This is a genomic window from Streptomyces sp. NPDC058470 (assembly GCF_042721055.1).
GTDB lineage: Bacteria > Actinomycetota > Actinomycetes > Streptomycetales > Streptomycetaceae > Streptomyces.
Map to the genome: position 1 here is coordinate 1 of NZ_JBHXMF010000042.1, position 56,868 is coordinate 56,868.

Below are 56,868 nucleotides of genomic sequence, written 5' to 3' on the forward strand. Positions count from 1 at the left end.
GAGCGGTTCGGTGGTCGCGTCGCGGTCGCCGTCGGGCGCGGGGAGCGGTTCGGTGTTCGCGGTCGGGGCGCGGGGTCGGAGCCGTTCGGTGGTCGCAGTCGCAGTCGCAGTCGCGGTCGCGGTCGTGGGGTCAGAGCCGCTCGATGACGGTGGCGATGCCCATGCCGCCGCCGACGCACAGGGTGCACAGTCCGTAGCGCTGACCGCGCCGCTCCAGCTCGTCGATCACCGTGCCGACGATCATGGCCCCGGTCGCGCCAAGCGGATGGCCGAGGGCGATCGCACCGCCGTTGACGTTGATCTTGTCCAGCGGGACGTCCAGGTCCTTGGCGAAGCGCAGGACCACGGCGGCGAAGGCCTCGTTGACCTCGAACAGGTCGATGTCGTCGACGGTCAGACCGGCCTTGGCCAGCACCTTGCGGGTGGCGGGCACGGGGCCGGTGAGCATGATCGTCGAGTCCGCGCCGGAGAGCGCGGTGGCCACGATGCGGGCACGGGGGGTGAGGCCCGCCTGCCGGCCGGCCTCTTCGCTGCCGACGAGCAGCAGCGCGGCGCCGTCGACGATGCCGGAGGAATTGCCGGCGTGGTGGACGTGGTTGATCTTCTCGACCCAGTGGTACTTCTGCAGCGCCACCGCGTCGAAGCCGCCGGCCTCGCCCATCACCTCGAACGACGGCGTGAGCGCGGCAAGGCCTTCCAGCGTGGTGTCGGGCCGCACGAACTCGTCGTGGTCCAGGACCGTCAGACCGTTCTGGTCCCGCACCGGCACGATCGAGTCCTTGAAGTACCCGGCCTCCCGTGCCGCCGAGGCGCGCGCCTGCGACCGCAGCGCATAGCGGTCCACGTCCTCGCGGGAGAAGCCCTCGATGGTCGCGATCAGGTCGGCGCTGACGCCCTGGGGGACGAAGTAGGTGTCGTACGAGGTCGCCGGGTCCAGCGGCCACGCGCCGCCGTCGGAGCCCAGGGGCACCCGGGACATGGACTCGACACCGCCGGCCAGCACCAGGTCCTCGGAGCCCGAACGCACCTTCTGCGCCGCGAGGTTGACGGCTTCCAGGCCGGACGCGCAGAACCGGTTGACCTGGAGGCCCGCCGTGGTGTCGGGCAGCCCCGCCGCGAGGGCAGCCGTCTTGGCGATGTCGCAGCCCTGGTCGCCGACCGGACTGACGACACCGAGGACGACGTCCTCGATCAGCTGCGGATCCAGGGAGGGATTGCGCTCCCGCATCTCGTCGATCAGGCCGACGACGAGCGACACGGGCTTGATCCCGTGCAGTGAGCCGGTCTTCCTGCCCCGGCCCCGGGGGGTGCGGAGCGCGTCGTAGACAAAGGCTTCAGTGGTCAAGGGAGACGGTCCTCTCTCTGCGGGCCCGCCGTCGTCCGGCTGCCGTCCCGCTGTGTCGCCACTCGATCGAGGCAACCTAATGCTCATTAACTTGATTGAAGATAGTTCCTGCTGTCAAGGGTTCTGTGAAGCCCACACGTGCTTAATTCCTGTTAACGCTGCACGGTGAGAGGATCTATCGCATGCCGACGCCCGCACCTCGCCAGCGCACCCGGACCGCCGCCCCGGAGCGGCCGTCCCGACGCGACCAGCTGGCGCTGATCGCCGCCGGGATGTTCGCGCAGCAGGGGTTCCACAACGTGTCGGTCAACGACATCGCCGCGGCGGCCGGCATCAGCGGCCCCGCCATCTACCGGCACTTCAAGAACAAGCAGGCGATCCTGGCGCACCTGGTGTGCGGAGGGCTCGCGCAGGCGGCGGACATCGTGGAGCGGCATCTCGGCGACACCACCGCACGCGAGGGCGTCTCTCCGGCGGAGGGCCTGGCGGCAGCCCAGGCGGAACTGGCGGCCTTCGTCGTCGGCCACCCGGAGTTCGGCGTCCTGTGGCGGCGCGAGGGCCGGCATCTCGCGGCGGCGGACGGGGAGGAGGTCGCCAAGGCCGCGGCGCGGGCGACGATCCCCCTGGCGGCGGCACTCGGTGAACGGCGACCGGAGCTGAACCAGGGCGACGCCGAACTGCTGACGTGGTCCGCCCTCAGTGTGTTCGGCAGCATCTCCGACCACCGCGTACGGCTGCCGCAGACCGCGCTGGAACACCTGCTGACGGCCATCGCGCTGGACGTCCTCGCGGCCGGCATGCCCGCAGCGCGAGAACACGGCGGCCGGTCACCGGCGTCACAGCCCAGAGCCGCCCTGCTCGACTCCCGCAGGGAACAACTCCTCGCCGTGGCCGCGGGGTTGTTCTGGGACCGCGGCTACCATGCCGTCACCATGGAGGAGATCGGCGCCGCGGCCGGGATCGCGGGCCCCAGCATCTACAGCCACTTCGGCGGCAAGATGGAGCTGCTCCAGACGGTCGCGAACCGCATCGGCGAGCACCTGCGGCAGGCCGTGTTCCAGGCGCAGAGAGCCGAACTGGAAGCCGGCGCCACTCTCGGCCTGCTCGCCAGGTCGTACGTCGACACGGTGACCGGGCACCGGGATCTGGTCGCCGCCTACTTCCGGGAGGGCCACAACCTGCCGGGCCGGGACCGCGCGGAGGTACGCCGGTTCCAGCAGGCGTACACCCAGTACTGGGTCGATCTGGTCGCAGCGGTCGCCCCCGAGCGGTCGGCCGAGGAGACCCGCATCCGCGTCCACGCCGCCTTCGCACTGGTCAACGACATCGCGCAGACCAAACGCTTCATGGCCCGTCCGTACCTCGCCGACGACCTGTACCCGCTCATGCTCACCGTCCTGCTGCCGGACCGAGGCCGGGCGGAAGAAACCGAACACAGCTATTGACGTAACGGCAACAAAGCGGTCCGGGGTGGCCGATCTACACTGACCTGCAGCGCAGGGAACCCGCCTTGTTGACACCCCAGGCAGTGAGGACTGACATGAGCGTCGAGCCACGGGTGAGACAGCGACTGGAGCCGGACCAGCGCAGGGCCCAGATCATGAAGGTGGCCCGTGCCCTGTTCGGCGAGTATCCCTACGAGGCGGTCGCCAATACCGACATCGCCCGCGAGGCCGGGGTCGCGCGAGGGTTGATCAACCACTACTTCGGGGGCAAGCGGGGCCTGTACCTCGCCGTCGTACGCCAGCTGGTGACCGCGCCCTCTCCCATCGCCGACGACCTGCCCAACTCCACGGTCGAGCGGCGCGTCACCGTGCTCATCGACCGCTGGCTCGACCTGGTCGAACGCAATGCCTCGATGTGGCTCACGGCCATCGGGAGCGAGGCCGCGGGCCGGGACCCGGAGATCGACGAGATCCTCTTCCAGGGCGACGAGATCGCCACCGAGTGGGTGATCCAGGCGGCGCGGCTCACGGAGGCCGACGAGTGCGTCGCTGAGCTCAGGGCGGCCATCCGGTCCTTCGGCAGCATGATGCGGGCGGCCTCAAGGGAGTGGCTCGTGCGGGGTGCTTTCAGCCGCAGTGACCTGCATGTTCTGCTGACGGATACCTTGCTGCATCTGCTCAACGTGACGTTCCCTGCGCTGTGCGCCTCCCGTAGGGCCACCCGGTAGCCGCTGCCCCCAGCGGTCATGTCGGACGGCAGGCGTCCCGGGCAGTTGTCACTCAGCTCTATTGACACTGCGCCAATAAAATCGCCATGCTGGGCATCATCAGCCCTGCGGAGGAGCACAATGGAGTACACGCAGATCGGCTACGAGGTGAGCGGGCGCATCGCGACGGTGCTGTTGAACCGGCCCGAGTCCCGCAACGGCTACACGATCCGGATGGCCGACGAGATAGCTCACGCATTGCAGACCGCCAACACCGATGACGAGGTACGCGTCATCGTGCTCACCGGCGCGGGCGACGACTTCTGCGTCGGAGCGGATCTGAGCGGCGGCGGCCTCGGCGTCACCGAGTCCGACGAGTCATCGCCGGCTCCGGTGTGGACCGAACCCGCCACCCGGGTCACCCGTGAGTTGTATCGCAGCGACAAGCCGGTCATCGCCGCCGTGCGCGGTGCCGCGGTCGGGGTAGGCGCGACCATGATCCTGCCGGCCGACTACCGCCTCGCCGCCGACGACAGCAGGTTCGGCTTCGTCTTCTCCCGCCGCGGCATCTATCCCGAAGGCGGCTCCACCTGGTTCCTGCCCCGACTGGTGGGCATGGGACGCGCACTGGACTGGATGGTCAGCGGTCGGCTGATCCCCGCCCGTGAGGCGCTGAGGGCCGGACTGGTCAGCGCCGTCCACCCCTCGGCCGACGTACTGGACAAGGCGTACGAGCTTGCCCGTGAACTCGTCGAGAAGACCGCGCCCGTCTCGGTCGCCGTCATCAGGCAGGCCCTCTACCGCATGAGCGCCCTCGACTCGCCCGAACCCGCCTTCGACCTCGACTCGCGGCTCATCGCCAGCTGTGCGCACAGCGCCGACGCGGTGGAAGGAGTCGTCTCGTTCCTGGAACGGCGTCCCCCTGCCTTCAAGGGCCTGACCGGCAGCGACCAGCCGGACTTTCTGCCCTGGCGCTCCCGCACCGGTACCGACACCCCGGAGATGAACTGATGCCCGCCACCCGACCCCGCTGGAGCGACGACGAACTCGAAGCGGTGCGCGCTCTCGCCCGTACCTACTTCGAGAAGGAGGTCGCGCCCAACGAGGAGAAGCACGCCCAGCAGGGCCACCCGGACAAGGCGCTCTACGCCCGCGCGGGCGAGTTGGGCCTGCTGGGCATGACCATCCCGGAGGAGTACGGCGGTGGCGGCGGCACCTTCGCCAACCTGGCCGTTCTGATCCAGGAACAGATCCGCAGCGGCGCGGACAGCATGGGCTTCGCCGTGAGCGAGGGCATCGTCGCGCACTACCTGCTCGCGTACGCCACCGAGGAACAGAAGGGGTCCTGGCTGCGCAGGATGTGCAGTGGTGAGTGGGTCGGATCGATCGCCATGACCGAACCCGGCGCCGGCTCGGACCTCCAGTCGATCGCCACGCGTGCGGAGCGGGTCGGCGACGAGTACCTCGTCTCCGGCAGCAAGACCTTCATCTCCAACGGCCATCTGTGCGACCTGATCATCATCGCGGCCAAGACGGACACCTCCAAGGGCGCCGCCGGTATATCGCTGCTCGTCGCCGAAGTCGACGACAACACCCCGGGCTTCACCCGCGGACGCATCATCAAGAAGGTCGGCCAAAAGGGCCAGGACACCAGCGAGTTGTTCTTCGACGAACTGCGCGTCCCCGTCGGCAACGTCCTCGGCGGCCAGGAGGGCCTCGGCTTCTACCAGTTGATGGAGCAGTTGCCGCAGGAACGCCTGATCACCGCAGTCATCGCCCAGGCGGTCACCGAGGCGGCCGTCGCCGTCACCCTCGACTACACCAAACAGCGCGAGGCCTTCGGCAAACCGCTGTTCAGCATGCAGAACACCCGCTTCGAACTCGCCGAGTGCGCCACCATCGCGCGCGTCAACGGGACCTTTCTCGACGACTGCATCGAACGCCACCTCCGCGGCGAACTCGACGCCGCCACCGCCTCCATGGCCAAGTACTGGATCACCGACAGGACCGGCGAGGTCGTCGACCGCTGTCAACAGCTCTTCGGCGGCTACGGCTACTGCCTGGAGTACCCCATCGCCCACATGTACGCCAACAACCGCGTGCTGCGGGTGCTCGCCGGGGCGAACGAGGTCATGAAGGAGCTCATCGCCCGGTCGCTGTGACCGGGCGGGCGCGGGGCGGGGGCGGGCAGCGTGAATTCGGGGGCCGGTGGAGTGGACGGACGGTGTCCGGTCTTGAGGCCTTTTCCTCCTCAGACCGGACTGCTCCACTCGATCTTCAGCAGGCGGCCCTGTGCGCGGCCCGCCTCGGCGGCGGGCGTGCGGGTGGACGGGTCCAGCGGGTTGGCGCCGATCGCGGTCCGCGACGCCTCGTCCGGCTCGATCATCGCGACTCCCGCGCCAGCTGCCCGCAGCTCCTCGATGGCCTTGGCCAGCGGCTTCTCGCTCGGGAACAGTTGGGCGGTCCCAAGGGGCGCGATGACGAGCACCTGCGTCGCACCCGCGGCATAGTCGGCGTTCTCGTTGGAGCGGATGCCTCCGTCGATGTACCGCCGCCCGTGGACCGTCGCGGGCGGCCAGATACCCGGCACGGCGCAGCTCGCCGCCACGGCGTCCACCAGGCGCACGCCCGAGGAACTGTCGAACACCTGCGGCTCCCCGGTCTCGGCGTCGACCGCGACGATCCTCAGCGTACGAGCCGGCCATTCGTGCGACGGCAGCCGCGACTCGATCACCGCACGCCGCGCCGACTCCGAAACGGTCTCGGCGTCGAGCGCGAACCTGCCCACCGCGCGCCTCATGTCCGGGAGGCTGGAGGCACTTTCCAGCAGGGCGAACAGCTGCGCACCGAAGCTCTCCAGGTCCACATCGGCCGGAATCTCGGCGGCCTGCCGCTCGGGCTCGACCTGCCGGGCGTACAGCTCCTCCAGGCTCAGCCCGCTCCCCAGCTGCGCGGCGACGGTCGAGCCCGCAGACGTCCCCACGATCACCTCGGCCCCCGCAACGTCCTGACCCGCATCGGCAAGTCCCGCCAGCAGCCCGGTCATCCAGGCGATCCCGGCGACACCGCCGCCGCCCAGCACCAACGCCTCAGCCATCTCATGTCCTTTCGCCCGCCGACGTATTCGAAGTATTCGACGTATACACGGGAATCCTAGGACGCCTGTCGTCACCCCTGGGGTGAGGGGGAGTGAAGGGCCCGTGCTTACGATGGTGTCGTGACGTGCTTCGGACAGCTTGCCGGGCCGCAACCGAGGTTGCGGTTCACCGGGCTGCTCGTCAGCGCTCTGTTGCTGGGCCTGCTCGGCATGCACGGCCTTGGTCCGGTCCCGGTGGCCACCGCCGCCTCCGGTCACCATCGGGCGACGGCGGCCACGTCCATGGGCGCCATGGCGTCGATGCCGGACATCTGCGACCACGACGAGGGCGGCTGCACGGGGCACGCGGATCACGCGGACGCGGTGTGTGCCGCCACGTCCGTCGCCGGGGCGCCCGCGGTGGTGCCTGTGCTGGTGCCCGATGTGGTGGTCTGCGCCGGAGTACCGGACGTACGCACCGCACCGCCGAGCAGCGGGCCCGACGGCGGCCGGGCACCTCCCTCCCTGTCCGAACTCCAACTCCTGCGGATCTAGAGCGGCCCACGTGGCGCCGTACGCCCATGAGGCGCGGCGTCGCGCGCAGGCATGCCCTTCACCGATCCGGTCACACCCCAGGAGTTCCACCATGACCGCACACCGCACGATCATCCGTCGTACCGCCCTCGCCGCCACCACCGCTGTGGCCGCACTGGTACTGACCGCCTGCAGCGACGGCGCCGGCGGCGGGCACGACATGGGTTCGATGGAGTCCAACTCCAGCCCGACAACGGCAGCGACAGCGACAGCCTCGGCCCAGGCCAAGGCCGGCGATCACAACGACGCGGACGTCTCCTTCTCGACCGAGATGATCCAGCACCACCGTCAGGCGATCGAAATGGCCGACCTGGCCGACAGCCGCGCCTCCTCGCAGGAGGTCAAGGACCTCGCGACGAAGATCAAGGGGGCGCAGGACCCGGAGATCAGGACGATGTCCGGCTGGCTCACGTCGTGGGGCGAGGCGGTTCCCGAGGACATGTCCGGCATGGAGCACGACACGTCGTCCGCCATGCCCGGCATGATGAGCGACGACGACATGGCCAAGTTGGAGAAGGCCTCCGGCGCCGAGTTCGACACGATGTTCCTCGAAATGATGGTCCAGCACCACGAGGGCGCCATCGACATGGCGAAGACCGAACAGGCCAACGGCACATACGCTCCCGCCAAGCAGCTCGCGGACGCTGTTGTGACGGCCCAGACTGCAGAGATCGAGCAGATGAAGCAGATGCTTGAGAAGAGCTGACGTACAGCCAAGGGGTGGACCGGCGAGGCGAGTTCCTGCCGGTCCACCCGTCGGGTCAGCACCACGCCGACCCTCCGATGGGGGCGGGCCGCTCCGGCGATTGGCCGGAATCGCGGTCCGGGGACCGCCGAGCGTCCATCTTCGCGGCGGGAGATCGTACGCCACGTGTGCGGCACCCTGCGGTGCACCGACATGGCCTTCTGGCACATCACCGCCGACGACGGCCGACGCCTGTCCTTGCGGGACGTGCGAAAAGAGGCCCAGCAGGACGGGCGCCTGACGGGTGTTCGCAGCGCGGAGCGCGGGGACCGGCCACGATAAGTTGACGAGGTTGCAGGGGTGAACGTCATGCCCCACTAGGCTTGACGGCGCGCGGTTGTGCGCGCCAGTTGGTGAACTCGCTGCTGCCTGCCGGAGGTTGTCCGTGTCCGTGGCCCCACCTGTTGATCTGCTGGTGAAGGACGCCCTGCTGCTTGTCGTGGACGATGAGCGGGAGATTCCCGGCGGTTGGGTCGCGATCAGCGGTGGCCGGGTGAGCGCGGTCGGGGCTCCCGGTTCGGAGCCGGAGGCCACGCAGGTGGTGTCGGCGGCCGGCCGCCTGGTGACGCCCGGGCTGATCAATACGCACCATCACATCTACCAGAACCTCACCCGATCCTTCGCCCCGGCCGTCAACGGCTCTCTCTTCGACTGGCTGACCACCTTGTATCCGCTGTGGGCGGCGCTGGACGAAGAGGCCTCATACGTCTCGGGGTACGTCGGAATGGCCGAGCTCCTGATGGGCGGCTGTACGACCTCGATGGACCATCTCTACGTCCATCCGCGCCCGGGCCTTGTGGACGCGCAGATCAGGGCCGCGCAGGACATCGGCTTCCGCTTCCACGCCACCCGCGGATCGATGACACGCTCCGTCGAGGACGGCGGGTTGCCGCCCCGCAGCGTCACCCAGTCCGAGGAAGAGGTGCTCGCCGACAGCGAACGCCTCGTGAAGGCCTTCCACGATCCCTCGCCGGGGGCGCTCATCAAGGTGGCGCTCGCACCGTGTTCGCCGTTCTCGGTGACCCGCGAGCTGATGATCGCGACCGCGGAGCTGGCCGAGCGGCTCGACGTGCGCCTGCACACGCATCTGGCGGAGGACCGGGACGAGGACACGTACTGCCAGGAGATGTACGGCTGCCGGCCCGTGGAGTACTTCGAGGCCACCGGCTGGATGAGCGACCGTACCTGGGTCGCGCACTGCATCTACCCGAACGACGCGGAGATGCGGCGGCTGGCGGCGGCCGGGGTGGGGGTCGCACACTGCCCCAGCTCCAACATGCTCATCGGCGGGGGTACCGCCCGGGTGCGGGAGATGCGCGAACTGGGGCTGCCGGTGGGGATCGGTTGCGACGGCTCGGCCTCCACCGACCACGCCTCGCTCTGGCTGGAGACCCGCGGCGCCCTGCTTCTGGGGCGCTATCGGGGCGGGCCGGGCGCGATGACCGCGCGCGACGCCCTGGACATCGCGACCCGGGGATCGGCGCGCTGCCTCGGGCGGGCGGAGGAGCTGGGCCATCTGCGGCCGGGGGCCTGCGGTGACCTCGTGGTCTGGGACGCGCACCCGGTGGCCCTCGCCGGCGCGCTCAGCGATCCCGTCGAGGCCTGGCTGCGTTGCGGGCCCGCACGGGCCTGGACCACAGTGGTCGGCGGCCAGGTACTGGTGGAGCGGGGGGAACCCGTACTGCCCGCGCTCGCCGGCGTCCTGCGTGACCACACCCGAATCGCACGGAGCATCCAGAACCTCGCGTAGCGGTGAGGTCCCGTCGGTTCATGGTCGAGTCGAGCAGCCCCCCGATGATGGCCTGCTTGCCGGAGACGTACCGGTACACGGCCCCCGACGAGAGATCCGACTCGGCGAGATGTCGGGCATCGACGTGGTGGCATGAAGGCCCTTGCGGGCAAAGCAGATCGTCGCGGCATCAAGGATCCGGCGCCGACGCCATTCGCGGTACTCCGGGCTGACCCTGGGCACGCTTCAGCGCAATCAGGGAAGCGGCGGAGCAGAGCGGCATAGCCGGCGCACGGCGGACACCGGAGGCGGCGTTCACCGTGGGTCGGCCCAGTCAGGCGGATCGCCAGGATTCGAGGTGGTGGGCGATGGTGCGCAGATGACAGATGACTACGGACGCCCAGGTGAGCCGACCACTTCGAGATGCCGGATGCCGCTCGATGTCCAGGACAGGACAGAACCAGCGGTGCCCGGCTCTACAGGCGAACTCCGTATGCGCGGACGAACTCCTCGCCGGATACGCCATTGCCTGCTGCTGCCCGGCGCACCAGTTCCGGTGCGAACAGTCTTGCTGGGTGGGCGGTCATAGACCGGCATAGGTGATCGTACTCAGCCGGTACGGCGATCAGGCATCGGCGCACCCCGGCGTTGGGGACCAGCGGCACAACCGTTGGCGCTAGCGGGCTGACCGCGATTGGTCCTGGGGCGTGCCGGCCTGGGGGTTCGGTGGGCTGGTGTTCACTCGCGGATCGGTCCGTTACTCGTACCGGTACTTCAGTGAGTCCGCCTCCGTCTGCTCGATGTCGGCGATCGTCAGGTCCGGCATCCGCATTTGGGCCAGCGTCACCTCTGCCGAGGTCGGCTGGGCGTCCGCAGGCAGCCACTGTTCCGGCTTCCAGGCTCCGCTGCGCAGCAGCGACTTGGGGCAGTGCGGGTAGACCTCCTCGATCCCCAGCACCAGCGCACTGGCCGGCGGCTTTCCCACGGCGGTCAGCTGCGACAGCAGCTCCGGGCGGGTGGAGACGACAGCCCGGCCGTTCACCCGCAGGGTGGTGGTCCGCCCGGGGATGAGAAACAGCAGCCCGGCCCGTCCGGTGGCAATGATGTTCTGCAGGGTGTCCAGACGCTTGTTGCCGGTCGCGTCCGGTATCGCCACCGTCCGCGCGTCCAGGACTGCGACGAATCCGGCAGGGCCGCCGCGCGGCGAGACGTCGCAGTTGCCCTCGGCGTCCGCGCTGGAGACCAGGACCAGCGAAGAGCAGCCGATCAACCGCCGGGTCTGCTCGGTGAGTTCCGTCATCTGCTTGCGCACGGCCGCGTCGCCGGGGAGTTCGTACGCCCGGCGCAACGCCTCCTGGTCGGGCACGGCGTCGAGGCGGAGCGAGTCGAAGGCACTGCCGGCAAGGGGTGTCGTCATGACTGCGACCCTAACGAGCCGGCCAGCGACTGATCTCGGTCGGTGAGGGCGGGGACGTACAGGCGGCCGCGCAAGTTGTCTGGTGTGTGACGCTCAAACAGGCCGGCGCGGCCATGTCCCAGCCTGCCTTCTGCGGGCTGTCGCGTCCACATCTGGGTGAGTTGGCAACGGAACTCGCCCCGCGCCGGGTAGCGCGCTGCGAGTCCGGGCGGCACGGGCGACGTGAGTCCGCCGCCCACAAGCGGGTCGTCCCGGCCGGCGGGCCTTCGTCTCCGGCAAGCGCGGGCAGAGCACCGTCAAGGCCCCTACGATCAGCGACGGCCAGGGCCGCGCCCTGTGGTCCGGGCCCAGCGCCCCGGCCGAATGCACGACCGGACCGCAGTGTGCACCGAGGGCATCGCCGAGCAGTTCCACCAGCACCCCGGCGTGAGAACCGAGGTCGACGACGGCTAGCGCGGCCTCGGCACAACCCGAGCACCGAGGTGGTGCAGGTCCGCACCACGGCCTGCTGAACCACCCGCTTGCCGAACCCGCCGCAACCCCGCCACCTTCGAATCCGACGCCCACGCCGGCCCCCTGAGACACCCCTCCCAGGGCCGGCGAGACCGGCCGGGGGAGGGCCGTCCATGCCGGCTCCCCGACCCGATGGGGGAGCCGGCATGGCGGGCGGTGCCCGGCTCGTACACCGTCTCGTCGGGACAGTTGCGGTGCACTCGACATGGTTGGTTCAGCCGACTGCAGGTCATCTGATCGGACGGTTGGTTTGCCTGCCGCGTTCCTGACTGACCGGCGCGGCCCCTTCACCTCGACTGTCCAGGAGCCGGCCCGGCCTGTCGCCGATGCCACCGGACTGATGACCGTCGCGTACTCGACCGCGTTGCGGTCGCTTCAGCCGCGTGGGACCGGCCATGACCGGGCAGGATCGCCACCGATCTGGCGGTGATACTCGCCGACGGCGGAGAGGCGATCGCGGATCCGGCCGTACTGCGGGACCAGGCTGGGATGTTCGGCCCCGTCGCCTCGGCACCAACAGCCTGGCGGCTGCTTGCCGACACCGACGAGAGGACACTGGCTTCGCTGCGCTCGGCCCGTACCCAGGCCGGCGCCGACGGCGCACTGTCCGCGACCGAGTGCGCACAGAGGCGGTCGGCACTGGGCCGAGAGGCAGAAAAACCCGGTGCCCCGCCCCCGCCCGGTTCCCTACACTCGCCACACAACGCGCGCCGCACCACTCCGTGGCGCGCGCCGTGACGAACGAGGGGAGACCGGCCATGCGTTACCGCACCGCTGTTGTCGTTCCCCCGTCACGGTACGAGGTGATCCTCGTGTCTCCGTGTGTCCGGTGCCGGCTGCGCGGCCGGAACCGGATGCCCGCGACGAACACCTGACCTCTCTGCCCGCCCGGTACCGAGTGAACCGGGCGCGTGCGTTCCCGTGAGCTGCGCCTCCTCAGGCGTGCCCGCGGGCACAGGTTGTCTCGTCCGGGAATCGCGCCGACCCGTTCCGGATCACCCTGAAAGGCCATGGGCCGTGCGTACCGACCTGCACCGAGACCCCACCCGTCCCGCTCACCCTGTCAACCCGCTGGCCGCTGTCCGCAATCTGGGCATCCTCGCTCACGTCGACGCGGGGAAGACCACCGTCACCGAGCGGATCCTGTATCTCACCGGGACCACGCACAAGCGCGGTGAGGTCCATGACGGCACGACCGTCACCGACTTCGATTCTCAGGAGCGAGATCGTGGGATCACCATTTTCGCCGCGGCCGTCAGCTGTGCCTGGGGCGGCCATCGGATCAATCTGATCGACACCCCGGGGCATGTCGACTTCTCCGACGAGGTGACCCGCTCGCTGCGGGTGCTCGACGGAGCGATCGCGGTGTTCGACGCCGTCGCCGGGGTCGAGCCGCAGAGTGAGTCGGTCTGGCGGCAGGCCGACCGGTACGGGGTGCCACGAATCGCTTTCGTCAACAAGCTGGACCGCGCCGGTGCGGACCTCGACTCGGCGGTCGCGTCGATCCGGGAGCGGCTGCATCCGGCGCCGCTGGTCGTGCAGTTGCCGATCGGCGCGGAGGACGGGTTCACCGGAGTGGTGGATCTGCTGCGTATGCGGGCGTTGGTCTGGGCCGACGGCCGTGACACGGTCGAGGAGGGGCCCGTGCCCGAGGCGCTGCTCGACGATGCGCAACGGCGCCGCCGGGTGCTGGAGGAAGCGGTGGCGGAACTCCACCCCGTGGCGCTGGAGGAGTTCTGCGCGGAGGCCACCGTCTCCGCGCAGACCCTGGCGAGCGCGCTGCGCGACCTGACTCGTACCGGTGACGCAGTGGTGGTGCTGTGCGGCTCGGCCTACCGCAACCGCGGGATCGAGCCGCTGTTGGACGCCGTGGCGGCGTATCTGCCCTCGCCGCTCGATGTGCCCGCCGTGCGCGGCACTTTCGACGGTACGGAGCAGGAGCGGGCCGCCGACCCGGCGGCGCCGTTCGCGGCACTGGCTTTCAAGGTGAGCGCGACCGCCACCGGGCGGCTGACGTACCTGCGTGTGTACTCGGGAACGATCCGGAAGGGAGAGACAGTGTGGGAGGCGGGCGCGCGGCGAACCGAGCGGATCGGGCGGATCCTGCGCGTCCAGGCCGACCGCCACGCCCAGTTGGACCGGGCGGTGGCCGGGGACATCGTCGCGGTGGTCGGGCTGAAGTCGGTCCGTGCCGGGGCGACCCTGTGTGCGCCCGGGGCACCGTTGGTTCTCGAACCGCCGACCACGGCCGATCCGGTCGTGTCCGTCGCGGTCGAGGCAGGGGCGAGCACCGACACGGAGCGCTTGGTGTCGGCGTTGACGCGGCTGGTCGAGGAGGATCCGTCGTTGGTCGTCCGGACCGATCCCGAGACCGGGCAGACGGTGCTGTCGGGCATGGGTGAACTGCATCTGGAGGTGGCGGTGGAGAAGATCCGGCGCGCCCACGGGCTGAATGTCCGGGTCGGCCGGCCGAAGGTGGCGTACCGGGAGACGGTTGTCCGCGGCGTTGCCGGACTCGTCTACCGGCACGTCAAGCAGGATGGCGGCGCGGGGCAGTTCGCCCATGTCGTGCTCGACGTCGAGCCACTGGAGGCAGCCGCCGCGGGTGGCGCTCATGACAACGCCGGTGGCAGCGCGACGGGCTTCGAGTTCCGGTCCGCCGTCGTCGGTGGGCGGGTGCCGCAGGAGTACGTCCGGGCAGTGGAGGCGGGATGCCGGGACGCCCTGGCCGAGGGGCCACTCGGTGGTCACCCGGTGGTCGGGCTGCGCGTAGTCCTGACCGATGGAGCGACCCATCCGAAGGACTCTTCGGAGATGGCGTTCCGGACGGCCGGGCGACTCGCGCTCCGGGAAGCACTGCGCGCCGCCGTGATGGTCCTGCTGGAACCGGTGGCCGAGGTGACGGTCACCGCGCCCGACGAGGCCGTGGGCGGGGTGCTCGGCGACCTGGCCGCGCGGCGCGGCCGGGTCTCGGGCTCGACCGCGCGGGCGGGGGCGGTGGTGGTCGCCGCCACCGTGCCGCTGGCGGAGCTGTTCGGCTATGCGACCCGGCTGCGCAGCCGGACCCAGGGCCGGGGAGTCTTCACCACCCGGCCCACCGGTTACGCCCCGGCACCGAGCACGGCGTCCGACGGGACACCGGCCCGGTAGCCGCAACGACGGTCCCGCCCTCATGCGGGCGGGACCGTCCACGGCGGACATGCCGGTGCGCACTCAACTCATCGGCTTCAGCGCCAGCCATAGGAGTTGCTGAACCCAGCGCGTCGTACGGGCACTTGACTGGCGGGTGGGCCGTGGCAGCGACCGCAGGAAGGCGGCCGCCGCCGTGGCGGGGACTCGGCGCGCGGGGTGAAGCCCGCCGCGAGTACCTGCGCCTCGGCGAAGCCTCGTAACCAGCGTTCCGGCAGCGGGACCTGCTTCTCCACGAACCGGCCGTCGAAAGTGGTGACCTCCAACTCATCAGGTCCGACGGCCAGTTGCAGTGGATCCAGCCCGCCGAGCCTGCTGAGCGCCCGACGGAGCGGGAAGTTGATGTCGACGTTGGTCGTGCCGCATGGGTGCCTCTTCCTTGGCCCTCGACTCTGACCGAGTCCCATGGCCCTCGACTCTGACCGATCGAAACGAAACCGTTCCGTACGCATAACTAAGCAGCACAGCAAAAGAAACGCCACCGTTTCATCGGGTGGGTCGGGTTCGCATCGCCCGAGCGGCCCGGCGTATGGCGGGCGCTATGGTGCTGGCATGACAGCGGATCTTCAGTCTGCCTCTGTCGCCGCGGGCGGTGGCGACACCCGCCTCGGCCAGCTGATCATCACGGTCTTCGGTCTCTATGCGCGCGGCGAGCACAACTGGCTCTCGGTCGCGTCGGTGGTGCGGCTCATGGCGGAACTCGGGGCGGAGGGGCAGGCCGTACGGTCCGCGGTCTCCCGCCTGAAGCGTCGCGGGGTACTCCGCAGCGAGCGGCACGCGAACGCGGCGGGCTACTCCCTCGCGGAGCCGACCCTGGAAGTCCTCGCCGAGGGTGATGTACGTATCTTCGAGCGGGCCCGTGCGGTCCAGGACGACGGCTGGCTCGTGGTCGTGTTCTCGGTGCCGGAGTCCGAGCGCGAGAAGCGGCACGCCCTGCGGACCAGCCTGACCCGCCTGGGCTTCGGCACCGCCGCGCCCGGGGTGTGGGTGGCGCCGGGCAACCTGGCGGGGGAGACGCGGCGGACCCTGGAGCGCCGTGGGCTCTCCCCGTACGTGGACCTCTTCACCGGGGACCACTTCGCCTTCGGCGACCTGCGGGCAAAGGTCCGCGTGTGGTGGGACCTGGACGAACTCACCGCGCTGTACGCGGACTTCCTACGGCGCTACGCCCCCGTCCGCGACCGGACGTCGGCGGGCGGGACGACCGCGCCGGAGGCGTTCCGGACGTACATCCCCATGCTCACCCAGTGGCGGCGGCTTCCCTACCGCGATCCCGGACTCCCGCTGGCGCTGCTCCCGCCGGGATGGAACGGGGTGACCGCGGGCGAGATGTTCCACGAGCTGGACGCGGCACTGGGCGTGCCGGCGCGGGAGCATGCGCTGGCTGTGATCCACGGGGCTGGGCAGCGGCACCGGAGGCAGTGAGCCGGCGGTGCGCACCGCTCATCCGCGGCGAGCACGCGCCGGCGGTCGTCCAGGGCGCGGGATGGCACCGCCGACGCGCAGCGCTCAGCCGCGCGGCGCCCTGAGCCGCTCCTCGGGGATCACCGCCACGCCCAGAATCTCGATCAGGGCCTCCGGCTGCCACAGGGCCGTGCAGCCGATGCCGGCCATGGCCGGGTAGACGGGGCCGGCGAGCTCGCGCCAGACCTCGCCGATCTCCTTGCCGTGGGCCTGGTAGTCGGGGATGTCGGTGAGGTAGATGGTCACGCTGACCAGGTCACCGGGCTCGCCCCCCACCTCGCGGAGTGTGGTCAGGAGGTTGTCGAAGGCCTGGCGGAACTGCTCGACGATGCCGCCCGGCGCGATCTTCATATCGGAGTCGAGAGCGGTCTGTCCGCCGAGGTGGAGTGTGTTTCCCGCGAGGGTTCCGTGTGAGTAGCCGCGGGGCGTCGGAAGGGCGGCCGGGTTCACGGCGACGGGTGAAGTCATGCGGCGGGCCTCCAGGGGAGTTCGGACCGGGTTCCGATCCGTCCGGCGATGCGTATTGACAATAAATGACGACGGTGAAAAATACGAGACAGGACGTGTTCGGTCCCACCCGCCCGGCGGCACCGGTGACCGACGCTGCCACGGCCGTGTCACGACAACCGCCGCGCTCGTGCCACGACTACCGAAACGCCCGTGCCACGACTACCGAAACGCCCGTGCCACGACTACCGCAACGCCCGCGCCACGACTACCGCAACGCCCGTGTCACGACTACCGAAACGGCCCGTCCCAAGACAATCGAAACGGAGCCGACTCCGTGGAGCCCGACCTCAGCAAGTACTGCCTCGAAGGCGACAACTCGATGTACCGACTGCCCAGCGGTCTCGTCGCCCCCGTCGTGACCCGCGGCGGCTCCGAGGACGGGGGCGCCGCGGATTCCGGCGGCGCCGTCCGGATCTCGGGCGTGAGCATCCAGCACACCCCCGCCACCAGACTCTGGTTCGGCAAGGTCAGCAACGACCCCGGCTACCGCTCGGTCACCCACCACCACGGTGAGGCCGAGACCGGCGGGTACGTCCTGTCGGGCAGGGCGCGCATCTACTTCGGCGAGAAGTTCGAGGACTACGTCGACATGGAAGAGGGCGACTGGGTCTTCGTACCGCCGTTCATGCCGCACGTCGAATGCAACCTCTCGCGGACGAAACCGCTGACGTGGATGACGACCCGGACACCGGAGAACATCGTCGTGAACCTTCCCGACATCGCCGACGCCGACCTGCGCGACTGGCTCGACCGATGACGACCGCCGACGGCGCCTCGGAGACCGACTTCACCTCGGAGACCTTCACCGCGGCCATCGCGCTGACCCCCGCCGAGCCCGAGCACTTCGACCTCGCGTTCACCGCCGTCACCCAGCCGTGCCCATGGCCCAAGGCCTACGGCGGTGATCTGGTCGCGCAGGCCGCGGCCGCGGTGATGCGATCGGTGAACGACGGCAAGTCGCTGCACTCGATGCACAGTTACTTCCTGCGCCCGGCCGACATCGGGGCGATCGTGCGGTACGAGGTGGAGGTGCTGCGCGACGGCCGGGGCTACAGCACCCGGCAGGTACGCGGCTACCAGAACGGCAAGCCCCTCTACGTCTGCCTCGCCAACTTCGCCGCGGGCGAGGCCGGCGGCACCTTCGAGGCGCCACTCGCCGAGGTCGTCCCGGATCCCGAGGAACTGCCCGACTCGGCGGCCTACCTCGCGGAGCGCGCCGGCGGCACGATGACCGACGAGTCGAAGGCCTACTGGTCGGGCGGCCGCAGCTTCGACATGCGGCATGTGCCAGGACCCGTGTACCTCACCGTCGAGGGCAAGCAGCTGCCGCACCAGGCGGTGTGGCTGAAGCCGTTCGACCCGCTGCGTTCCGTCGAGGGACTGACCGACGCGCAGCGGGACCTGGCCGCCCTCGCCTACGTCTGCGACTACACGATCCTCGAACCGGTCCTGCGGGTGCTCGACCTGCCCTGGGCCCAGCCCGGGCTGATCACCGCCAGCCTCGACCACGCCATGTGGTTCCACCGTCCGGGACCGGTGGGCGGCTGGCTCCTCTACGTCCAGGAAGCGGTGGCCGCGGACGCGGGCCGCGGACTGGGCACGGGCCGCTTCTTCACCCGCGACCACCGTCACCTGGCCACAGTTGTCCAGGAGGGCATGATCCGCACCGCCTGATCCGCCGCCCCCGTCGGCGGGCTCCCGGAAGGACTCCTCCGTTGTCTCCTTCGACTCCGTTGTCCCTTTCGACCTCGGCGCACCTGGACACCTTCGCCCGCGACCACCTGCCGCCCGCGCACCTGTGGCCGACGATCGAGTTCACCACGCCCGAACTCCACTACCCGGACCGGCTCAACGCCGCCACCGAACTCGTCGACATCCCCGTATCGACGTACGGGGCCGACCGCCCGGCGCTGCGCACCCCGGCAGGGGAGACCTGGACGTACGGCCAACTCCGCACGTGCGCCAACCAGGTTGCCCAGGTGCTGACCGAGGACCTGGGTCTGCTCCCCGGGCAGCGTGTCCTGCTGCGGGCGCCCAACAACCCCTGGGCGGTGGCGTGTTGGCTTGGAGTGCTCAAGGCCGGTGGTGTCGTCGTGACCACCATGGCCGCACTGCGGGCCCGCGAGATCGCCCCGATCGTCGAGCGGACGCAGCCGTCCATAGCGCTGGTGGACCACCGTTTCGCCGAGGACGCCCATGCCGTCCGGGCCGGCACCCTGCCGTCGCTGACGGTGGTGGAGTACGGCGGCAAGGGCCCCGGTGATCTCGTCGAGCGCGCCGCGGGCAAGTCCGGCGACTTCACCGACGTGGCGACCGCCGCGGACGACGTGGCACTTCTCGGGCCGACCTCCGGCAGCACGGGAACCCCGAAGATCACCATGCACTTCCACCGCGACATCCTGTCCATCGACAACACCTTCGGCCGCCACACGCTGAAGCTCGTCCCGGACGACCTGGTCGCCTGCACCGCCCCCTTCGCCTTCACCTTCGGCCTCGGCATGCTCGTCGTCTTCCCGCTGCGGGCCGGCGCCTGCGCCCTGCTGACCGAGGCCGCCACCCCGCCGCAACTCGCGGAGCTAGTCGAGCGGGAGGGCGTCACCGTGCTCGCCACGGCGCCCACCGCGTACAAGGCGATCGTGCGCGAAGGGCAGGAACAGCGGCTCGCCGGGCTGCGAGCCGGAGTGTCGGCCGGCGAACACATCGCCCAGGACACCTGGGAGCGGCTGCGCGACAGGCTCGGGCTCAGGGTCATCGACGGAATCGGCGCCACCGAGCTGCTGCACATCTTCATCTCGGCCGCCGGAGACGACATCCGGCCCGGTGCCACCGGGAAGCCGGTACCCGGTTACCGCGCGGCCGTCCTCGGCCCCGACGGCGCGGAACTCGGCCCCGGGGAACCGGGGTTGCTGGGCGTCATCGGTCCGGTCGGCTGCCGCTACCTCGGCGACGAGCGGCAGAAGGACTACGTCGTGAACGGCTGGAACGTCACCGGTGACATTTTCCACCGGGACGAGGACGGCTACTTCTTCTACCGGGCCCGCAGCGACAACATGATCGTCTCCTCGGGCTACAACATCGGCGGGCCCGAGGTCGAGGCCGCCGTCGACACCCACCCCGACGTACTGGAGTGCGCCGTCGTCGGCAGGCCTGACACCGAACGCGGCTCCGTCGTGTGCGCCTTCGTCGTGCTCCGCGACGGTGTGCCGGGCGGCGAGGCCAAGGCCAAGGAGATCCAGGACCACGTCAAACAGGTCCTGGCTCCCTACAAATACCCGCGCGACGTGCGGTTCTGCGACTCCCTGCCGCGCAACACGAGCGGCAAACTCCAGCGCTTCGCACTCCGCAGGATCATCGAAGCCGAGCAAGCCGAGGCCCAGCAGCCCAAACAGGCCCAGCAGCCCGTCGCCCCCACTTCACCCGGCGGCGAGCAGTGAGAGGAACGACCCCCTTGAAGATCGCGATCATCGGCGGTGGCCCCGGCGGCCTCTACCTCGCCGCGCTGATGAAACAGCTCGACCCCGCCCACGACATCACCGTCTGGGAGCGCAACGCCCCCGACGACACCTTCGGTTTCGGCGTGGTCTTCTCCGACGAGACGCTCGGTGGCATCGAGAACTCCGACACCGAGTTCGCCGACGCCATGGCGCGGCACTTCGCCCGATGGACCGACATCGACATCCACTTCCGCGGCGAGAGCCACACCGTGGGCGGCCAGGGCTTCGCCGCCATGAGCCGCAAAGAGCTGCTCCGCCTCCTCCAGGAGCGCTGCCGCGACCTCGGAGTCGCCGTGCACTTCCGGACACCCGCCCCCGAAGGGCTGCGTACCTCGCACGACCTGGTGGTCGCCGCCGACGGCGCCAACTCCCTTGTCCGGGCCGCCCATTCGGATGTCTTCCAGCCCACCTTGGACCGCCGCCACAACAAGTACATGTGGCTCGGCACCGACCGGGTCTTCGAGGCCTTCCAGTTCTTCGTCAAGGAGACCGAGTGGGGGACCATGCAGGTCCACGGTTACCCCTACTCCGACAGCGGTTCCACCTTCATCGTCGAGATGCACGAGGACGTCTGGCGCCGCGCCGGCTTCGACGCCACCGAGGGGGTCGAGTTCGCGCCGGGCGTCTCCGACGAGCAGGCCGTGGCGCGCATCCGGGACCTCTTCGCGGAAGAACTCGCGGGTCACCGTGCGTTCGCCAACAACTCGAAGTGGCTCAACTTCACCACCGTACGCAACGAACGCTGGCACCACGACAACCTCGTCCTGGTCGGCGACGCCGCGCACACCGCGCACTTCTCGATCGGTTCGGGGACCAAGCTGGCGATGGAGGACGCGCTCGCCCTCGCCGCCTGCCTGCACGAACACCCCGACGTGGAAACCGCGTTGACCGCGTACGAGGCCGAGCGGCGGCCCGTCGTCGAGTCCACCCAGCGGGCGGCGCAGGCCTCGCTGGAGTGGTTCGAGAACATCGGCATGTACGTCCACCAGGAGCCGACCCAGTTCTGCTTCAACCTGCTCACGCGCTCGCGCCGGATCACGTACGACAACCTCCGTGCCCGCGACGAGGACTTCGCCGGCCGGGTCGACGCGGCGTTCGCCGCCTCCCAGGGGCTCGACGGCGGCGTACCGGCGATGTTCCAGCCTTTCCGGCTGGGGGAGTTGGAGCTGAAGAACCGGGTGATCGTCTCCCCGATGGACATGTACTCCGCGGAGGACGGCGTGCCCGGCGACTTCCATCTCGTGCACCTCGGCTCCAAGGCCATGGGTGGCGCCGGACTGGTGATGACGGAGATGGTCTGCCCCTCGCCGGAGGGCCGGATCACCCCCGGCTGTGGGGGGCTGTGGACCGACGAACAGCGCGACTCCTGGGCGAGGATCGTGTCCTTCGTCCATGACCGGAGCACCGCGCGCATCGGCCTCCAGCTCGGTCACGCGGGGCGCAAGGGTTCCACCCGGCTCATGTGGGAGGGCATGGACGAGCCGCTGCCGGAGGGGAACTGGGAGGTCGCCGGACCCTCACCGCTGCCGTACGGCGCGGGATCGGCCGTTCCCCGTGAGCTCACCCGCGCCGAACTGGACGCAATCGTCGGCGACTTCGTCGGTGCGGCCCGGCGCGGCGCCGAGGCGGGCTTCGACCTGCTCGAACTCCACTGCGCGCACGGCTACTTGCTGTCCTCCTTCCTGTCGCCGACCGCGAACCGGCGCACCGACGAGTACGGCGGCCCGCTGGAGAACCGGCTCCGGTTCCCCCTGGAGGTGTTCGACGCCGTGCGCGTCGCCTGGCCCGCCGGGCGGCCGATGATCGTGCGCATCTCCGCGACCGACTGGGTGCCCGACGGCAACACCGAGCACGACGCCGTCGAGATCGCCCGCGCCTTCATCGCACACGGGGCGGACGCGATCGACGTCTCCTCGGGCCAGGTCACCAAGGACGAACGGCCCGCGTACGGCCGCTCCTACCAGACACCGTTCGCGGACCGGATCCGGCACGAGGTCGCCGCCGCCACCGGTACGGCGGTCATCGCGGTCGGCGCCATCGCCTCGTACGACGACGTGAACTCGATCCTGCTCGCGGGCCGCGCCGACCTGTGTGCCCTCGGCCGCACCCACCTCTACGACCCGCACTGGACTTTGCACGCGGCGGCCGAGCAGGAGTACCGGGGCGCGGCGGCGCAGTGGCCGGTGCAGTTCGGCGCCGGGCGCCGCAAGCCGCCGACCTCGCGCACCGACGCCGTACGGCCGCGGCTTTCGCTGCTGCGGGCGGACGGGTCCGAGCGGAACGTGCATCTACGCTGGACGCCGTCGCGTGAACCGGCAACTGTGTGACTGCGTCGTCGTCCCAGGAGGATTTCATGCCGCCCGAGCCGTCCGTCCTCTCCGCCCTGGTAACCGCGTTGCGGGACGGTTCGGTCGAAGTCGTCGACCTCACCTCACCGCTCTCCGCCGCCACGCCGGTGATCCAACTGCCTCCCGAATTCGGCCAGACGGCGGTGTTCGAACTGGAGGAGATCAGCCGGTACGACGACCGCGGCCCGGCCTGGTACTGGAACAACTTCCGCAGCGGTGAGCACACCGGCACCCACTTCGACGCACCGAACCACTGGGCCACCGGCAAGGATCTCGGCGACGTGGCGTCGGTGCCGGCGCGACGGCTGATCGCACCCGCCGCGGTGCTTGATTTCTCCGCCGAGGCGGCGCAGGACCCCGACTTCCTCGTCGAGGTGGACCATGTGAAGGCCTGGGAGGCCGAGCACGGACCGCTGCCGGACGGCGGCTGGTTGCTGTGGAGTCGTCCGTCCTTGGGCTCGTGAAGGGGTGTGTTGCCGGGCTCAGCGAACGTAGGGGCGGGCGCCGACCGGGCGCGTCGGCCGTGGCACCGACATACGGCCCTCCGCGCGGAGGACCCGGCCGTGAGGTCATCCCTGCGAAGTACGCCTGAAGGACAGCGACATGGCCGTGAAGGCGGACGCGGGCCGGGGCGGGGGGCCACACAATGTGCTGATGGGGACGGAGACGGAGGACCGGCGCGGATGGGGTCAGCAACTGCGGGACGCGCTGCGGCCGGACGCGAAGCCCGCTCCGCTGTCACGGCGCGCGGTGCGCGCCGACGTGGTGCTGGCGGTCGTACTGACCGTCGTCGCACTGATCGTGGCGGCGCGCTATCCGGGCGACGGGCCGGTACGCATCGTCTCGAAGGACGAGTACGGGTTCCCGGCCCCGCCGCGGCCGCCCGCCCCCGGTGAGCGGCCCGCGGGAGGTGAGATCCCGTCCGTGCCCTGGTTCCTGGTCGTCCTGTCGGCGCTGCCGCTGGCGGCCATGCGCAGGTATCCGCTGACCGTGTTCGCGGTGGTGATGGCCGCGGCGCTGGCCATCGGCGACGACGCCTCCTGGATCAACGTGTTCACCATCGTCATCGGCGCCTACAGCGCGGTCATGTACAGCCGTTACCGGGCGGGCTCGCTGGCCGGCCTGGTCGTCGCCGCCGTACTGGCCGGTCTGGCCTTCCGGGAGGCGGAGCCCATGCTGCCAGGGTGGTCGAGTCCCGCGGTCGTGCTGCTGGTCGCCGGGGTGGGGGCCGGCCTCGTCCGCTTCTCGCGGCGGCGTCTTGCGGCCAGCCGGGACCGGTTCACGGAGCTGGAGAAGGCGCAGGAGGAGACCATGCGCCGGGCCGTCGAGGAGGAACGCGCCCGGATCGCCGCCGAGTTGCACGACGTCGTGACCCACAATGTGAGCGTGATGGTGATCCAGGCGGGGGCGGCACGCAAGGTGATGGACGCGGCGCCGGAGCGGTCGAAGGAAGCACTGCTGGCGGTGGAGGCCGGGGGCCGCGCCGCGATGGCCGAACTCCGGCATGTGATGGGCCTGTTGGCCGCTCCGGACACCGGCCGCGCCGACAGCCCCGCCGACGGACTTGAACCGCAGCCCGGCCTCGGACAGCTCGACGCGCTGACCGAGCGGGTACGCGCCGCGGGGACACCGGTCGGCGTCGCGGTGTCCTTGCCACCGGACCCGCTGCCGCCCGGGGTGGAGCTGGCGGCGTACCGCGTGGTGCAGGAGGCGCTCACCAACACGATCAAACACGCGCCGGGCGCCGACGCCTTCGTCACGATCGGCTACGCCGACGACTGCCTGGAGATCGAGGTCATGGACAACGGCGCCGCCCACGACTTGCCGCCCGCGGACCACGACTCCCCGTCGGCGGACGGCAACGGCCGCGGGCTGATCGGGCTGCGCGAGCGCCTCGCGGTGTACGGCGGTGAACTCACGGCCGGGCCGACCCTCGCCGGCGGATACCGGGTCAAGGCCCGCGTCCCGTGGCGGACCACGTGAACCGGCCGCCGTTGCGCGCCGTCATCGCGGACGACCAGGCCCTGGTGCGGACGGGCTTCGGGATGATCCTCGCCGCCGACGGCATCGAGGTGACGGCCGAGGCGGCCGACGGGGACGAGGCGGTCGCCGCCGTCCGACGCACCCGTCCCGACGTCGTCCTCATGGACATCCGGATGCCGCGGATGGACGGCATCGAGGCGACCCGGCGGATCCTCGCCGGCGCGGGACCGGGGGAGGAGACCCGGATCATCATCCTCACGACGTACGACCTCGACCACTACGTCTACGCGGCGCTCACCGCAGGCGCCAGCGGCTTCCTGCTCAAGGACGTCACCCCCGAGCATCTGGTGGCCGCCGTACGCCTGGTGCAGTCGGGCGACGCCCTGCTCGCGCCCGCGATCACCCGCAGGTTGATCGAACGCTTCGCGCACCGGGTGGAGGACCGGGCGGCCACCTCGCACCGCGACCTCTCCGGTCTGACCCCCCGTGAACTGGAAGTGCTCCGGCTGCTCGCGACGGGCCTCACCAACGCCGAGCTTGCGGACCGGCTGTTCCTCAGCCCCACCACGGTCAAGACGCACGTCGGCCGTATCCTGTCGAAGCTGGACCTGCGTGACCGGGTACAGGCTGTTGTCCTCGCCTACGAGACCGGACTGATCTCGCCGGGCGGTCCGGCGGACACGGGTCGGTAAGAGCCGGCCGCTTCGGCGTCGAGGCACTTCAGCGACGCGAAATCTTGCCCACGCCCTCTGGACATCCCTCGCGTCTGCCGCAACCATGAAGCAACTCCATACGGTATGCAATCTACAGTATGGGTGCTCGGAACTCCTGAACCGGACCACGTACAAAGTGAGGCGGCGAACATGACGCAGGCTCTTGAGGGCGTGCGCGTCCTGGATATGACGCACGTTCAGTCCGGCCCGTCCGCGACGCAGATCCTCGCGTGGCTCGGCGCCGACGTGGTCAAGCTGGAGGCGCCGACCGGTGACATCACGCGCACGCAGCTGCGCGACCTCCCGGACGTCGACTCCCTCTACTTCACGATGCTCAACAGCAACAAGCGCAGCATCACCCTCAACACCAAGACCGAACGCGGCAAGGAGATCCTCACCGAGCTGATCCGGACCTCCGACGTCATGGTCGAGAACTTCGGACCGGGCGCCATCGACCGCATGGGCTTCACCTGGGACCGCATCCGCGAGATCAACCCGCGTATCGTCTACGCGTCCATCAAGGGCTTCGGCGAAGGCCCGTACACCAACTACAAGGCGTACGAGGTCGTCGCCCAGGCCATGGGCGGATCGATGTCCACCACCGGCTTCGAGGACGGTCCGCCGCTCGCGACCGGTGCCCAGATCGGCGACTCGGGGACCGGTATGCACGCCGTGGCCGGGATCCTCGCAGCTCTCTTCCAGCGCACCCACACCGGCCGCGGCCAGCGGGTCAACGTCGCGATGCAGCACGCCGTGCTCAACCTCTGCCGGGTGAAACTGCGCGATCAGCAGCGGCTCGCGCACGGCCCGCTCGCGGAGTTCCCGAACGAGGACTTCGGCGACGAGGTGCCGCGCTCGGGCAACGCGTCCGGCGGTGGCCAGCCCGGCTGGGCGGTCAGATGCGCGCCGGGCGGCCCCAACGACTATGTGTACGTCATCGTGCAGCCCGTCGGCTGGAAGCCGATCAGCGAGCTCATCGGCCGGCCGGAGCTGGCCGAGGATCCCGAGTGGGCCACCCCCGAGGCCCGGCTGCCCAAGCTCGGCAAGATGTTCCAGCTGATCGAGGAATGGACCCGCACGCTTCCCAAAATGCTGGTCCTGGAGGCGCTCAACGCCCACCACATCCCCTGCGGGCCCGTCCTGTCCACCAAGGAGATCATCGAGGACGCCTCGCTCGCCGCCAACGAGATCGTCGTCAGGGTCGAGCACCCCGAGCGCGGCTCGTACGTCACGGTCGGCAATCCGCTGAAACTCTCCGACTCCCCGGTCAAGGTGGAGCGGTCGCCGCTGCTCGGCGAGCACAACGAGGAGATCTACCTCCAGGAGCTCGGTATCTCGCACGAGGAGCTGCCGCTGCTCAGGGCCCAAGGTGTGATCTGACCGACTTCCGTCCGCCGGACGATTGTCGTCCGTGCAGGTCAACGGGGGCGCCGCCCGCTTGATAGGCGGCGTTTATCACGTAGAAGTTGATGTCTCTTTGACTACTTCTCGCGGCCTGGCCGAAGCTGATCTAGAGCGGGAATTCAATTCCCGTCGTGGCGCCGGCTCCGTCGCGCGCGCGAGTGGCAGAGAGGCACAGGCCAGATCATGAGCACCATCGAGGACCCGGAAGACCGGCTGGAAGTCACTCCGCCCAAGACCTGGGCGACCGGACTGCCCGCCGTCACCCACGCGATCGAGTACTCGCTGGGCCAGACCTCGGTCCGGCGGACCGCCCTGACCCTGCTGAACATCAACCAGACCAAGGGCTTCGACTGCCCCGGTTGTGCCTGGCCGGAACCCGCGCCGGGCCACCGGGCCAAGAACGAGTACTGCGAGAACGGTGCCAAGCACATCAACGACGAGGCGACCTCGCGCCGCGTCACCGCCGACTTCTTCCGGGAACACTCGGTGTCCGAGCTGGACAAGAAGTCCGACTACTGGCTCAACCAGCAGGGCCGGCTGACCGAACCCATGGTCAAGCGGCCCGGCTCCGACCACTACGAGCCGATCGGCTGGGACGACGCGCTCGGCCTGCTCGCCGAGGAACTGCGCCTGCTCGACTCGCCCGACGAAGCCCTCTTCTACACCTCGGGGCGGCTCAACAACGAGGCCGCCTTCCTCCTCCAGCTGTTCGCCCGGGCGTACGGCACCAACAACCTGCCCGACTGCAGCAACATGTGCCACGAGTCCAGCGGTTCCGCGCTCAACGAGACGTTGGGCATCGGCAAGGGCAGCGTGAGCCTGGACGACATCCACCACTCCGACCTCGTCTTCGTGGTGGGCCAGAACCCGGGGACCAACCACCCGCGGATGCTCTCCGCGCTGGAGGAGACCAAGCTCAACGGCGGCCACATCGTCGCCGTGAACACGCTGCCCGAGGCCGGACTGATGCGGTTCAAGCACCCGCAGAAGCCCCGCGGAATCGTCGGCCGGGGCACCGCCATCGCCGACCAGTTCCTCCAGATCCGCCCCGGCGGCGACCTCGCGCTCTTCCAGGCGCTGAACCTGCTGATCCTGGAGGCGGAGGAAGCAAATCCTGGAACGGTCCTGGACCACGGATTCATCGACGTCTCCACGATCGGCTTCGAGGCGTTCGCCGCGCAGGCCCGCAAGGCCAACTGGGACGACATCCTGGAAGCCACCGGACTCACCCGCGAGGAGATCGAGGTCGTCGGTGAGCGGGTCCTCGCCGCGGAGAGCATCATCGTCTGCTGGGCGATGGGACTCACCCAGCAGAAGCACGCCGTCCCCACCATCCGTGAGGTCGTCAACTTCCTCATGCTGCGCGGCAACATCGGCAAACCCGGAGCGGGCGTCTGCCCGGTGCGCGGCCACAGCAATGTGCAGGGCGACCGGACCATGGGTATCTGGGAACGGATGCCGCAGAGCTTCCTGGACGCCCTGGAGCGCGAGTTCGCCTTCACCCCGCCCACCGCGCACGGCCTGGACTCGGTGAACGCCATCCGGGCCATGCGCGACGGCGAGGCCAAGGTCTTCGTCGGCGTCGCGGGCAACTTCGTCCGTGCCACTCCTGACAGCGATGTCACCGAGCGGGCGATGCGGCGCTGCCGGCTCACCGCGCACATCTCCACCAAGCTCAACCGCTCCCACACCGTCTGCGGCGACACCGCGCTGATCCTCCCCACGCTGGGCCGCAGCGACCGGGACATCCAGGGGGGCGTCGAGCAGTTCATCACCGTCGAGGACTCCATGAGCGAGGTACACGCCTCCCGGGGCCGCCTGCACCCGGCCTCACCGCACCTGCTCAGCGAGGTGGCGATCATCTCCCGGCTGGCACGGCGGACCCTGGGCGAGAACCCGTCCATCCCCTGGGAGAAGTTCGAGGCGGACTACGGCACGATCCGTGACCGGATCTCCCGGGTCGTCCCCGGCTTCGACGACTTCAGCGTCCGGGTCGACCGGCCGGGCGGTTTCCGGCTGGCCAACCCGGTGAACTCCGGCGTGTTCCCCACACCGAGCGGCAAGGCCGTCTTCACCTGCAACGACTTCGAGATGCTGAGCGCCCCCGCGGGCCATCTGCTGCTCCAGACGCTGCGCTCGCACGACCAGTGGAACACCATCCCGTACGCCATGAACGACCGCTACCGGGGCATCCACAACGCCCGCCGGGTGGTCCTGGTCAACCCGGTCGACCTGGAGGCGCTCGGGCTCGCCGACCGCAGCGAGGTGGACCTGGTGAGCGTGTGGCACGACGGTGTGGAACGCCGTGCGGAGAAGTTCCGGGTGGTCGCCTACCCGACCACCCCCGGTTCGGCCGCGGCGTACTACCCCGAGACCAACGTGCTGGTGCCCCTGGACAGCGTGGCCGACATCAGCAACACCCCCACGTCGAAGGGGGTCGTCGTCCGGCTGGAGCCCGCGCTGGCTGCCTGAACCCTTGCACGCACCCTGGACAAGGGGCCACGGGATTACGAATACTGGCTACTTCATACCGTATACAGGCCTGAAGGCAGATCGTCTTCTTCAGGCGCTCGACCGGAGTGAGGTAGCTCAGCATGTCGACACCAGCAACCCGTCTCGCTCAGCCCACCACCACGACTCCCGACGGCGGGACGGTGACCGACCGGCTCCTGGCGGCCAACCGCGCCTACGCCGCCGGATTCGTCGACCCTGGTATGGGCGCCCGCCCGGTCCTCCGCGTCGCCGTCGTGGCCTGCATGGACGCCCGGATCGACCTGCACGCCGCGCTCGGCCTCGAACTGGGCGACTGCCACACCGTCCGCAACGCGGGCGGTGTGGTCACCGACGACACCATCCGCTCCCTGACGATCAGTCAACGCGCCCTCGGCACCCGCAGTGTCGTCCTCATCCACCACACCGGCTGCGGGCTGCAGAGCCTGACCGAGGACTTCCGGGTCGAGCTGGAGATGGAGGTCGGGCAGCGGCCGGCGTGGGCCGTCGAGTCCTTCACGGACGTCGATCAGGACGTACGCCAGTCGATCCAGCGGGTGCGCACCTCGCCGTTCCTCCCGCACGCCGACGACGTACGCGGGTTCGTCTTCGACGTGTCGACAGGGCTGCTGCGCGAGATACACCCGGGCCGGTGAGCCGCTCCCGCCCCGGTCAGCGGGTGGGGCGGGCGGCCACCGCGGCGATCTGCGCGCAGTAGAAGTCGGCGGTGTTCCGGGTGTGCCGGCCCATGAGGTGTTCGGCACGCTCGGGGTCGCCGTCGGCGATGGCATGGATGATCTGGGCGTGCTCGCTCCAGGCGTCCGTGCCGCGCGGCCTGGCGATGGGCATGTAGTACCAGCGCACGCGCCGGTCGACCTGGGGGATGAGCTCCGCGAGGACCGCGTTGCGGGACAGGTGCGTGATGTGGCCGTGCAGGGCGGCGTTCGCCTCGACGATGGCGCGGGCGTTGCCTGCCGCGAGGGCGGTGAGCCCGACCTGCTGCAGTTCCCACAGGCGCTCGACGTCGTGAGGCGTGGCGTGTTCCGCGGCCCCCCGCGCGGAGTGCGTTTCGAGGACGCCGCGGACGCTGAGGAGCTGGGCGCACTCCTCCGGCGTGGGGGAGTGCACGAAGGCGCCCTGTGCAGGCCGCAGGTCGACCCAGCCGGTGGTGTGCAGCCGTTGCAGCGCCTCGCGTATGGGCTGGCGGCTGACGCCGAGATGGTCGGCGAGCTCGGCCTCGACCAGGTGCTGACCGGGCTTGAGGGAGCCGTTGATGATCAGCTCGGTCAGCGCGTCGTAGACGGCCTGGCGCAGCGGCGCGGGCCGGGCGATCGGGCCGCGGGCTGTCATGGTGGGTATGTCGGGCATGGAACCCTCCCCGTCATTGGACTGCTGATCCCCGTTGGGTTGCCGATCCGCGTTGGACTGCTGATCCACAGCCATTGGCTTCGGGATACTGACTTTAGTATTCAATAGCCACCTTGAGCGCCGCCTGTGACGCGAATATCGCGGAAATCGCCTCGTTCGCCAATTGCTCTCTCCCCACCCCTGGCGCATCTGGTCGGATGCAGAATACTGTATGCAATCATACGCGCTGCCCAGTGGAGCCGCGCTCCCGAGGAGGGGGTCACCCCGTGTCGTACCGCACCGCTCTCTCTGAAGTTCTGAGTACCGTCATCGAGCCGACCGCCGAAGCGACCGGCACGAAGGCGAGATTCCCCCGCGCCTCGGTGACGGCCCTCGGCCGCGCCGGGCTGCTGGGGCTCACCGTCTCCACCGAGTTCGGCGGCGGCGGGATGGGTCTGTCGGACGCCGCCGAGGTGGTGGCGCGGATCGCCCGCGTCTGCCCGGCGACCGCGGCCGTGCTCCAGTCCCACTACGCGGCGGTCGCCGTCATCGAGTCGTACGGCAGCACCTGGATCCGCGGCGAGGTCGCCGCCGGACGCCACCTCGGCAGCCTCGCCCTGGCCGAGGACGCCCCCGGTGAACAGGGCGTGCAGGGGGAGTTCTGGGCGTCGCGTTCCACCGCCGCCCGCTCCGGTGACGTGGTCGCCCTGCGAGCCCGTAAACAGCAGGTGGTCGCGGCAGGGGAGGCGGACAGCTACGTCTGGTCCTCCCGGCCGCTCACCGCGGCCGACGGACTGACGCTCTGGGTGGTTCCGGCGCATGCCCCGGACCTGTTCGTGCCGGCCCGGCCCGACGGGGGAGGGCCGGGCGGCAGCGCCACCTCCACGGTGTTCGCCGATCCCGTGCTGGTACCCGCCGACGCGATGCTCGGGCGGGACGGCGGCGGGCTCGACATCGTGCTGCGTACGGTCCTGCCGTGGCTGCTCGAACTCCAGGCGGCCGTCGGTGCCGAGGCCGTCCATCCGGCGGTGGCCGATGTCCCGCTCCGGTCCGCCCATCGGGGCGCCGACTCCCTCGCGGCGTCCTGAGTCCGGCCGTGGGGTGGCCCGTGGGGACGCTGGTCGGGTCAGTCCTGGATGGCCCCGGCGGCGATCTGCCGGCGATAGAAGTCGGTGGTGTGTTCGGTGTGGGTGCGCATGATCTCGCTCGCGCGGTCCGCATCTCCCTTGGCGATGGCCTTGATGAGCTGGGAGTGCTCGTTCCAGGCTTCCTTGCCGCGGGGCTGGGCGATGGGGGTGTAGTACCAGCGCACCTTCTGGCCCACCAGCGAGATCAGCTCGGACAGTACGGCGTTGTCGGCAATGACGGTGACGAAGGCGTGCAGTGCGGTGTTGGCCGAGACGAGACGCTCGACGTCACCCTCGGTGAGCGCCTGGACGCCTTCCTCCTGCAGCTCCCAGAGCCGCTCGATGTCCTCGGGCTTGGCGTTCCCGGCGGCGAGCTGGGCCGAGTAGGTCTCAAGGACCGCGCGGACGCTGAGGAGCTGGGCGGCCTCCTCCTCGGTGGGGGAGTGCACGAAGGCGCCCTGGGCGGGACGGAGGTCGACCCAGCCGTTGGTCTGGAGCCGTTGCAGTGCCTCGCGGACCGGCTGGCGGCTGACACCGAGGTGTGCGGCGAGCTCGGCCTCGACGAGGTGCTGACCGGGCTTGAGGGAGCCGCTGACGATCAGTTCGGTCAGCGCGTCGTAGACGGCCTGGCGCAGCGGCGCCGGGCGGGTGACGCGCCGGGACGCGGCCGCGTTGAGTGCCTCGCGCATGGTTGCCTGCCCCGTTCTGCCGCCGGGCCTGTGGGGCCGACGGCTTTGCCAAGTGGTGGTTGCCGAGAGGGTTGCCGACGGCGACTTCAGCATACAGGTTTTGGTATGCAAGATGGCGGCCGCTGTCCCGCGGTGGAGTGTGACCGAGTTCTGTATACAGAAGCCTGTATGGGGTATTGTCTCAGTCCCCTGCAAGCATCGCTATCGGCCCTTGGAGAGCGATCATGACGACCAGCAGGAGTGATGTGACGGTCGAGAACGTGGTGCGGCGGGTGGCGGCCCGTCACCGGGGCGAGCGTGGCGCGCTGCTGCCCGTACTGCACGCCGTTCAGGCCGAGTTGGGCCATGTGCCGCAGGAAGCGATACCGGTACTCGCCGACGAGTTCAACCTCTCCCGCGCGGACGTACACGGAGTGGTGACCTTCTACCACGACTTCCGCCGCGAACCCGCCGGCCGCACCACGGTACGGATCTGCCGCGCCGAGGCCTGCCAGGCCCTGGGCGCGAACAGCCTGATCGGCTACGCCCGCGAGGCCGGCCTGGCGCTGGGGGAGACGACGGCGGACGGCGCGGTGACCGTGGAGCAGGTCTTCTGCCTCGGCAACTGCGCTCTGGGACCGACGGTAGAGGTGAACGGCAGGCTGCACGGACGAGTGGGCCAGGCCAAGCTGGGCGCGATCCTCAATGGGGCGGTCTCATCATGAACGACTCTCCGGACGCCACGGCGAAGCCGGACGCCACGGCGAAGGTCTACGTCCCCCGCGACTCGGCGGCCAGGTCCGTCGGCGCGGACGAGGTCGCGGACGCCCTTCAACTGGCCGCCGTCGGCGGTGACTTCGACATCGAGATCGTACGCAACGGATCGCGCGGCATGCTCTGGCTGGAACCGCTGGTCGAGGTGGTGACTCCGCAGGGCCGCGTCGGCTACGGACCGGTGGCCCCCTCGGACCTGGAGGGTCTCCTCGCCGCAGGCATGCTCGACGGCGCCGAGCACCCGCTGCGGCTCGGCCTCGTGGACGAACTGCCCTGGCTGGCCCGCCAGACCCGCGTCACCTTCGCCAGAATCGGCGTCACCGACCCCCTGTCGACCGAGGACTACGTGGCGCACGGCGGACTGGCGGGGCTGCGAGCGGCCCTGGCGCTCGCTCCCGAGGACGTGGTCACCGAGGTCACCGACTCCGGACTGCGCGGCCGCGGCGGCGCGGGATTCCCGGCCGGCATCAAGTGGAAGACCGTGCTGGGCTGTACGGACGAGCTCAAGTTCGTCTGCTGCAACGCGGACGAGGGCGACAGCGGGACCTTCGCCGACCGGATGGTCATGGAGGGCGACCCCTTCATGCTCATCGAGGGCATGACGATCGCCGCCCACGCGGTCGGTGCGAGCGAGGGCTACCTCTACATCCGCTCGGAGTACCCCGACGCGGTGGCCACGATGCGCGCGGCGATCGGCATCGCCCGCGAGCACGGCTGGCTCGGCAAGGGCATCCTCGGCTCCGCGCTCGACTTCGACCTGCATGTCCGCGTCGGCGCCGGCGCGTACATCTGCGGCGAGGAGACCTCCATGCTGGAGAGCCTGGAGGGCAAGCGCGGCACGGTCCGCGCCAAGCCGCCGATCCCCGCGATCGAGGGCCTGTTCGGCAAGCCGACCGTCGTGAACAACGTCCTCACCCTGGCCACCGTGCCCGTCGTCCTCGCGGACGGCGCGAAGGCCTACCAGGAATTCGGCGTCGACCGCTCCCGCGGCACCCAGGTGTTCCAGCTCGGCGGCAACATCGCGCACGGCGGCATCGTGGAGACCGCGTTCGGCGTGACCCTGCGCGAACTCGTCGAGGACTACGGCGGCGGCACGTTCTCCGGGCGCCCGGTGCGCACGGTGCAGGTCGGCGGCCCGCTCGGCGCCTATCTGCCGACGACGATGTTCGACCTGCCGATGGACTACGAGGCGTTCGCGGCGGCCGGCGCCATGGTCGGCCACGGCGGACTCGTGGTGTTCGACGACAGCGTCGACATGGCCGCCCAGGCGCGCTTCGCGATGGAGTTCTGCGCCGAGGAGTCCTGCGGCAAGTGCACCCCGTGCCGGGTCGGTTCGGTACGCGGTGTCGAGGTGATCGACAAAATCGTGGCCGGTGAACACCGGGACGAGAACCTGGCGTTGCTGGAAGATCTGTGCGACCTGATGACCGATGGCTCGCTCTGTGCGATGGGCGGCCTGACGCCGATGCCCGTACGCAGCGCCATCACCCATTTCCCTGACGACTTCCTCGGCGGCCGTCGCAGCCTGGGGATCCAACCCGTAACCGCGACCGGCTTGAGGACGGAGGGCACGGCATGACACTGCTCAAGGAACCCGACTTCGGTACCCCGGAGAGGCCCGGCGAGGCGACTGTCTCGGTGGAGGTCGACGGGATGCCGGTGACCGTCCCGGAGGGCACGTCGGTGATGCGCGCCGCCGCGCAGGCCGGGATCGAGATACCCAAACTGTGCGCCACCGACAGCCTTGAGCCGTTCGGCTCGTGCCGGCTGTGCGTGGTGGAGATCGACGGCCGGCGCGGCACCCCGGCGTCCTGCACCACGCCGTGCGCGGACGGGATGCAGGTGAGGACGCAGACGCCGAAGGTGGAGAAGCTCCGCCAGGGCGTCATGGAGCTCTACATCTCCGACCATCCGCTGGACTGTCTGACCTGCCCGGCCAACGGCGACTGCGAGTTGCAGGACATGGCGGGCGTGGTCGGGCTGCGGCAGGTGCGCTACGGCTACGAGGGCGAGAACCACCTCGACGCCGAGAAGGACACCTCCAACCCGTACTTCGACTTCGACCCGTCCAAGTGCATCGCCTGTTCCCGCTGCGTGCGGGCCTGCGGCGAGGTACAGGGCACGTTCGCGCTCACCATCGAGGGGCGCGGCTTCGAGTCCAAGGTGTCGGCGGGCGCCGGCGAGACCTTCATGGACTCCGAGTGCGTCTCCTGCGGGGCCTGCGTCCAGGCCTGCCCGACCTCCACGCTCCAGGAGAAGTCGGTCGTCGAACTCGGCATGCCCACCCGGTCGGTGATCACCACCTGCGCCTACTGCGGTGTCGGCTGCTCCTTCAAGGCCGAGCTGCGCGGCGACGAACTGGTCCGGATGGTGCCCCACAAGGACGGCGGCGCCAACGAGGGCCACTCCTGTGTGAAGGGCCGCTTCGCCTTCGGCTACGCCTCGCACCCCGACCGGGTGCTCAAGCCCATGGTCCGCGAGAAGATCACCGACCCGTGGCGCGAGGTCGAGTGGGAAGAGGCCATCGGCACGGTCGCCACCAAGATGCGCGAACTCCAGGGCCGGTACGGACCGAGCTCGATCGGCGCCATCTCCTCCTCGCGCTGCACCAACGAAGAGGTCTACGTCGTACAGAAGATGGTGCGCGCGGCCTTCGGCAACAACAACATCGACACCTGCGCCCGGGTCTGCCACTCCCCGACGGGATACGGACTCAAGCAGACCTTCGGCGAGTCGGCGGGAACGCAGGACTTCCGCTCGGTCGCCGAGGCCGACGTCATCATGGTGATCGGGGCCAACCCCACCGACGGGCACCCGGTGTTCGCCTCCCGGATGAAGCGCCGGCTGCGTGAGGGCGCCGAGCTGATCGTGGTCGACCCGCGCCGTATCGACCTGGTGCGCTCGCCGCACATCGAGGCCGCGCACCACCTCCAGCTCAAGCCGAGCACGAACGTCGCCGTCGTCAACGCCATGGCGCATGTCGTGGTCACCGAGGGCCTGGCGGACCTGGCTTTCGTGGCGCAGCGGTGCGAAGGGTTCGCCGAGTGGGCCGAGTTCGTCGCCCGTCCGGAGAACAGCCCGGAGGCGACCGAGGAGGTCAGCGGCGTACCGTCCGAGGAACTGCGGGCCGCCGCCCGGCTGTACGCGGCGGCACCCAACGGGGCCATCTACTACGGCCTCGGCGTCACCGAGCACAGCCAGGGCTCGACCATGGTCATGGGAATGGCCAACCTCGCGATGGCGTGCGGCAACATCGGGCGTGACGGTGTCGGCGTGAACCCGCTGCGCGGTCAGAACAACGTGCAGGGCGCGTGCGACATGGGCTCGTTCCCCCACGAGCTGCCCGGCTACCGGCACGTCTCCGACGACGCCGTACGTGAGGTGTTCGACAAACTCTGGGGCGGCACGCTCCTGTCCGAGCCCGGACTCCGGATTCCGAACATGTTCGACGCCGCGATCGACGGCACCTTCCGAGGTCTGTTCGTGCACGGCGAGGACATCGCCCAGTCCGACCCGAACCTCAAGCACGTCACCGCCGCGCTCGAAGCGATGGAACTGGTCGTCGTACAGGACCTGTTCCTCAACGAGACGTCCAAGTTCGCGCACGTCTTCCTGCCCGGCGCCTCCTTCCTGGAGAAGGACGGCACCTTCACCAACGCCGAGCGCCGGATCAACCGGGTGCGCGCGGTGATGAAGCCGAAGACGGGCAAGCACGAGTGGCAGATCATCAGCGAGATCGCCACCGCGATGGGTTACGCGATGTCGTACGACCACCCGAGCCAGATCATGGACGAGATCGCCACGGTCATGCCGACCTTCACCGGTGTCTCCTTCGAGGTCCTCGACAAGCTCGGCAGCGTCCAGTGGCCGTGCAACGAGTCGGCTCCGGAGGGCACGCCGGTCATGCACGTCGACGAATTCGTGCGCGGCAAGGGCAAGTTCGTGGTCACCAGCTATGTGGCGACGAACGAGCGCAGCACCCGGCGCTTCCCGCTGGTCCTCACCACGGGCCGCATCCTCAGCCAGTACAACGTGGGCGCGCAGACCCGTCGTACCGGCAATGTCGCCTGGCACCCCGAGGACATCCTGGAGCTGCACCCGCACGATGCCGAGACCCGCGGCATCAGGGACGGCGACCTGGTCACCCTGGCCAGCCGGGTCGGGCAGACGACGCTGCACGCGGAGATCTCCGACCGGATGCCGGCGGGCGTCGTCTACACCACGTTCCACCATCCGGTGACGGGTGCCAACGTGGTCACCACCGAGAACTCCGACTGGGCGACCAACTGCCCGGAGTACAAGGTGACCGCCGTACAGGTCGGCCTTGTGCATCCGCTCGGGCAGAGCGACACGGAGGTTGTCGAGGACGACCACCAAGCAGAGGACGACCACCAACTCGTCACGGTGGTGGACTGAGATGGCGGGCACGGTGCCACCGGAGTCGCGGATGGCCAACGACATCGCGGCGAACCACGTCCACCTGACGGGCGAGGCGGCGGCCGAGGCGATCGCGGGGCACATGGGCAGGTTCTGGGACCCGCGCATGCGCAACCGGCTGTACGAGTTCGTCGACGCCGGGGCGGACGGGCTCGACCCGTTGGTGGTCGCCGCGGTAAGGCTGATGCGGTGAACGGCGGGCCGCACCGGTGCTCGGTGCCGGTGCGGCCCGCCGGTGCCGGGCGATTGAGTGCGGTGTGGCTCTCCGGCCCCGGGCAGTCGGGCGGTGTCAGCCGCCGATCGCGGACATCGGGCGCTGTGGCTGGAGGAAGGACGGGTCGTCGAGGCCGGATCCTGGCTTCTTGCCGCGCATCGCGGTGCGCCAACAGTCGGCGATCTCCCGGTCCGGCGCACCGGAACGCAGGACTGCACGCAGGTCGGTCTCCTCGCGGGCGAACAGACAGTCGCGGACCTGCCCGTCGGCGGTGAGCCGGGTGCGGTCGCAGGCGCGGCAGAACGGCCGGGTGACGGAGGCGATCACTCCGACCCGGGCCGGCCCGCCGTCGACCAGCCAGCGCTCGGCGGGCGCGGAGCCGCGTACCGCGGAGGGCTCGGGGGTGAGGGCGAAACGGGCCGCGAGCCGTTCGATGATCTCGGCGGCGGTGACCATGTTCTCGCGCTGCCAGCCGTGCTGGGCGTCGAGCGGCATCTGCTCGATGAACCGCAGCTCGTAGGCGTGCCGGAGGGCCCAGTCGAGCAGGTCGGCGGCCTCGCCGTCGTTGACGCCGCGGAGGAGGACCGTGTTGACCTTGACCGGGGTGAGGCCCGCGTCGTGGGCCGCGGTGAGGCCCGCGATGACGTCGTGGTGCCGGTCGCGGCGGGTGAGGGTGCGGAAGACCTCGGGGTTCAGGGTGTCGAGTGAGACGTTGACCCGGTCGAGCCCGGCGGCGCGCAGTGCCTCGGCGGTGCGGGCCAGGCCGATGCCGTTGGTGGTGAGGGAGAGCCTGGGGCGCGGCTCCAGGGCGGCGCAGCGTTCGACGATGCCCACCAGGCCGGGTCGGAGCAGGGGCTCGCCGCCGGTGAAGCGCACCTCGGTGACGCCCAGCTCCGTCACGGCGATCGAGACCATGCGCACGATCTCGTCGTCCGTGAGCAGCTCGGGCTTGGGCAGCCACTGCAGGCCCTCTTCGGGCATGCAGTAAGTGCACCGCAGGTTGCAGCGGTCGGTCAGTGAAACCCGCAGATCGGTGGCGATCCGGCCGTACGTATCGATCAGCACGAGCTGTCCCCCTTCGCTTCGGTCAACAAGAACCGCCCCTCTCGCTCTGCGTGCACGAGTCTGTACATCCCTTGAGGATACTGCATACAGTATTCATCACGTCCCCCGCTGAGAGGAGCCACCATGAAAATCGCAGTCCTCGGAGCAGGTGCAATCGGCGCCTATGTCGGAGCGGCCCTGCACCGTGGTGGAGCCGAGGTCCACCTCATCGCGCGAGGTGAGCATCTGAAGGCGATACGGGCCCACGGGGTCCGGGTGAACAGCCCGCGCGGCGACTTCGTGGCCCACCCGCACGCCACCGACGACCCGGCCGAGGTCGGCGCCGTGGACTACGTGTTCCTGGGGCTGAAGGCGCACTCCTACCCGTCCAGCGGATCGCTCATCGCCCCACTGCTCGGCGAACGGACCGCGGTCGTGGCCGGCCAGAACGGCGTTCCGTGGTGGTACTTCCATAAACTCGCCGGCCCCTACGAAGGCCGCCGCATCGAGGCGGTCGACCCCGCCGGTGCCACCAGCCGGGTGCTGCCCCCGGAGCGGGCGATCGGCTGTGTGGTCTACCCCGCCACGGTCATCGAGTCCCCCGGCGTCATCCGGCACCTGGAGGGCACCAGATTCTCCATCGGCGAGCCGGCGGGCGGGGTCTCCGACCGCTGTACGGCCCTGAGCGAGGCCATGGTCGCGGGCGGACTGAAGAGCCCCGTGGAGCCGAACCTGCGCGACGACATCTGGATCAAGCTCATGGGCAACGTCGCCTTCAACCCGATCAGCGCGCTCACCCGGGCGACGATGGCCGACATCTGCGGACACCCGCCGACCCGGCGGCTGGTCACCCTGCTCATGGAGGAGACCCTCGACATCGCGTCCAGGGTCGGCAGCACGCCCGACATCTCGATCGAGAAGCGGCTGCGCGGCGCCGAAGGGGTGGGGCACCACAAGACCTCGATGCTCCAGGACCTGGAGGCCGGCAAGCAGCTGGAGCTCGACGCCATCGTGACCGCCGTGGTGGAGATGGCCGATATCTCGGGCGCCCAGGCACCCACCCTGCGAGCGGTCCACGCCACCACCGACCTGCTGGCGCGGGGCGGGAGGACGGCGTGATCGCTCGGGCTGGGTAGGGTTGGGTGATCACATGGCACCAGCGAGGAGTCGTTCATGCTGTTTCGTCAGCTGGAGTACTTCGTAGCGGTGGCCAGGGAGAGGCACTTCGCCCGGGCGGCGGAGTCCTGCTACGTCTCGCAGCCCGCGCTCTCGGCGGCGATCGCCAAGCTGGAGCGCGAGCTGAACGTCACGCTGATCAACCGCGGGCACAACTACCAGGGCCTCACACCTGAGGGCGAACGGCTCGTCGTGTGGGCCAAGCGCATCCTCGCCGAGCAGGACGCGTTCAAGGCCGAGGTGGCCGCCGTACAGTCCGGCATCACCGGGACGCTGCGGCTGGGCACGGACCCCACCGCCTCGACGACCCTGGCGCTTCCCGTGGCCGCGTTCTGCGCGGCGCACCCGCTGGCCAAGGTGCAGGTCCGCTCCCGGCTGTCGACGAAGGAACTGCACCGCCAGCTGCGCGACTACGAGCTGGACGTGGCGATCGCCCACTTCGACCCCGGCGACCAGGAGGGCCTCCAGGTCGTCCCCCTGTACCAGGAGCGGTACATGCTGCTGATCTCCGCCGATCAGCTGACCTCGCAGACCACCTCCACCATGACCTGGGCGGACGCGGCCCAGCTGCCGCTCGCGCTGCTCACGCCCGACATGCGGATCCGCCAGATCATCGACAGTGTCTTCGCGGACAAGGGGTTCGTGGTGACTCCGCAGGTGGAGACGGACTCGATCGCCTCGCTCTACGCCCACGTGGGCGGCGGCGAGTGGGCGAGCATCGTGCCCCACGCGTGGCTGCGGGCGATGCCGGTGATCGGGCGGACCAGAGCGCTGCACCTGATCGACCCGGAGGCCGGGGCGCAGGTCTCGGTGGCGATCCACGCGGCCACCCCCGGCTCGGTCGCCGCCCGGGCCTTCGTCAACGCGGCGACGGGACTCGCGCTGGACGACTTCTTCAACGAATCGTTGCCCACCGAGCACCGCGTGCGCTGAGCCCGGGTCTCACTGCCCGTACTTCGCCTCCACCGCCAGCCGGTCGAGCGCTCCCTTGGCGGTGTGCGGCAGCGCCGCGACGAGTTCGAGCCGGTCGGGCACCTCGAAGGCCGCCAGCCGGTCATGGGCGTACCGCAGGATCTGCTCGGACCCGATGCTCTCTCCCTCGCGGACGACCACGGCCGCGCCGACCCGCTGCCCGTAGACCGCGTCGGGGATGGCGAACACCGCCGCCTCGGTGACTCCGGGGCAACCGGCGATGATGTCCTCGACATGCTCGGGCGAGATCTTCTCGCCGCCCCGGTTGATGAGGTTCTTGATCCGCCCGGTGAGGGACAGATACCCGTCCTTGTCCAGTACGCCCAGGTCACCGGTGCGCAGCCAGCCGTCGGTGAAGCTGCGTGCCGTCTCGCCCGGGTTGCCGAGGTAGCCGCGGACGACGGTCGGGCCCTGCACCCACACCTCGCCCTCGGTGTCGACCGCAGACGTACGCCCGCTCGGGTCGACGACCCGGAGCTCCACTCCGGTGGACCTGCCGACCGACCCTTGCTTCAGCGGCCCGCGCGACGGCAGTGGTTCGCTGGTGGCCTGGTGCGTGGACTCGGTCATCCCGTACGCGGAGAGCAGCGGAGCGCCGAACGTGCGCTCCAGTGCCCGCTGCGTCGCGGTGTTGAGGGGCGCGCTGCAGCTGCGGACGAACTTCAGCGGCGGCGTCTGCGGACCCGGGTACTCGGTCCCCGCCCGGTCCAGGAGGATTTCGTGGATGGTCGGGACCGCGGTGAACCAGGTGGCTCCGGCGGCCCGCATGTCGTCCCAGAACGTGTGCGCCGAGAACCGTCCGCGCTCGGGCAGCAGTACGCATCCGCCGCTGGCCAGCGTGGCCAGCAGCGCCGCGAACAGGCCGTGGCCGTGGAAGAACGGCATCACGGCCACCGTCGCGTCGCCGGGCCCCAGCTCGTAGGTGGCGCAGATGCCCTGCACGGACGCGGCCACGTTGGCGTGCGTCAGCGGGACCATCTTGGCGCGGGCGGTGGTACCCGCGGTGAACAGGACGAGGGCGTCCTGCGTCGAGAGTTCGCCGGCCGCGCCCCGGACCTCCCGTACGGCAGGCGCGCTCGTGTCCAGGGCGACAGTCGCCGTCTCGGCACGGGAGGCGATGACGCGGAGCGGCCAGGTCGGGACAGGCACCTGGGCGGCCAATGGGGCGTTGTTCACGGAAGGACCGAGCAGGAGCGCCTGGGCGCCCAGTGCTTCGAGCCGGTCGGACAGCTGCGTCGCGGGCAGCGTCGGGTCCAGCGGAGCGACCACCAGGCCGGCCCGCGCCGCACCAAGCAGCGCGACGACGAACTCGGCGTTGTTGGCGCAGATCAGCCCGATCGCGTCGCCGCGCCGCAGCCCGGTGGCGCCGAGCCGTGCCGCCACGTCGTCGGCCAGGGCCGAGAGGGCGCGGTAGGACAGGTGCACCCGGTCCCCGGTGACGACGAGGGCCCGGGCGTGCGGACGCTCGCGGACGTGCCGGTCGAGGAGATCGACGAGGCCCGTCACCGAGGGTGGTCCGTACCGGTCCGCGTCGCACACGGATGCCGTTGCCGGAACGGCCATGACCCCACCTCCCGCGCCACGTCTGATGTACCAGTCCACTGCGAGCCTGCGGCGGTGTGCGGTGTGCGTCCAATACGCACTGGCGAACGGCCGATAGCAGGCGTCTATCAAGAGCTTGCCCGGCAGGTCAGGTGCCTGCCACCTGCCATCGATAGATGCTGTTTATCAGCTGGTCGTCGATGGGTCTTGGACGCGCGGAGCCCAGGTCAGGATGGTGAGATGAGAAGCCGCACTGGCAGGACCTGCCCAAGGAGGACCTCGGATCATGACCGCCCCCTCGACACTGGAGACAGCGGCGACCGCCGACGTTCCGACGGAGCTCACCGACGGGTACCACCTGGTCGTAGACGCTCTCAAGTTGAACGACGTGGACACCATCTACGGGGTGGTCGGCATCCCGATCACCGACCTTGCCCGCCTCGCGCAGGCGCAGGGTATCCGTTACATCGGCTTCCGCCATGAGAGCAACGCGGGACACGCTGCCGCGGCGGCCGGTTACCTCACGAAGAAGCCCGGCGTCGCACTGACGGTGTCCGCACCGGGCTTCCTCAACGGGCTGGTCGCGCTGGCGAACGCCACCACGAACTGTTTCCCGATGGTCCAGATCTCCGGCTCCAGCGAGCGCCACCTCGTCGACCTGAAGCAGGGCGACTACGAGGAGATGGACCAGCTCGCCGCGGCGCAGCCGTTCGTGAAGGCGGCGTACCGGGTGAGCCGGGTCGAGGACATCGGCCGTGGCATCGCCCGCGCGCTGCGCACCGCGATCTCCGGGCGTCCCGGCGGTGTCTACCTCGACATCCCCGCCGCGGTGCTCGGCTCCATCATGGACGCGGAAGCCGGCGCCAAGACGCTGAGCCGTCTCGTCGACCCCGCGCCGCGTCAGCTGCCCGCGCCCGAGGCGGTGGACCGGGCGATCGAGCTGCTGGCGGGGGCACAGCGGCCGCTGATCATGCTCGGCAAGGGTGCCGCGTACGCGCAGGCGGACGACAAGATCCGCGAGTTCGTCGAGTCCACCGGCATTCCTTACGTACCGATGTCGATGGCCAAGGGCCTGCTGCCCGACAACCACCCGCAGTCGGCGGCCACCGCGCGTTCGCTGGCGCTGAAGAAGGCCGACGTCGTCGTGCTCGTCGGCGCCCGCCTCAACTGGCTGCTGAACCACGGCGAAGCACCGAGCTGGAACCCCGACGCGAAGTTCATCCAGATCGACATCGAGCCCAAGGAGCTGGACAGCAACCAGCCCATCGCGGCCCCGCTCGTCGGAGACATCGAGTCCGTGCTCGACGCGATCGCCGAGCGGACCAAGCCCGGCCAGATCGCCGCCCCCGCCGCCTGGCGGGAGGAGCTGGCGACGCGCTCGGCGCAGAACGTCGCCAAGATGGCGGAGCGACTCAAGGCCGACCCGCACCCGATGCAGTTCATGGGCGCGCTCAAGGCGATCCGCGACATCGTGGTCGAGCGCCCGGAGACGTACATCGTCAACGAGGGCGCCAACGCGCTGGACATCGCGCGCAACGTGATCGACATGCACGTACCCCGGCACCGCCTCGACAGCGGTACCTGGGGCGTCATGGGTATCGGCATGGGGTACGCGATCGCCGCCGCGGTCGAGAGCGGCGAGCCCGTCGTGGCCGTGGAGGGCGACAGCGCCTTCGGGTTCAGCGGCATGGAGCTGGAGACGATCTGCCGCTACAAGCTGCCCGTGGTCACCGTGATCATGAACAACGGCGGTGTCTACCGCGGCGACGACGTGAACCCCCTCGACGACGCCCCGTCGCCGACCACCCTGATGCTCTCGGCACGCCACGACCTGATGATCGAGGCGTTCGGCGGCAAGGGTTACCGCGCGACCACGCCCGCCGAGGTCACCGCCGCCCTCACGGAGGCGCTGGCCCTGGGCGGCCCCGCGCTCATCGACTGCGTGATCGACCCCTCGGCCGGCACCGAGAGCGGCCACATCGCGCACCTCAACCCGAAGGGCATCACCGTCGGCAACATCACGCCGAAGAAGAAGTGAGCCGCCCCCCATCTCCCAGCAACGGAGCGCCTCGACCCCGAGCACTCCACCCGGAAGCTCCACCCCGAACTTCTGCCCCCGCACAGCCGACTCTCGCACCGAGAGCAATCAGGAGAAGGAATACATCATGAGTGAAAAGCCGCTCGCCGGAATCAAGGTGATCGACTTCACCGGGGTCCAGGCCGGTCCCGCGTGTACACAGATGCTCGCCTGGTTCGGCGCCGACGTCATCAAGGTCGAGCGCATCAACGGCGGAGACGTGACGCGCCGTCAGCTCCGTGACATCCCGGACCTCGACGCCCTCTACTTCACCATGCTGAACAGCAACAAGCGCTCGCTGGCCATCAACACCAAGGCCCCCGAGGGCAAGGAGGTCATGGAGAAGCTGATCCGCGAGGCCGACATCCTCGTCGAGAACTTCGCGCCGGGCGCCATGGACCGGATGGGCCTCAGCTGGGAGTACATCCACGAGCTCAACCCGCGGCTGATCTTCGGCTCCGTCAAGGGCTTCAACGACGACTCGAAGTGGAACGACCTCAAGGTCTACGAGAACGTCGCCCAGGCCGCCGGCGGCGCCGCGTCCACCACCGGTTTCTGGGACGGCCCGCCCACCATCAGCGGCGCGGCCCTCGGCGACAGCAACAGCGGTATGCACCTGCTGATCGGCCTGCTCACCGCGATCATCCAGCGCAACGCGACGGGCCTGGGCCAGAAGGTATCGGTGTCCATGCAGGACGCCGTGCTCAACCTGACCCGGGTCAAGCTCCGTGACCAGCAGCGCCTGGCGAAGCTCGGCTACCTGGAGGAGTACCCGCAGTACCCGAACGGCGAGTTCGGCGACGCGGTGCCCCGTGGCGGCAACGCCGGCGGCGGCGGCCAGCCGGGCTGGATCCTGAAGTGCAAGGGCTGGGAGACCGACCCCAACGCCTACATCTACTTCACCATCCAGGAGCAGAACTGGGTGCGTACCTGCGAGGCCATCGGCAAGCCCGAGTGGGCCGAGGACCCGGAGTACACCACCGCCCTGGCCCGCCAGCCGCGCATCATGGACATCTTCGGTGAGATCGAGGTGTGGCTGGCCGACAAGACCAAGTACGAGGCGGTCGACATCCTGCGCACGTTCGACGTGCCCTGCGCCCCGGTGCTCAGCATGAAGGAGCTCGCCGCCGACCCCGACATGCGCAAGAGCGGCACGATCGTCGAGGTCGAGCAGAAGGAGCGCGGCACCTACCTGACGGTGGGCAGCCCGATCAAGTTCTCCGGCTTCAAGCCCGAGATCGAGGGTGCGCCGCTGCTCGGCGAGCACACCGACGAGGTGCTCGCGGACCTCGGCTACGACGCGAACGACATCCGCAAGCTGCACGAGGGCAAGGTCGTCGCCTGACCTGACCCCGGCTGAAATGCTCCGGTGCCCTGCGCGCGAGAACCCGTGCGCAGGGCACCGGCATGTGGTGCGGGGTGTGAGGACCGTACGCAGGCTGCAGGCGGCCCAGGCGTGTGACGCGGGGCGGTGAACCGAGCGCGGGGGCCTGGCGTGTGGTGCGGGGTTCAGGGGCCCTGACATGCGACGCGGGCGGTGAGGCCCGTACGCAGGGCCCAGGCGTGTGACGCGGGGCGTGAGGACCCTACGCAGGGCGTGCGGGGGTAGGACGCGGGAGGGCCACCGTCGCGTGTCGCGGCGGTGGCCCTGTGTCTCGGTGGTGCGTCTGTCTCAGGCTGTCTCAGGCTGTGGTGTGCTCCGCGGCTGTCTCGCTCCGGCGCATCCGCTCCTTCTCCCGTGCCCGGCGCGCGGTGACGTCCCGGATGACCGCGCCGCAGTGCGCCGCGCCGCCGTCGGGATCGGTCAGCAGCACCACGCTGAACTCGATGGAGAGCTTGCGGCCGTCCGCCCCCAGTGCGGGAACCGCGAGGAGGTCCGCATCCCCGTACCGGCTGGTCCCCTGCTCCATGGCCGTCACAAAGCCGTCCCAGTGACGTCGGCGGTGCTTCTCGGGAATGATGATGTCCAGGCTGCGCCCGGCGACCTCGCCCGCGGTGAACCCGAAGATGCGCTCCGCCCCACGGTTCCAGTAGCGGATCAGCCCTTCGCGGTCGATGATCACTATGCCGTCGGGTGCCTGGGCAGCCATTCCCAGCACCACCTGGGGATCCAGATCTTCCATGTCTCCTCCGAGCCTGGGCCGCTGGAGCCGCCAGCATACTGCATACAGTTCGGCGACTCCATTGGCCCGGCCGACCGCAGGTCGGTCAGGACAGCCCGACGGAGGACAGCCACGCCTTGGCCACGTCCAGCGGGTCCTTGCTGTCGGTCTGCACCTGGCTGTTGAGATCGATCAGGATGTCCGTGTCGAGCTTCGCCGATATCGCGTTGAGCACGGAAACTCCCTCCGCCGGGAGATCGCTCTTGTATGCCAGCGGAATCACGTTCTGGAAACTGAAGAGGTTCTTCGGGTCCTTGAGGATGACGAACTTGTTCGCCTTGATCGTGGGGTCCGTCGTGAAGATGTCCCCGACCTGGATGTTGTTCCCCTTGAGGGCCGCGACCGTCAGCGGACCGCCCGCGTCCAGCGCCTTGAAGGACTTGAATTCGAGGCCGTACTCGGACTTGAGGCCCGGCAGTCTCTGCGGACGGGTCTGGAACTCCGGCGCCCCGCCGATGACCAGGTCGGATGCCACGTTGGAGAGGTCGGCGATCGTCGACTCGCTGGTGAGTCCGTACTGCTTGGCGGTTTGTTCGTTGACGCCGATCGCGTTCTTGTCCTCGGCCTTGGACGCCTCCAGCAGGGTGAGCTTCGAGTCGAGGTCGGCATTGATGAGCTGGGTGGCGTCCTCGGTCGACGTCGGAACCGCGTCGGGATTCAGATACGACAGCAGAGCGCCGTTGTATTCGGGCATGACCGTGATCGTGCCGTTCTTGATCAACCCGTACGTGGTCTCACGGCTGCCGATGTTCAGCTTGTAACTGACGTTGATGCCCTTGGACTTGAGAGCCTCGCCGTAGATGTCGGCGAGCAGGATGCTCTCGGGGAAGTTGTTGGAACCGACCACGACCGTCCCGCCGGCGGTCGCGTCATCCTGCAAGGGGTCGGCGCTGTTGGCGTCGGAGGAGCCGCAGCCCGTCAGAACGGCAGCGGCCACAACCAGCAGGGAAACAGCGTACGTTGCGGACGTTCGGGTGCTTCTGGCGAAGGTCACGTTGGTCATCCAGACTTGGCATCGGGCGGGGATGGCGGCCGAAACGCACGGCGCGGCGATGGTCCAGACGATCAAACCGACCTTGCTTACGCACCGTCAAGACACGAATAGATCACTGACAGAGACCATGGGGTCACCGCGGGATCAACTCACCATCACCTTTGGAAACCGGCTGGCTTCATCCCGTGGGCACAATGTGCCCAGTATGTGAACGAACCCGACGTCTCAGCCTGTCGAAGTTTGGTTGATCATGGCCGAACGCTTCCGGCAGCAGCTAATGTTGGCCGAGTCGAGGGCCTTGTTCCATTTGCCGGCCTGAGTGCGCTGTCGCGACCCCGAACTCACCAAGCCCGGACAGCGGGCTTCCATGGAATGAAGTCAAGGAGGTTTGGTGCCCGCGCACAGGAAAGCCGTCCTGGAGGAGCCGTCAGCGGCCCCCCGAATAGGCCGGACTCCGCCCCTCCTTGACCGTTGGCCTTTCCGCCGGAAGCTCAACGTCCTGGTGATCGTGCCGCTCGCGGTCGTCTCGGCGATGCTCTCCTATGTCATCTACACGCAGGTCGACCGGGCCCTCACCGCCGCCGACACCGCCCAACTGGTGCGGGACAGCGCACAGGTCACCAAGCTCATCGACAGCGTGCAGGCCGAGCACCGGCAGGCGCTCCTCGTCTCCCTGCGCTACGAGGCCGCGAGCTCCGGCGACAGCCCGCCCGACACCTCCGCGTACCTCGACGCGCAGCAGAAGGCCAACACCCAGGCGGACGCGGTACGTTCCGCCTTCGGGGACCGGCTGCCGGTGGCAGAGGCCCAGGTGCTCAAGGAGTTGGAGGGCCTGGACACCCTCCGCCAGACGGTCGAGCAGGGGCCCATCCCCGCCGACAACATCGACCCCGCCTACGGATCGGTGATCGACGGCCTCATCAACGGTCTCCGGCTCGGCCAGGTCGAAGCATCCTCGACGTCCGCGGCCAGCCTGCTCGACGCGCTGTTGCGCGCCGACACCGCCCACGCGTCCTTCGAGACCAGCGTCTTCGCGGCCCGAACCGGGGACGCCAACGCGCTCATCGAGTTCACCAGCGCCGTCGGTGACTACGACCAGTACCTCTCCCAGGCCGACCGGTTCACCCGGTTCGCCAGCCCGGACCAGGCCGCCGCGATCGACGGGGTCGAACACAACCCGTACCAGGGCGTCATCGCGACGCATTTCGCCCAGTTGCAGGTCGACCCGGGTGCTCTGATCGCCGGAAGTCCGGCGGAGCTGCGCGCCGCCCTCTCCGACGCGCTGTCCACCGAGCCGACCTACGCGCGCCAGGCCGAGAGCCGACTGAAGATCACCCAGTCGCTCATCGGACAGCTCGCCACCCAGGCCGACGACGCGTCGGTCGACGCCTGGTGGGGTGTGATCTGGCTGGTCTCGGGCACCCTGCTCGCCTTGGTGTCCTGGTTCCTGTTCTCCGTGCTGGTCCGCCGCTCCGTGCTGCGGACCGTGCGAGCACTGACCGGGGCGGCCCAGCACGTGGCCGCCGCGGCCGGGACCGAGCTGGCGAGGGTCGCGGACGACGACGCCGAGGACGCCGGCCCGCCGCGCCTGGACGCCGTACCCGTGCCGGTCCGCGACGAGATCGGTGAACTCGCCGAGGCCTTCAACCAGGTTCAGGTCACCGCGACCGCCCTGCTGGAGCGCCAGGTCGTGAGCCGCCGCAACATCGCCGTCATGTTCGGCAACGTCGGCCGCCGCGTCAGTAACCTGACGGCACGTCAACTCGCGCTGATCGACTCGGTGGAGCGCGGCGAGACGGACCCCGAGGTACTGGAACGCCTCTACCGCATCGACCACATCGCCGTACGCCTGCAGCGCAACGCCGACAGCCTGATGCTGCTCGCCGGCATCCGTGAGGGCGGTCTCAGTACCGGTCCCATGCGGCTCAGCAACATCGTCCGCGCCGCGCTCGGCCAGATCGAGGGCTACCAGCGCGTCACGCCGCACGCCGAGGGCGATGTCAACATCGCCCCGGACATCGTCGGCGATCTGACGCTGATGCTCGCCGAACTGCTGGAGAACGCGGTGATGTTCTCCCCGGCCTCCAGCAACGTGGAAGTGGTTCTGCGGCCGCGGCACGGTTCCACCGGCGGCGCCCTCGTCGAGATCATCGACCACGGCCTCGGGATGAGCCCCGAGCGGCTGGCCGAGGAGAACGCCCGGCTGATCCGCCGCGAACGACTCGACCTGGCGCCCACCGAGGTCCTCGGCCTCTTCGTGGTCGGCGGTCTGTCCCGGCGCTGGGGCATCGAGGTCGTGCTGTCCCGCACCCCGGGCGGCGGTGTCACCGTCACCGTCGCGGTCCCGCCCTCGCATCTGCTGCTCGCCGACCCGACGGGCGCCGCGACGCGGGCCCCGCACATCATGCCGGCCGCCCGTCGCTCCGGCCCGCCCGAGCCGCGTTCCGCGACGGTCGAGCCGGCGCCCGGCGCCTCGGCCCTGCCCCGCAGGGTCCGGGCCCGCCCGGGCGAGGAATTCCCCGGTCACACGCGCAGGCCCGAACCCGCGACGGGAACCGGTGGCGAGGACGCCCTGGCCCATCCCATGAACGGACTCGGCCGGCCGCGCGGCAACGGCGGTTCCGGCGCGGCCCCCTCGGACCCCGTCGAAGGCGCCGGTTCGCTGCGGCGCCGGGTGCGCGGTGCGACCCTGTCGTCCACCACGGCCTCGACCCGGCTGCCCAAGCAGCCCATGCCGACTCCACGGCCCCCCGCCTGGCAGCCCGTCGACCCCGATGCCGCACGCTCCGAGCTCGACGAGTTCGAGGCCGCGGTCCTGCGGGCCCAGAGCGAGACCGCGCTGGACATGGACCTCGGCGCGCACCGCTTCGGGGCACCGCCCGAACAGACCACTCAGAGCAACAGATCCTCATTCCCGGAAGGCACGAGCAAGTGACCATGTGGACAGGCAAACCGGAATCCGGAGCCGCGGAACCGGTGACGGACGTCAAGGCCGCCGCTGCCGACTTCAATTGGCTGCTCAATCGATTCGCCACCGAGACGGCCGGGGTCGTCGACGTCATCGGCGTCTCCTCGGACGGACTACTGCTCGCGGTGTCCCAACTGCGCGGCCAGGCCGACTCGGAGAGGCTCGCGGCGATCGTCTCCGGCATCACCAGCCTCGCCATGGGGGCGTCCGGCAACTACGGGCTCGGGGGCCTGAACAAGGTCATCATCGACCTGGAGGAGGGACACGTCCTCGTGTCGGCGCTGGGCGCGGGCGCGGTGCTCGGCGTGGTCGCCTCCAAGGAGGCGAAGCTCGGCAACATCGCGTACGAGATGACGCTCTTCGCCAACCGCGCGGGCGCCGTCCTGAGCCCTCAACTGGTCATGGAACTGAAGAACACCGTGGGTATCGCCCCGAACGGTTGACGGTCGACGAGGACGTCGCCGGTCCGTGACGACCCGCGAGGCGAAGGGATCAGGACGTGACGACGGCCGGCGAGCCATCAGGCGACGACGACACCGCGTGGGGAGCGGAGGCTCCCGCCTCGGTCGTCCGGCCCTTCCTGCTGACGGCGGGACGGATCGCGGGCGGCGACAGCCTCGTGCCACCGATGCCGATCGAGACCCAGGTGGTCTCGACCGACACGGGTCTGGCCGCGCTCGATGCCTTCGTCTTCGACCAGCACCGCGACATCATCGCGGTCTGTCGTCAGCCGCAGTCGCTGGCGGAGATCGCGGCGAAACTGCGCATGCACTTGAATGTGATCAGGGTGCTCGCCGACGACCTGCGCGCCGACGGTCAACTGGCCTTGTACGCACCGCAGGCCGACTCCGCCCGCGACGCCACCGTATTGCGAAGGGTTATCGATGGTCTCCGAGCTATCCCCGACTCCCGGGGCGCGATCCGTGAGCACTGACACCGGGGGTGTCCGGCCGCCGCTGCCGGTGAAAATGGTCATCGCGGGCGGATTCGGCGTGGGCAAGACCACGACGGTGGGCGCCATTTCCGAAATCGAGCCGCTGACCACCGAGGCGTCCATCACCTCGGTCGCCGCGGGCGTCGACGACCTCTCCCACACGCCGCAGAAGGTGACGACCACCGTCGCCATGGACTTCGGCTGCGTCACCCTCGACCCGACCCTGAAGCTCTACCTGTTCGGGACCCCCGGCCAGGAGCGCTTCGGGTTCATGTGGGACGACCTGATCGAGGGCGCGCTGGGCGGGCTCGTCATCGTCGACACCCGGCGCCTGGACGACTGCTACGCGGCGGTCGACTACTTCGAGCACCGTCAGATCCCGTTCGCGGTGGCCATTAACGCCTTCGACGGCAAGGTCGAGCACGACCTGAACGACGTACGGTGGGCCCTCGACGTCGGCGAGCACGTACCGCTCACCGTCTTCGACGCCCGCAGCCGCGGATCGGTACGCGACGCGCTCCTCGTGGTCCTCGAACACGCCCTGGCCGCTGTGGAGAAGTGAACGGAGGAGGGGCGACGGGCCTGTGTCCGTCGCCCCTTTCGCGTTTCCGTTCTCGCTTCTCCGTCAGGCGGTACGGCGCCTGCGCACCCCCGGGGACACCGCCACCCGGGCCACCGCCCAGAACAGTGCGAGGACGAGCAGCGCCAGGATGGCCGTGAGGGCGGCGCCGCCGGCCACCTTCTCGAAGTCGCGCTGGTACAGGCCGTCCAGGATGTACCGGCCGACCCCGCCCAGGGCCACATAGGCGGCGATCGTGGCCGTCGACACGATCTGGATCGTCGCCGAGCGCAGACCGCTGAGGATCAGCGGCAGCGCCGCCGGCACCTCGACCCGGAAAAGGATCTTCCGCTCCGACATGCCCATGCCGCGGGCGGCGTCGACGGGGGAGGGGTCCAGGGTGCGGATCGCCTCGTAGGTGGTGATGAGGATCGGGGGGATCGCCAGCACCACCAGCGGGATCATCACGGGCACGATGCCGAGGCCCAGCCAGACGAACATCAGCACCAGCAGGCCGAAGGTGGGCAGCGCCCGGGCCCCCGAGGACACGAACGCCAGTGCGTTGCCGCCGCGGCCGGTGTGTCCGGTGACGAGGCCGATGGGCAGGCCGACGGCCGTGGCGATCGCGAGCGCCGAGGCGGTGTACTGGAGGTGCTCCCGCACACGCTGAGGGATCCCGTCGTACCCGTGCCAGTGCGACCCGTCGCTGAAGAAGGACTGCATGTAGTTGAGTACGTTCACGAGACGCTCTCCGGGATGCGGGCGGCGCCCGCTGTCGTGGACGTACGGCGTGCGGTTCTGCGGCCGGTGGGCGGCTGCCAGGGGGTGAGCACGCGCTGCAGCAGGACGAGCACGGTGTCGACCAGCACCGCGAGGACGGCGGTGGTGACCACCGAGTTCACGGCGAGGAGCGGGCGGTGGTAGAGCATCGCGGTGGTCAGCAGATTGCCGAGCGCGCCTTCGTTGCCGATCAGCGCGCCGACGCTGACCAGGCTGATGCTCGACGCGGTCGCCACCCGCAGTCCCGCCATGATCGCCGGTACGGCGATGGGGAGTTGGACCTGGAGGTAGCGGCGCACGGGACCGATGCCCATCGCCGCGGCGGCGGCGTTCGTCTCCTCGGGCACCGAGCGGACGCCGTCGACGACCGCCGGTACCAGAATCACCAGGCTGTAGAGGCACAGCGGGATCATCACGGTCGTCTTGCTGAGTCCCGTGTAGTCGATGAGCACCACGAAGAAGGCGATCGAGGGGATCGCGTACAGCACCGTGGTGAACCAGAGGACCGGCGGATAGATCCAGTTGAAGCGGATGCACAGCAGGCCGACCGGCAGCGCCAGCAGGAGGCCGACGAGCATCGGGACCAGCGCTTCCTGCATATGCGTGGAGATCAGGCCGAGATAGCTGCTCTGGAGGTCGCTCGGGATGTCGAAGAAGCCGTTCATCGCGCGGCCTTCACCTGCGAAGGACGCTCCGGCGAGTCCACCGCCCGCTGCTGCCGGGCCGCGCGGATCGCCGCGGCGATCCGCTCCTGCCCGACGAGGCCCAGCACCTTCCCCGCGCCGTCCACGGCGACCGCCTGCCCGGTGGGCGACAGCACCGCCCGGTCCAGGGCCACCCGCAGCGAGTCCCGCCCGGTCTCGAAGCTCTGCCCGTACGGTTCAAGGGATGTGACGTCATCGGCCCACGTCGTGAGATCGGCCCAGCCCAGCGGCTTGCCACCCGCGTCGGTGACCAGGACCGGGGCCTCCTTGCCGATGCGTAGGGCGGTCTCCTGCCAGTCGGTGCCGACCGGGAGGACCCGGGAGCGGTCGAGGGGGAGGTCGCGCGTGGAGAGGAACGACAGACCGCGGATGCCCCGGTCGGCGCCGAGGAACGCCTCGACGAAGGAGTCGGCGGGCGAGGACAACAGCTCGTCCGGAGCGGCGAACTGGGCGAGCCTGCCGCCGGTGCGCAACACCGCGACCTGGTCGCCGATCCTGATGGCCTCGTCCATGTCGTGGGTGACGAACACGATCGCCTTGCCCAACTCGCCCTGAATACGGAGCAACTCCTCCTGGAGGCCCCGGCGGACGATCGGGTCGACCGCGGAGAACGGCTCGTCCATCAGAAGCACCGGCGGGTCGGCGGCCAACGCACGGGCGACGCCCACCCGTTGCTGCTGGCCTCCGGAGAGCTGGTAGGGGTAGCGGCGGGCCATGTCCTTGTCGAGGCCGACCCGTTCCATGAGTTCGGCGGCACGGGCCCGGGAGCGCTGCTTGGACCAGCCGAGCAGTCGCGGCACCGTGGCGATGTTGTCGACGATCGTGCGGTGCTGGAAGAGCCCCGCATTCTGGATGACGTAACCCATCGACTGGCGCAGGGCGTTGACCGGCTTGTGCCGGATGTCCTCGCCGTTGACCCTGATCGTGCCGCTGCTGGGCTCGATCATGCGGTTGATCATGCGGAGCGTGGTGGTCTTGCCGCACCCCGAAGGCCCGACGAGCACGGTGATGGAGTGGTTCGGTATCTGCAGTGACAGGCGATCGATGGCCACAGTGCCGTCGGCGTATCGCTTGCTGACATCTTCGATGGCTATCAAGCGTCGAAACCCTTCGGGGAGCGCAGGCTCGCACGTGGTCGATCACGTGTACGAGGGTGCGCAGTCTAGCCAGTTGGGGTTTGCGCCGGATGCGGTACCCATCGGGAGGCCGGGCGGGTCAGCGGGCGGTGCGGACGCCGTCGAGGGCGACGGACAGGACGCGGTCGCGCTGGGCGTCGTCGAGGAAGTTCGTCGAGGTGATTCCGGCGACCATCCGCAGGACGTCGTCGAAGGCGATGTCGGTACGCGCCTGGCCGGCCTGCTGCGCCCGTTCGAACAGCGGGCCGCCCGCCGCGTACATCGAGTCGCGGCAGGCCAGGAAGATCTCCGACTCGTTGTTGAGCGCCTCGCGGATGGCCCGCTTGGTCACGGTGTAGTCGACGAAACGGCGCAGCCAGGAGGCCAGCGCCTCCCACGGCTCCAGTGCGGCGACGTCCTGGGCGACCCGGCACAGGTCGTTCACCTCGGCCGCGTAGACGCTCTCGAAGAGGTGGCGGCGGGTGGGGAAGTTCCGGTAGAGCGTGCCGATGCCCACTCCCGCGCGGCGGGCGATGTCCTCCAGGGAGGCCTCGGCGCCGTTCTTCGCGAATGCCTCACGGGCGGCGGCCAGTAGGGCGTCGTAGTTGCGTGCGGCGTCCTTACGGTGCGGGCGCCGGGCCGCGACGATCTCGCTGACGGGGAACGGCTGAGCCGTCACTGCTGCCTCCCGGGGCGGTCCGAGGTTGAAGCGGAGGTTTGCCTCCGCTACAGTGGAGGCGTACCTCCACTTTACCAGTCGGGGTGTGTTCCGCGTGGATGCGTGCGGCCGCACGCATCATCGACGCCGCCCCCGTTTCGACCACATACCGGGCCCTGCCTCCTGTGCACCGCCCGCCTTCACCGTCCTTCGGCGACCGCTCGGCGTGGTCGCCGACGTGCCCACCGCTGCCCCGCAGCGACGCGGCTCCGCTCTTCAGCTCCGCTCTGTTCTGCTCGGAGAGGCTCTTTGATGCCCAGCAAGTCCACCCGCCTCACCTTCGCGGTCCTCGCGACCGGTGCCGGCGTGTTCTCCATGCTCCAGTCGCTGATCGCACCGGCCCTGCCGACCGTTCAGCACGCCCTGCACACCTCGCAGTCCACCGCGACCTGGGTGATGACGGCCTACCTGCTGTCCGCCTCGGTCTTCACTCCGATCCTCGGCCGCGTCGGCGACCTGATCGGCAAGAAACGCACCCTCGTCGCCGTCCTGGTGACCGTGACCATCGGCTGCCTGCTCGCCGCACTCGCCCCGACCATCGGCCTGCTGATCGTCGCCCGCGTCGTCCAGGGCATCGGCGGCGCGCTGTTCCCGCTGTCCTTCGGCATCATCCGGGACGAGTTCACCCCGGCCGAGGTCAGCCCCAGCATCAGCAACCTGTCCGCCGTGATCGCCGCAGGCGGCGGCGTCGGCATGGTCGCGGCCGGCCCCATCGTGGCCGCGCTCGACTACCGCTGGCTGTTCTGGCTCCCCGTCGGCATCGTCGCCGTCACCACACTCATCGCCCTGCGCTACGTCCCCGAGTCGCCCAGCCGGGCCGAGGGACGCGTCAACTGGCTGGGCGCCGTCCTGCTCTCCGGCTGGCTGGTGGCCCTGCTGCTCCCGCTCAGCCAGGCGAGCCAGTGGGGCTGGGGGTCGGCCCGGGTGATCGGGCTGTTCGCCGCCGCCGTGCTGCTCTTCGCGCTGTGGCTGCTGGCCGAGGCACGCTCCCGCTCCCCGCTGATCGACCTGCGCATCATGCGGCTGCCCGCCGTGTGGACCACCAACGCCACCGCGCTGCTGTTCGGCGCGGGCATGTACTCGATCTGGTCCTTCCTCCCCGGCTTCGTACAGACCCCCAGCTCGGCGGGTTACGGCTTCGGCTCCAGCGTCACAGCCGCCGGACTGCTCATGCTGCCGATGCTTCTCGCGATGTTCTGCTCGGGTGTGCTCAGCGGCCGCCTGGAACCCGTACTGGGCGCCAAGAAACTTCTCACGACGGGCGCCGCGCTCGGCGCCGTGGCCTGCGGCTTCCTCACCCTCTGGCACGACGAGCAGTGGCAGGTCGCCGTCGCGGCGGGCATCTTCGGCCTCGGCATCGGACTGGCCTTCGCCTCGATGGCCAACCTGA

At 69.7% G+C, this 56,868-nt stretch carries 46 protein-coding genes and 4 pseudogenes (1 of these 50 only partly in view); 35 read left to right on the forward strand and 15 right to left on the reverse strand.

Annotated elements, in window-relative coordinates; genetic code table 11:
- Positions 1-130: 130 nt before the first annotated feature.
- Complete coding sequence (locus ACFWP7_RS27885) at positions 131-1,345, reverse strand: acetyl-CoA C-acetyltransferase (protein WP_384386407.1); 1,215 nt, start codon at positions 1,343-1,345, stop codon at positions 131-133.
- 182 nt (positions 1,346-1,527) lie between these two features.
- On the opposite strand from ACFWP7_RS27885, the gene ACFWP7_RS27890 reads away from it, so the two are divergent.
- From ACFWP7_RS27890 to ACFWP7_RS27905, 4 genes are all read left to right on the forward strand, one after another.
- The gene (locus ACFWP7_RS27890; protein WP_384386410.1) at positions 1,528-2,790 is read left to right on the forward strand and encodes a TetR/AcrR family transcriptional regulator; all 1,263 of its coding nucleotides are present in this window, start codon (positions 1,528-1,530) and stop codon (positions 2,788-2,790) included.
- 95 nt (positions 2,791-2,885) lie between these two features.
- Positions 2,886-3,518, forward strand: coding sequence for a TetR/AcrR family transcriptional regulator (locus ACFWP7_RS27895; protein ID WP_384386413.1), 633 nt, complete (start codon positions 2,886-2,888; stop codon positions 3,516-3,518).
- A 120-nt stretch (positions 3,519-3,638) separates the two neighbouring features.
- Positions 3,639-4,508, forward strand: a complete 870-nt coding sequence (locus ACFWP7_RS27900; protein WP_384386416.1) for an enoyl-CoA hydratase-related protein — start codon at positions 3,639-3,641, stop codon at positions 4,506-4,508.
- Complete coding sequence (locus tag ACFWP7_RS27905) at positions 4,508-5,659, forward strand: acyl-CoA dehydrogenase family protein (RefSeq protein WP_384386419.1); 1,152 nt, start codon at positions 4,508-4,510, stop codon at positions 5,657-5,659. The genes ACFWP7_RS27900 and ACFWP7_RS27905 overlap by 1 nt, the downstream gene beginning before the upstream one ends.
- A gap of 89 nt (positions 5,660-5,748) precedes the next feature.
- On the opposite strand, the gene ACFWP7_RS27910 is transcribed toward ACFWP7_RS27905, so the two are convergent.
- On the reverse strand, positions 5,749-6,594 hold the full coding sequence (locus ACFWP7_RS27910) for a patatin-like phospholipase family protein (RefSeq protein WP_384386420.1): 846 nt from the start codon (positions 6,592-6,594) through the stop codon (positions 5,749-5,751).
- A gap of 120 nt (positions 6,595-6,714) precedes the next feature.
- Here ACFWP7_RS27910 and ACFWP7_RS27915 point away from each other — a divergent pair, with 120 nt between their 5' ends.
- The 3 genes from ACFWP7_RS27915 (at position 6,715) to ACFWP7_RS27925 (ending at position 9,662) form a co-directional block, all read left to right on the forward strand.
- The gene (locus ACFWP7_RS27915) at positions 6,715-7,128 is read left to right on the forward strand and encodes a DUF6153 family protein (protein ID WP_384386423.1); all 414 of its coding nucleotides are present in this window, start codon (positions 6,715-6,717) and stop codon (positions 7,126-7,128) included.
- 91 nt (positions 7,129-7,219) lie between these two features.
- On the forward strand, positions 7,220-7,873 hold the full coding sequence (locus ACFWP7_RS27920) for a DUF305 domain-containing protein (RefSeq protein ID WP_384386426.1): 654 nt from the start codon (positions 7,220-7,222) through the stop codon (positions 7,871-7,873).
- 430 nt (positions 7,874-8,303) lie between these two features.
- Positions 8,304-9,662, forward strand: a complete 1,359-nt coding sequence (locus tag ACFWP7_RS27925) for an 8-oxoguanine deaminase (RefSeq protein ID WP_384386429.1) — start codon at positions 8,304-8,306, stop codon at positions 9,660-9,662.
- Between the two features lie 736 nt (positions 9,663-10,398).
- Here the strand turns inward: ACFWP7_RS27925 and ACFWP7_RS27930 are convergent.
- Positions 10,399-11,058, reverse strand: a complete 660-nt coding sequence (locus ACFWP7_RS27930; protein WP_384386432.1) for an MSMEG_1061 family FMN-dependent PPOX-type flavoprotein — start codon at positions 11,056-11,058, stop codon at positions 10,399-10,401.
- A gap of 226 nt (positions 11,059-11,284) precedes the next feature.
- On the opposite strand from ACFWP7_RS27930, the pseudogene ACFWP7_RS27935 reads away from it, so the two are divergent.
- From ACFWP7_RS27935 to fusA, 3 genes and pseudogenes are all read left to right on the forward strand, one after another.
- A pseudogene (locus ACFWP7_RS27935) lies at positions 11,285-11,508 on the forward strand (transposase family protein); the annotation flags it as partial.
- 382 nt (positions 11,509-11,890) lie between these two features.
- Positions 11,891-12,159: pseudogene (locus ACFWP7_RS27940) on the forward strand (IS1380 family transposase); the annotation flags it as partial.
- 429 nt (positions 12,160-12,588) lie between these two features.
- Positions 12,589-14,721, forward strand: coding sequence for an elongation factor G (gene fusA, locus ACFWP7_RS27945; RefSeq protein ID WP_384386434.1), 2,133 nt, complete (start codon positions 12,589-12,591; stop codon positions 14,719-14,721).
- Positions 14,722-14,823: 102 nt separating this feature from the next.
- Here fusA and ACFWP7_RS27950 read toward each other — a convergent pair.
- Positions 14,824-15,122: pseudogene (locus ACFWP7_RS27950) on the reverse strand (SWIM zinc finger family protein); the annotation flags it as partial.
- Positions 15,123-15,312: 190 nt separating this feature from the next.
- Between ACFWP7_RS27950 and ACFWP7_RS27955 the strand changes: the two are divergent.
- The gene (locus ACFWP7_RS27955; RefSeq protein ID WP_384386437.1) at positions 15,313-16,185 is read left to right on the forward strand and encodes a PaaX family transcriptional regulator C-terminal domain-containing protein; all 873 of its coding nucleotides are present in this window, start codon (positions 15,313-15,315) and stop codon (positions 16,183-16,185) included.
- An 84-nt stretch (positions 16,186-16,269) separates the two neighbouring features.
- Here ACFWP7_RS27955 and ACFWP7_RS27960 read toward each other — a convergent pair whose 3' ends face one another.
- Complete coding sequence (locus tag ACFWP7_RS27960; protein ID WP_384386440.1) at positions 16,270-16,692, reverse strand: RidA family protein; 423 nt, start codon at positions 16,690-16,692, stop codon at positions 16,270-16,272.
- Positions 16,693-17,008: 316 nt separating this feature from the next.
- Between ACFWP7_RS27960 and ACFWP7_RS27965 the strand changes: the two genes are divergently transcribed.
- The 10 genes and pseudogenes from ACFWP7_RS27965 to ACFWP7_RS28010 all read left to right on the forward strand — a co-directional run bounded on the left by ACFWP7_RS27965 (position 17,009) and on the right by ACFWP7_RS28010 (position 29,822).
- Complete coding sequence (locus ACFWP7_RS27965; protein ID WP_384386443.1) at positions 17,009-17,491, forward strand: cupin domain-containing protein; 483 nt, start codon at positions 17,009-17,011, stop codon at positions 17,489-17,491.
- Positions 17,488-18,408: an acyl-CoA thioesterase gene (locus ACFWP7_RS27970; protein WP_384386445.1), complete on the forward strand. Its 921-nt coding sequence runs from the start codon at positions 17,488-17,490 to the stop codon at positions 18,406-18,408. Before ACFWP7_RS27965 ends, ACFWP7_RS27970 begins: the two co-directional genes overlap by 4 nt.
- 59 nt (positions 18,409-18,467) lie before the next feature.
- On the forward strand, positions 18,468-20,168 hold the full coding sequence (locus ACFWP7_RS27975; RefSeq protein WP_384386602.1) for an AMP-binding protein: 1,701 nt from the start codon (positions 18,468-18,470) through the stop codon (positions 20,166-20,168).
- A 14-nt stretch (positions 20,169-20,182) separates the two neighbouring features.
- On the forward strand, positions 20,183-22,555 hold the full coding sequence (locus tag ACFWP7_RS27980) for a bifunctional salicylyl-CoA 5-hydroxylase/oxidoreductase (RefSeq protein WP_384386448.1): 2,373 nt from the start codon (positions 20,183-20,185) through the stop codon (positions 22,553-22,555).
- Between the two features lie 26 nt (positions 22,556-22,581).
- Positions 22,582-23,013: pseudogene (locus ACFWP7_RS27985) on the forward strand (cyclase family protein); the annotation flags it as partial.
- A gap of 166 nt (positions 23,014-23,179) precedes the next feature.
- Complete coding sequence (locus ACFWP7_RS27990; protein ID WP_384386451.1) at positions 23,180-24,559, forward strand: sensor histidine kinase; 1,380 nt, start codon at positions 23,180-23,182, stop codon at positions 24,557-24,559.
- On the forward strand, positions 24,544-25,251 hold the full coding sequence (locus tag ACFWP7_RS27995) for a response regulator (RefSeq protein WP_384386454.1): 708 nt from the start codon (positions 24,544-24,546) through the stop codon (positions 25,249-25,251). Before ACFWP7_RS27990 ends, ACFWP7_RS27995 begins: the two co-directional genes overlap by 16 nt.
- 171 nt (positions 25,252-25,422) lie before the next feature.
- Positions 25,423-26,652: a formyl-CoA transferase gene (gene frc / locus ACFWP7_RS28000; RefSeq protein WP_384386457.1), complete on the forward strand. Its 1,230-nt coding sequence runs from the start codon at positions 25,423-25,425 to the stop codon at positions 26,650-26,652.
- A gap of 207 nt (positions 26,653-26,859) precedes the next feature.
- Complete coding sequence (locus ACFWP7_RS28005; protein ID WP_384386460.1) at positions 26,860-29,148, forward strand: FdhF/YdeP family oxidoreductase; 2,289 nt, start codon at positions 26,860-26,862, stop codon at positions 29,146-29,148.
- A 122-nt stretch (positions 29,149-29,270) separates the two neighbouring features.
- Positions 29,271-29,822, forward strand: a complete 552-nt coding sequence (locus ACFWP7_RS28010) for a beta-class carbonic anhydrase (RefSeq protein WP_384386462.1) — start codon at positions 29,271-29,273, stop codon at positions 29,820-29,822.
- Between the two features lie 16 nt (positions 29,823-29,838).
- On the opposite strand, the gene ACFWP7_RS28015 is transcribed toward ACFWP7_RS28010, so the two are convergent.
- Complete coding sequence (locus ACFWP7_RS28015; protein WP_384386465.1) at positions 29,839-30,534, reverse strand: GntR family transcriptional regulator; 696 nt, start codon at positions 30,532-30,534, stop codon at positions 29,839-29,841.
- Between the two features lie 266 nt (positions 30,535-30,800).
- On the opposite strand from ACFWP7_RS28015, the gene ACFWP7_RS28020 reads away from it, so the two are divergent.
- On the forward strand, positions 30,801-31,601 hold the full coding sequence (locus ACFWP7_RS28020) for an acyl-CoA dehydrogenase family protein (RefSeq protein ID WP_384386467.1): 801 nt from the start codon (positions 30,801-30,803) through the stop codon (positions 31,599-31,601).
- 38 nt (positions 31,602-31,639) lie between these two features.
- On the opposite strand, the gene ACFWP7_RS28025 is transcribed toward ACFWP7_RS28020, so the two are convergent.
- Positions 31,640-32,329, reverse strand: coding sequence for a GntR family transcriptional regulator (locus ACFWP7_RS28025; RefSeq protein ID WP_384386470.1), 690 nt, complete (start codon positions 32,327-32,329; stop codon positions 31,640-31,642).
- Positions 32,330-32,553: 224 nt separating this feature from the next.
- Here ACFWP7_RS28025 and ACFWP7_RS28030 point away from each other — a divergent pair, with 224 nt between their 5' ends.
- Genes ACFWP7_RS28030 through ACFWP7_RS28045 form a run of 4 tightly spaced genes read left to right on the forward strand, consistent with a single transcriptional unit; the run spans position 32,554 to position 37,712 of the window.
- A complete protein-coding gene (locus ACFWP7_RS28030; protein ID WP_384386473.1) occupies positions 32,554-33,033 on the forward strand; it encodes an NAD(P)H-dependent oxidoreductase subunit E in 480 nt (159 codons plus the stop codon).
- The gene (locus ACFWP7_RS28035) at positions 33,030-34,661 is read left to right on the forward strand and encodes a formate dehydrogenase beta subunit (protein ID WP_384386476.1); all 1,632 of its coding nucleotides are present in this window, start codon (positions 33,030-33,032) and stop codon (positions 34,659-34,661) included. Before ACFWP7_RS28030 ends, ACFWP7_RS28035 begins: the two co-directional genes overlap by 4 nt.
- Positions 34,658-37,498 (forward strand): formate dehydrogenase subunit alpha, encoded by a 2,841-nt coding sequence (gene fdhF, locus ACFWP7_RS28040; RefSeq protein ID WP_384386478.1) that lies wholly within the window; start codon positions 34,658-34,660, stop codon positions 37,496-37,498. Before ACFWP7_RS28035 ends, fdhF begins: the two co-directional genes overlap by 4 nt.
- A 31-nt stretch (positions 37,499-37,529) precedes the next feature.
- Complete coding sequence (locus tag ACFWP7_RS28045; protein ID WP_384386480.1) at positions 37,530-37,712, forward strand: formate dehydrogenase subunit delta; 183 nt, start codon at positions 37,530-37,532, stop codon at positions 37,710-37,712.
- Positions 37,713-37,808: 96 nt separating this feature from the next.
- On the opposite strand, the gene moaA is transcribed toward ACFWP7_RS28045, so the two are convergent.
- On the reverse strand, positions 37,809-38,798 hold the full coding sequence (gene moaA, locus ACFWP7_RS28050) for a GTP 3',8-cyclase MoaA (protein ID WP_384386483.1): 990 nt from the start codon (positions 38,796-38,798) through the stop codon (positions 37,809-37,811).
- 123 nt (positions 38,799-38,921) lie between these two features.
- On the opposite strand from moaA, the gene ACFWP7_RS28055 reads away from it, so the two are divergent.
- Both ACFWP7_RS28055 and ACFWP7_RS28060 read left to right on the forward strand, forming a co-directional pair.
- Positions 38,922-39,896, forward strand: coding sequence for a 2-dehydropantoate 2-reductase (locus tag ACFWP7_RS28055; protein ID WP_384386486.1), 975 nt, complete (start codon positions 38,922-38,924; stop codon positions 39,894-39,896).
- A gap of 54 nt (positions 39,897-39,950) precedes the next feature.
- Positions 39,951-40,886, forward strand: coding sequence for a LysR family transcriptional regulator (locus ACFWP7_RS28060; RefSeq protein WP_384386489.1), 936 nt, complete (start codon positions 39,951-39,953; stop codon positions 40,884-40,886).
- A 9-nt stretch (positions 40,887-40,895) separates the two neighbouring features.
- Here ACFWP7_RS28060 and ACFWP7_RS28065 read toward each other — a convergent pair whose 3' ends face one another.
- Positions 40,896-42,488, reverse strand: a complete 1,593-nt coding sequence (locus ACFWP7_RS28065) for a FadD7 family fatty acid--CoA ligase (RefSeq protein ID WP_384386492.1) — start codon at positions 42,486-42,488, stop codon at positions 40,896-40,898.
- A 265-nt stretch (positions 42,489-42,753) separates the two neighbouring features.
- Here ACFWP7_RS28065 and oxc point away from each other — a divergent pair, with 265 nt between their 5' ends.
- Together oxc and frc (ACFWP7_RS28075) are read left to right on the forward strand one after the other, a co-directional pair.
- Positions 42,754-44,505, forward strand: coding sequence for an oxalyl-CoA decarboxylase (gene oxc / locus ACFWP7_RS28070; protein WP_384386495.1), 1,752 nt, complete (start codon positions 42,754-42,756; stop codon positions 44,503-44,505).
- Positions 44,506-44,632: 127 nt separating this feature from the next.
- Entirely contained in the window at positions 44,633-45,889 is a 1,257-nt protein-coding gene (gene frc, locus ACFWP7_RS28075; protein WP_384386499.1) for a formyl-CoA transferase, read from the forward strand.
- A 337-nt stretch (positions 45,890-46,226) separates the two neighbouring features.
- Here the strand turns inward: frc (ACFWP7_RS28075) and ACFWP7_RS28080 are convergent, their stop codons facing one another.
- Complete coding sequence (locus ACFWP7_RS28080; protein ID WP_384386501.1) at positions 46,227-46,667, reverse strand: PAS domain-containing protein; 441 nt, start codon at positions 46,665-46,667, stop codon at positions 46,227-46,229.
- An 85-nt stretch (positions 46,668-46,752) separates the two neighbouring features.
- On the reverse strand, positions 46,753-47,709 hold the full coding sequence (locus ACFWP7_RS28085; RefSeq protein WP_384386504.1) for an ABC transporter substrate-binding protein: 957 nt from the start codon (positions 47,707-47,709) through the stop codon (positions 46,753-46,755).
- A gap of 382 nt (positions 47,710-48,091) precedes the next feature.
- Between ACFWP7_RS28085 and ACFWP7_RS28090 the strand changes: the two genes are divergently transcribed.
- Genes ACFWP7_RS28090 through ACFWP7_RS28105 form a run of 4 tightly spaced genes read left to right on the forward strand, consistent with a single transcriptional unit; the run spans position 48,092 to position 52,164 of the window.
- Positions 48,092-50,635, forward strand: a complete 2,544-nt coding sequence (locus ACFWP7_RS28090) for an ATP-binding protein (protein ID WP_384386507.1) — start codon at positions 48,092-48,094, stop codon at positions 50,633-50,635.
- A gap of 2 nt (positions 50,636-50,637) precedes the next feature.
- Positions 50,638-51,111, forward strand: a complete 474-nt coding sequence (locus tag ACFWP7_RS28095; protein ID WP_384386605.1) for a roadblock/LC7 domain-containing protein — start codon at positions 50,638-50,640, stop codon at positions 51,109-51,111.
- A gap of 56 nt (positions 51,112-51,167) precedes the next feature.
- Positions 51,168-51,602, forward strand: coding sequence for a DUF742 domain-containing protein (locus ACFWP7_RS28100; RefSeq protein WP_384386510.1), 435 nt, complete (start codon positions 51,168-51,170; stop codon positions 51,600-51,602).
- Positions 51,553-52,164 carry an ATP/GTP-binding protein gene (locus ACFWP7_RS28105; RefSeq protein WP_384386513.1) on the forward strand — a complete coding sequence of 204 codons (612 nt, stop codon included), beginning with the start codon at positions 51,553-51,555 and terminating at the stop codon, positions 52,162-52,164. Before ACFWP7_RS28100 ends, ACFWP7_RS28105 begins: the two co-directional genes overlap by 50 nt.
- A 63-nt stretch (positions 52,165-52,227) precedes the next feature.
- Here the strand turns inward: ACFWP7_RS28105 and ACFWP7_RS28110 are convergent, their stop codons facing one another.
- From ACFWP7_RS28110 to ACFWP7_RS28125, 4 genes are all read right to left on the reverse strand, one after another.
- Entirely contained in the window at positions 52,228-52,902 is a 675-nt protein-coding gene (locus ACFWP7_RS28110; RefSeq protein WP_384386516.1) for an ABC transporter permease, read from the reverse strand.
- Positions 52,899-53,606, reverse strand: coding sequence for an ABC transporter permease (locus ACFWP7_RS28115; RefSeq protein ID WP_384386519.1), 708 nt, complete (start codon positions 53,604-53,606; stop codon positions 52,899-52,901). Before ACFWP7_RS28115 ends, ACFWP7_RS28110 begins: the two co-directional genes overlap by 4 nt.
- Positions 53,603-54,742, reverse strand: coding sequence for an ABC transporter ATP-binding protein (locus tag ACFWP7_RS28120; RefSeq protein WP_384386522.1), 1,140 nt, complete (start codon positions 54,740-54,742; stop codon positions 53,603-53,605). Before ACFWP7_RS28120 ends, ACFWP7_RS28115 begins: the two co-directional genes overlap by 4 nt.
- A gap of 118 nt (positions 54,743-54,860) precedes the next feature.
- Positions 54,861-55,439, reverse strand: coding sequence for a TetR/AcrR family transcriptional regulator (locus tag ACFWP7_RS28125; RefSeq protein WP_384386525.1), 579 nt, complete (start codon positions 55,437-55,439; stop codon positions 54,861-54,863).
- Between the two features lie 291 nt (positions 55,440-55,730).
- On the opposite strand from ACFWP7_RS28125, the gene ACFWP7_RS28130 reads away from it, so the two are divergent.
- Positions 55,731-56,868 carry the 5' portion of an MFS transporter gene (locus ACFWP7_RS28130; RefSeq protein ID WP_384386528.1) on the forward strand. 314 nt of this gene lie beyond the right edge of the window, so only the first 1,138 of its 1,452 coding nucleotides appear in the window; it begins with the start codon at positions 55,731-55,733; its stop codon lies beyond the right edge, outside the window.

Excerpts from the sequence above, each read along its gene's own strand:
- ACFWP7_RS27890 (WP_384386410.1), top strand. The coding sequence starts at position 1,528 with ATGCCGACGCCCGCACCTCGCCAGCGCACCCGGACCGCCGCCCCGGAG.
- ACFWP7_RS27895 (WP_384386413.1), top strand. The coding sequence starts at position 2,886 with ATGAGCGTCGAGCCACGGGTGAGACAGCGACTGGAGCCGGACCAGCGC.
- ACFWP7_RS27900 (WP_384386416.1), top strand. The coding sequence starts at position 3,639 with ATGGAGTACACGCAGATCGGCTACGAGGTGAGCGGGCGCATCGCGACG.
- ACFWP7_RS27905 (WP_384386419.1), top strand. The coding sequence starts at position 4,508 with ATGCCCGCCACCCGACCCCGCTGGAGCGACGACGAACTCGAAGCGGTG.
- ACFWP7_RS27910 (WP_384386420.1), bottom strand. The coding sequence starts at position 6,594 with ATGGCTGAGGCGTTGGTGCTGGGCGGCGGCGGTGTCGCCGGGATCGCC.
- ACFWP7_RS27920 (WP_384386426.1), top strand. The coding sequence starts at position 7,220 with ATGACCGCACACCGCACGATCATCCGTCGTACCGCCCTCGCCGCCACC.
- ACFWP7_RS27930 (WP_384386432.1), bottom strand. The coding sequence starts at position 11,058 with ATGACGACACCCCTTGCCGGCAGTGCCTTCGACTCGCTCCGCCTCGAC.
- ACFWP7_RS27955 (WP_384386437.1), top strand. The coding sequence starts at position 15,313 with ATGACAGCGGATCTTCAGTCTGCCTCTGTCGCCGCGGGCGGTGGCGAC.
- ACFWP7_RS27960 (WP_384386440.1), bottom strand. The coding sequence starts at position 16,692 with ATGACTTCACCCGTCGCCGTGAACCCGGCCGCCCTTCCGACGCCCCGC.
- ACFWP7_RS27970 (WP_384386445.1), top strand. The coding sequence starts at position 17,488 with ATGACGACCGCCGACGGCGCCTCGGAGACCGACTTCACCTCGGAGACC.
- ACFWP7_RS27990 (WP_384386451.1), top strand. The coding sequence starts at position 23,180 with ATGGCCGTGAAGGCGGACGCGGGCCGGGGCGGGGGGCCACACAATGTG.
- frc (WP_384386457.1), top strand. The coding sequence starts at position 25,423 with ATGACGCAGGCTCTTGAGGGCGTGCGCGTCCTGGATATGACGCACGTT.
- ACFWP7_RS28005 (WP_384386460.1), top strand. The coding sequence starts at position 26,860 with ATGAGCACCATCGAGGACCCGGAAGACCGGCTGGAAGTCACTCCGCCC.
- ACFWP7_RS28010 (WP_384386462.1), top strand. The coding sequence starts at position 29,271 with ATGTCGACACCAGCAACCCGTCTCGCTCAGCCCACCACCACGACTCCC.
- ACFWP7_RS28015 (WP_384386465.1), bottom strand. The coding sequence starts at position 30,534 with ATGCCCGACATACCCACCATGACAGCCCGCGGCCCGATCGCCCGGCCC.
- ACFWP7_RS28025 (WP_384386470.1), bottom strand. The coding sequence starts at position 32,329 with ATGCGCGAGGCACTCAACGCGGCCGCGTCCCGGCGCGTCACCCGCCCG.
- ACFWP7_RS28030 (WP_384386473.1), top strand. The coding sequence starts at position 32,554 with ATGACGACCAGCAGGAGTGATGTGACGGTCGAGAACGTGGTGCGGCGG.
- ACFWP7_RS28035 (WP_384386476.1), top strand. The coding sequence starts at position 33,030 with ATGAACGACTCTCCGGACGCCACGGCGAAGCCGGACGCCACGGCGAAG.
- fdhF (WP_384386478.1), top strand. The coding sequence starts at position 34,658 with ATGACACTGCTCAAGGAACCCGACTTCGGTACCCCGGAGAGGCCCGGC.
- ACFWP7_RS28045 (WP_384386480.1), top strand. The coding sequence starts at position 37,530 with ATGGCCAACGACATCGCGGCGAACCACGTCCACCTGACGGGCGAGGCG.
- ACFWP7_RS28055 (WP_384386486.1), top strand. The coding sequence starts at position 38,922 with ATGAAAATCGCAGTCCTCGGAGCAGGTGCAATCGGCGCCTATGTCGGA.
- ACFWP7_RS28060 (WP_384386489.1), top strand. The coding sequence starts at position 39,951 with ATGCTGTTTCGTCAGCTGGAGTACTTCGTAGCGGTGGCCAGGGAGAGG.
- ACFWP7_RS28065 (WP_384386492.1), bottom strand. The coding sequence starts at position 42,488 with ATGGCCGTTCCGGCAACGGCATCCGTGTGCGACGCGGACCGGTACGGA.
- oxc (WP_384386495.1), top strand. The coding sequence starts at position 42,754 with ATGACCGCCCCCTCGACACTGGAGACAGCGGCGACCGCCGACGTTCCG.
- frc (WP_384386499.1), top strand. The coding sequence starts at position 44,633 with ATGAGTGAAAAGCCGCTCGCCGGAATCAAGGTGATCGACTTCACCGGG.
- ACFWP7_RS28080 (WP_384386501.1), bottom strand. The coding sequence starts at position 46,667 with ATGGAAGATCTGGATCCCCAGGTGGTGCTGGGAATGGCTGCCCAGGCA.
- ACFWP7_RS28085 (WP_384386504.1), bottom strand. The coding sequence starts at position 47,709 with ATGACCAACGTGACCTTCGCCAGAAGCACCCGAACGTCCGCAACGTAC.
- ACFWP7_RS28095 (WP_384386605.1), top strand. The coding sequence starts at position 50,638 with ATGTGGACAGGCAAACCGGAATCCGGAGCCGCGGAACCGGTGACGGAC.
- ACFWP7_RS28105 (WP_384386513.1), top strand. The coding sequence starts at position 51,553 with ATGGTCTCCGAGCTATCCCCGACTCCCGGGGCGCGATCCGTGAGCACT.
- ACFWP7_RS28115 (WP_384386519.1), bottom strand. The coding sequence starts at position 53,606 with ATGAACGGCTTCTTCGACATCCCGAGCGACCTCCAGAGCAGCTATCTC.